At 30.8% G+C, this 57,671-nt stretch carries 51 protein-coding genes (2 of these 51 cut by a window edge); 25 read left to right on the top strand and 26 right to left on the bottom strand.

The window, feature by feature from the left end:
- The 4 genes from hemE to hemF form a co-directional block, all read left to right on the top strand.
- A protein-coding gene (gene hemE / locus C8N27_RS11775; RefSeq protein ID WP_121147524.1) for a uroporphyrinogen decarboxylase crosses the window boundary here: on the top strand, positions 1 to 22 show its 3' end. The gene continues 1,010 nt to the left of window position 1, outside the view; the window shows 22 of its 1,032 coding nt (coding positions 1,011-1,032); its start codon lies beyond the left edge, outside the window; it ends in the stop codon at positions 20 to 22.
- Positions 23 to 42: 20 nt separating this feature from the next.
- Entirely contained in the window at positions 43 to 645 is a 603-nt protein-coding gene (locus C8N27_RS11770) for a TlpA family protein disulfide reductase (RefSeq protein WP_121147523.1), read from the top strand.
- A 70-nt stretch (positions 646 to 715) separates the two neighbouring features.
- Positions 716 to 1,462, top strand: a complete 747-nt coding sequence (locus tag C8N27_RS11765; RefSeq protein WP_121147522.1) for an EI24 domain-containing protein — start codon at positions 716 to 718, stop codon at positions 1,460 to 1,462.
- A gap of 30 nt (positions 1,463 to 1,492) precedes the next feature.
- Complete coding sequence (gene hemF, locus C8N27_RS11760) at positions 1,493 to 2,395, top strand: oxygen-dependent coproporphyrinogen oxidase (RefSeq protein ID WP_121147521.1); 903 nt, start codon at positions 1,493 to 1,495, stop codon at positions 2,393 to 2,395.
- Positions 2,396 to 2,403: 8 nt separating this feature from the next.
- Here the strand turns inward: hemF and C8N27_RS11755 are convergent, their stop codons facing one another.
- Positions 2,404 to 5,043, bottom strand: a complete 2,640-nt coding sequence (locus C8N27_RS11755) for a DEAD/DEAH box helicase family protein (protein ID WP_244174750.1) — start codon at positions 5,041 to 5,043, stop codon at positions 2,404 to 2,406.
- Positions 5,044 to 5,289: 246 nt separating this feature from the next.
- On the opposite strand from C8N27_RS11755, the gene C8N27_RS11750 reads away from it, so the two are divergent.
- The 3 genes from C8N27_RS11750 to C8N27_RS11740 all read left to right on the top strand — a co-directional run bounded on the left by C8N27_RS11750 (position 5,290) and on the right by C8N27_RS11740 (position 8,473).
- Positions 5,290 to 6,597 (top strand): dihydrolipoamide acetyltransferase family protein, encoded by a 1,308-nt coding sequence (locus tag C8N27_RS11750; protein WP_121147520.1) that lies wholly within the window; start codon positions 5,290 to 5,292, stop codon positions 6,595 to 6,597.
- Positions 6,598 to 6,698: 101 nt separating this feature from the next.
- On the top strand, positions 6,699 to 7,439 hold the full coding sequence (locus C8N27_RS11745) for a DUF6263 family protein (RefSeq protein WP_147431729.1): 741 nt from the start codon (positions 6,699 to 6,701) through the stop codon (positions 7,437 to 7,439).
- A 212-nt stretch (positions 7,440 to 7,651) separates the two neighbouring features.
- Complete coding sequence (locus C8N27_RS11740; protein WP_121147518.1) at positions 7,652 to 8,473, top strand: hypothetical protein; 822 nt, start codon at positions 7,652 to 7,654, stop codon at positions 8,471 to 8,473.
- A 30-nt stretch (positions 8,474 to 8,503) separates the two neighbouring features.
- On the opposite strand, the gene C8N27_RS11735 is transcribed toward C8N27_RS11740, so the two are convergent.
- The gene (locus C8N27_RS11735) at positions 8,504 to 9,181 is read right to left on the bottom strand and encodes a GNAT family N-acetyltransferase (RefSeq protein WP_121147517.1); all 678 of its coding nucleotides are present in this window, start codon (positions 9,179 to 9,181) and stop codon (positions 8,504 to 8,506) included.
- Positions 9,174 to 10,061: a TIGR01777 family oxidoreductase gene (locus tag C8N27_RS11730; protein ID WP_121147582.1), complete on the bottom strand. Its 888-nt coding sequence runs from the start codon at positions 10,059 to 10,061 to the stop codon at positions 9,174 to 9,176. Before C8N27_RS11730 ends, C8N27_RS11735 begins: the two co-directional genes overlap by 8 nt.
- Before the next feature lie 193 nt (positions 10,062 to 10,254).
- Here C8N27_RS11730 and C8N27_RS16160 point away from each other — a divergent pair, with 193 nt between their 5' ends.
- The 4 genes from C8N27_RS16160 to C8N27_RS11710 all read left to right on the top strand — a co-directional run bounded on the left by C8N27_RS16160 (position 10,255) and on the right by C8N27_RS11710 (position 15,123).
- Positions 10,255 to 10,905 carry a DUF4331 family protein gene (locus C8N27_RS16160; RefSeq protein WP_099213760.1) on the top strand — a complete coding sequence of 217 codons (651 nt, stop codon included), beginning with the start codon at positions 10,255 to 10,257 and terminating at the stop codon, positions 10,903 to 10,905.
- Between the two features lie 28 nt (positions 10,906 to 10,933).
- Positions 10,934 to 11,494 carry a DUF4331 family protein gene (locus C8N27_RS16155; RefSeq protein ID WP_099213759.1) on the top strand — a complete coding sequence of 187 codons (561 nt, stop codon included), beginning with the start codon at positions 10,934 to 10,936 and terminating at the stop codon, positions 11,492 to 11,494.
- Positions 11,495 to 11,583: 89 nt separating this feature from the next.
- On the top strand, positions 11,584 to 12,879 hold the full coding sequence (locus tag C8N27_RS11715; RefSeq protein WP_121147516.1) for a tetratricopeptide repeat protein: 1,296 nt from the start codon (positions 11,584 to 11,586) through the stop codon (positions 12,877 to 12,879).
- A 15-nt stretch (positions 12,880 to 12,894) separates the two neighbouring features.
- Positions 12,895 to 15,123 (top strand): TonB-dependent receptor, encoded by a 2,229-nt coding sequence (locus tag C8N27_RS11710; RefSeq protein ID WP_121147515.1) that lies wholly within the window; start codon positions 12,895 to 12,897, stop codon positions 15,121 to 15,123.
- 112 nt (positions 15,124 to 15,235) lie between these two features.
- On the opposite strand, the gene C8N27_RS11705 is transcribed toward C8N27_RS11710, so the two are convergent.
- From C8N27_RS11705 to C8N27_RS11685, 5 genes are all read right to left on the bottom strand, one after another.
- Complete coding sequence (locus C8N27_RS11705) at positions 15,236 to 16,033, bottom strand: anti-sigma factor (RefSeq protein WP_121147514.1); 798 nt, start codon at positions 16,031 to 16,033, stop codon at positions 15,236 to 15,238.
- Entirely contained in the window at positions 16,033 to 16,560 is a 528-nt protein-coding gene (locus tag C8N27_RS11700) for an RNA polymerase sigma factor (RefSeq protein ID WP_121147513.1), read from the bottom strand. Before C8N27_RS11700 ends, C8N27_RS11705 begins: the two co-directional genes overlap by 1 nt.
- A gap of 34 nt (positions 16,561 to 16,594) precedes the next feature.
- Positions 16,595 to 17,161 carry a YdeI/OmpD-associated family protein gene (locus C8N27_RS11695; RefSeq protein ID WP_121147512.1) on the bottom strand — a complete coding sequence of 189 codons (567 nt, stop codon included), beginning with the start codon at positions 17,159 to 17,161 and terminating at the stop codon, positions 16,595 to 16,597.
- A gap of 3 nt (positions 17,162 to 17,164) precedes the next feature.
- Positions 17,165 to 18,493, bottom strand: a complete 1,329-nt coding sequence (locus C8N27_RS11690) for a M28 family peptidase (RefSeq protein ID WP_121147511.1) — start codon at positions 18,491 to 18,493, stop codon at positions 17,165 to 17,167.
- Between the two features lie 104 nt (positions 18,494 to 18,597).
- Positions 18,598 to 18,981: a DUF6249 domain-containing protein gene (locus tag C8N27_RS11685; protein ID WP_028890977.1), complete on the bottom strand. Its 384-nt coding sequence runs from the start codon at positions 18,979 to 18,981 to the stop codon at positions 18,598 to 18,600.
- A 143-nt stretch (positions 18,982 to 19,124) separates the two neighbouring features.
- Between C8N27_RS11685 and C8N27_RS11680 the strand changes: the two genes are divergently transcribed.
- Positions 19,125 to 19,703: an RNA polymerase sigma factor gene (locus tag C8N27_RS11680; RefSeq protein ID WP_317125079.1), complete on the top strand. Its 579-nt coding sequence runs from the start codon at positions 19,125 to 19,127 to the stop codon at positions 19,701 to 19,703.
- Positions 19,690 to 20,100 carry a hypothetical protein gene (locus tag C8N27_RS11675; protein ID WP_121147509.1) on the top strand — a complete coding sequence of 137 codons (411 nt, stop codon included), beginning with the start codon at positions 19,690 to 19,692 and terminating at the stop codon, positions 20,098 to 20,100. Before C8N27_RS11680 ends, C8N27_RS11675 begins: the two co-directional genes overlap by 14 nt.
- Before the next feature lie 59 nt (positions 20,101 to 20,159).
- On the opposite strand, the gene C8N27_RS11670 is transcribed toward C8N27_RS11675, so the two are convergent.
- From C8N27_RS11670 to htpG, 4 genes are all read right to left on the bottom strand, one after another.
- Positions 20,160 to 21,974, bottom strand: coding sequence for a DUF885 domain-containing protein (locus C8N27_RS11670; RefSeq protein ID WP_121147508.1), 1,815 nt, complete (start codon positions 21,972 to 21,974; stop codon positions 20,160 to 20,162).
- A gap of 65 nt (positions 21,975 to 22,039) precedes the next feature.
- The gene (locus C8N27_RS11665; RefSeq protein ID WP_121147507.1) at positions 22,040 to 22,651 is read right to left on the bottom strand and encodes an SGNH/GDSL hydrolase family protein; all 612 of its coding nucleotides are present in this window, start codon (positions 22,649 to 22,651) and stop codon (positions 22,040 to 22,042) included.
- A gap of 106 nt (positions 22,652 to 22,757) precedes the next feature.
- On the bottom strand, positions 22,758 to 24,491 hold the full coding sequence (locus C8N27_RS11660; RefSeq protein WP_147431728.1) for an ankyrin repeat domain-containing protein: 1,734 nt from the start codon (positions 24,489 to 24,491) through the stop codon (positions 22,758 to 22,760).
- Between the two features lie 424 nt (positions 24,492 to 24,915).
- Positions 24,916 to 26,826 (bottom strand): molecular chaperone HtpG, encoded by a 1,911-nt coding sequence (gene htpG, locus C8N27_RS11655; RefSeq protein WP_121147505.1) that lies wholly within the window; start codon positions 26,824 to 26,826, stop codon positions 24,916 to 24,918.
- A 164-nt stretch (positions 26,827 to 26,990) separates the two neighbouring features.
- Here htpG and C8N27_RS11650 point away from each other — a divergent pair, with 164 nt between their 5' ends.
- Entirely contained in the window at positions 26,991 to 28,001 is a 1,011-nt protein-coding gene (locus tag C8N27_RS11650; protein WP_099213744.1) for a 3-oxoacyl-ACP synthase III family protein, read from the top strand.
- Between the two features lie 126 nt (positions 28,002 to 28,127).
- Here the strand turns inward: C8N27_RS11650 and C8N27_RS15950 are convergent, their stop codons facing one another.
- From C8N27_RS15950 to C8N27_RS11640, 3 genes are all read right to left on the bottom strand, one after another.
- On the bottom strand, positions 28,128 to 28,283 hold the full coding sequence (locus C8N27_RS15950) for a hypothetical protein (RefSeq protein ID WP_167444753.1): 156 nt from the start codon (positions 28,281 to 28,283) through the stop codon (positions 28,128 to 28,130).
- A gap of 153 nt (positions 28,284 to 28,436) precedes the next feature.
- Complete coding sequence (locus C8N27_RS11645) at positions 28,437 to 30,806, bottom strand: TonB-dependent receptor domain-containing protein (RefSeq protein WP_121147504.1); 2,370 nt, start codon at positions 30,804 to 30,806, stop codon at positions 28,437 to 28,439.
- A gap of 85 nt (positions 30,807 to 30,891) precedes the next feature.
- Entirely contained in the window at positions 30,892 to 33,387 is a 2,496-nt protein-coding gene (locus C8N27_RS11640; protein WP_121147503.1) for a TonB-dependent receptor, read from the bottom strand.
- A gap of 96 nt (positions 33,388 to 33,483) precedes the next feature.
- On the opposite strand from C8N27_RS11640, the gene C8N27_RS11635 reads away from it, so the two are divergent.
- Complete coding sequence (locus C8N27_RS11635) at positions 33,484 to 33,846, top strand: CoA-binding protein (protein ID WP_099213741.1); 363 nt, start codon at positions 33,484 to 33,486, stop codon at positions 33,844 to 33,846.
- Here the strand turns inward: C8N27_RS11635 and C8N27_RS11630 are convergent.
- From C8N27_RS11630 to pyrR, 5 genes are read right to left on the bottom strand one after another with little or no spacing between them, the layout of a single operon-like run.
- Entirely contained in the window at positions 33,843 to 34,784 is a 942-nt protein-coding gene (locus C8N27_RS11630) for a ribonuclease Z (RefSeq protein ID WP_099213740.1), read from the bottom strand. The genes C8N27_RS11635 and C8N27_RS11630 overlap by 4 nt on opposite strands.
- Entirely contained in the window at positions 34,785 to 35,105 is a 321-nt protein-coding gene (locus tag C8N27_RS11625) for a T9SS type A sorting domain-containing protein (RefSeq protein WP_121147502.1), read from the bottom strand.
- Between the two features lie 43 nt (positions 35,106 to 35,148).
- Positions 35,149 to 35,481: a hypothetical protein gene (locus tag C8N27_RS11620; RefSeq protein WP_099213738.1), complete on the bottom strand. Its 333-nt coding sequence runs from the start codon at positions 35,479 to 35,481 to the stop codon at positions 35,149 to 35,151.
- A gap of 2 nt (positions 35,482 to 35,483) precedes the next feature.
- Positions 35,484 to 36,416 carry an aspartate carbamoyltransferase catalytic subunit gene (locus C8N27_RS11615; RefSeq protein WP_099213737.1) on the bottom strand — a complete coding sequence of 311 codons (933 nt, stop codon included), beginning with the start codon at positions 36,414 to 36,416 and terminating at the stop codon, positions 35,484 to 35,486.
- A 24-nt stretch (positions 36,417 to 36,440) separates the two neighbouring features.
- The gene (gene pyrR, locus C8N27_RS11610) at positions 36,441 to 36,995 is read right to left on the bottom strand and encodes a bifunctional pyr operon transcriptional regulator/uracil phosphoribosyltransferase PyrR (RefSeq protein ID WP_099213736.1); all 555 of its coding nucleotides are present in this window, start codon (positions 36,993 to 36,995) and stop codon (positions 36,441 to 36,443) included.
- Between the two features lie 147 nt (positions 36,996 to 37,142).
- Between pyrR and C8N27_RS11605 the strand changes: the two genes are divergently transcribed.
- Entirely contained in the window at positions 37,143 to 39,035 is a 1,893-nt protein-coding gene (locus C8N27_RS11605; protein ID WP_121147501.1) for a SulP family inorganic anion transporter, read from the top strand.
- 56 nt (positions 39,036 to 39,091) lie between these two features.
- Here the strand turns inward: C8N27_RS11605 and C8N27_RS11600 are convergent, their stop codons facing one another.
- Positions 39,092 to 40,033, bottom strand: a complete 942-nt coding sequence (locus C8N27_RS11600) for a hydrogen peroxide-inducible genes activator (RefSeq protein ID WP_099213734.1) — start codon at positions 40,031 to 40,033, stop codon at positions 39,092 to 39,094.
- Positions 40,034 to 40,149: 116 nt separating this feature from the next.
- Here C8N27_RS11600 and C8N27_RS11595 point away from each other — a divergent pair, with 116 nt between their 5' ends.
- Entirely contained in the window at positions 40,150 to 40,620 is a 471-nt protein-coding gene (locus C8N27_RS11595; RefSeq protein WP_099213733.1) for a Dps family protein, read from the top strand.
- Between the two features lie 116 nt (positions 40,621 to 40,736).
- Complete coding sequence (locus C8N27_RS11590) at positions 40,737 to 42,146, top strand: serine hydrolase domain-containing protein (RefSeq protein ID WP_244174749.1); 1,410 nt, start codon at positions 40,737 to 40,739, stop codon at positions 42,144 to 42,146.
- 9 nt (positions 42,147 to 42,155) lie between these two features.
- Here C8N27_RS11590 and C8N27_RS11585 read toward each other — a convergent pair whose 3' ends face one another.
- The gene (locus C8N27_RS11585) at positions 42,156 to 42,932 is read right to left on the bottom strand and encodes a sulfite exporter TauE/SafE family protein (protein ID WP_121147500.1); all 777 of its coding nucleotides are present in this window, start codon (positions 42,930 to 42,932) and stop codon (positions 42,156 to 42,158) included.
- Positions 42,933 to 42,978: 46 nt separating this feature from the next.
- Positions 42,979 to 43,899, bottom strand: coding sequence for an AraC family transcriptional regulator (locus C8N27_RS11580; RefSeq protein ID WP_121147499.1), 921 nt, complete (start codon positions 43,897 to 43,899; stop codon positions 42,979 to 42,981).
- A 199-nt stretch (positions 43,900 to 44,098) separates the two neighbouring features.
- On the opposite strand from C8N27_RS11580, the gene C8N27_RS11575 reads away from it, so the two are divergent.
- The 3 genes from C8N27_RS11575 (at position 44,099) to acs (ending at position 47,996) form a co-directional block, all read left to right on the top strand.
- Positions 44,099 to 45,598 (top strand): aldehyde dehydrogenase family protein, encoded by a 1,500-nt coding sequence (locus tag C8N27_RS11575; RefSeq protein WP_121147498.1) that lies wholly within the window; start codon positions 44,099 to 44,101, stop codon positions 45,596 to 45,598.
- Positions 45,599 to 45,655: 57 nt separating this feature from the next.
- Positions 45,656 to 45,997 carry a DUF779 domain-containing protein gene (locus C8N27_RS11570; protein ID WP_121147497.1) on the top strand — a complete coding sequence of 114 codons (342 nt, stop codon included), beginning with the start codon at positions 45,656 to 45,658 and terminating at the stop codon, positions 45,995 to 45,997.
- A 91-nt stretch (positions 45,998 to 46,088) separates the two neighbouring features.
- The gene (gene acs, locus C8N27_RS11565) at positions 46,089 to 47,996 is read left to right on the top strand and encodes an acetate--CoA ligase (protein ID WP_121147496.1); all 1,908 of its coding nucleotides are present in this window, start codon (positions 46,089 to 46,091) and stop codon (positions 47,994 to 47,996) included.
- 19 nt (positions 47,997 to 48,015) lie between these two features.
- Here the strand turns inward: acs and C8N27_RS11560 are convergent, their stop codons facing one another.
- The 3 genes from C8N27_RS11560 to C8N27_RS15805 form a co-directional block, all read right to left on the bottom strand.
- Positions 48,016 to 48,708 carry a response regulator gene (locus C8N27_RS11560; RefSeq protein WP_241210183.1) on the bottom strand — a complete coding sequence of 231 codons (693 nt, stop codon included), beginning with the start codon at positions 48,706 to 48,708 and terminating at the stop codon, positions 48,016 to 48,018.
- The gene (locus tag C8N27_RS11555) at positions 48,680 to 50,698 is read right to left on the bottom strand and encodes a tetratricopeptide repeat-containing sensor histidine kinase (RefSeq protein WP_121147495.1); all 2,019 of its coding nucleotides are present in this window, start codon (positions 50,696 to 50,698) and stop codon (positions 48,680 to 48,682) included. The genes C8N27_RS11560 and C8N27_RS11555 overlap by 29 nt, the downstream gene beginning before the upstream one ends.
- Before the next feature lie 76 nt (positions 50,699 to 50,774).
- The gene (locus C8N27_RS15805; protein ID WP_147431727.1) at positions 50,775 to 50,972 is read right to left on the bottom strand and encodes a hypothetical protein; all 198 of its coding nucleotides are present in this window, start codon (positions 50,970 to 50,972) and stop codon (positions 50,775 to 50,777) included.
- 1,671 nt (positions 50,973 to 52,643) lie between these two features.
- Between C8N27_RS15805 and C8N27_RS11550 the strand changes: the two genes are divergently transcribed.
- From C8N27_RS11550 to C8N27_RS11535, 4 genes are all read left to right on the top strand, one after another.
- Positions 52,644 to 54,104 (top strand): alkaline phosphatase PhoX, encoded by a 1,461-nt coding sequence (locus C8N27_RS11550; protein WP_121147494.1) that lies wholly within the window; start codon positions 52,644 to 52,646, stop codon positions 54,102 to 54,104.
- 41 nt (positions 54,105 to 54,145) lie between these two features.
- Positions 54,146 to 55,897, top strand: a complete 1,752-nt coding sequence (locus C8N27_RS11545) for a cytochrome-c peroxidase (protein WP_244174748.1) — start codon at positions 54,146 to 54,148, stop codon at positions 55,895 to 55,897.
- A gap of 113 nt (positions 55,898 to 56,010) precedes the next feature.
- Positions 56,011 to 56,772, top strand: coding sequence for a DUF6503 family protein (locus C8N27_RS11540; protein ID WP_121147492.1), 762 nt, complete (start codon positions 56,011 to 56,013; stop codon positions 56,770 to 56,772).
- 130 nt (positions 56,773 to 56,902) lie between these two features.
- Positions 56,903 to 57,671, top strand: the 5' portion of a protein-coding gene (locus C8N27_RS11535; RefSeq protein ID WP_099213721.1) for a sodium:solute symporter family protein. Its footprint extends 893 nt past the window's final position; the window shows 769 of its 1,662 coding nt (coding positions 1-769); the start codon lies at positions 56,903 to 56,905; the stop codon falls past the right edge of the window.

Raw genomic sequence — 57,671 nt, 5'->3', positions numbered from 1 at the left:
AGAGTATAAAGCCGACAGATAACCCCCTTTAAATAATTAAAAATGAAGAATTTATATTTTGTTTTGATGTGTTTTTTAACAACCGTTATTTTCGCACAAAATAAAACGTATTACAATTTTGCAGTAAACAATTGTGTAGAAGAAAGTGCTGAAGGTTTGATTGATAAGTGCATTAAAGGCTCTTATTTGTTAAATTATAATTTTACTACGATGGATAGTAAAACGGTAAGTACTGACAAAATTAACAAGCCAATTGTGCTTATAGCCAATGCAACTTGGTCAGCTCCATGTTGGGGAGATGTACCAGCTTTAAACAAAATGGTTGAAAAATATAATGACCAATTAGAGTTTGTTATGATTTTTTGGGACAAAGAAGCTAAAGTTAAAAGAATGGCTGAAAAACTAGACAAAAGAATCAAACTAGTACCTGCAAGAGAAATAGATAAAGTTAAAAAAGGTTATTTAGATATTAGTGGATTTGTTCACAAACTAGATTACCCTACAGCTTATTTAATTAACAAAGACAAACAATTTGTAAACGTTAAAAGAGGAGCAGCAACACCAACAAAAGAAGTAGGTTGGGATAAAGTAAACGAAATTAATACAAAGAATTTTGAAGACTTTTTAGCACCAATTTTAAAGTAAATAGATTCAACAATATTTTACAGACCTCTTTCTTTATTGAAAGAGGTTTTTTATTTTCACATAAAAAAATATGATGCAAAATATAGTAAAAGGAATTCAAGCTTATTTTGGAGCTTTTGGAATGATTTCAAAGTTAAAACTATGGAAGTATTTTATCATTCCAATGTTTATAAGCCTATTAACAGCAACATTTGTTGGCTTTATGGCATATACATTTTCAGATAACATAGGTCATTATGTAGCAAATTTTTGGAAATGGGAATTTGGTAAAGAAACCTTTGAAGTAATTAGTACTTTTTTAAGTGGATTACTTATTGTGGTAATAGGTTTGGTATTATACAAACATATTGTAATGGCATTATCGGCGCCTTTTATGAGTCCAGTTTCAGAAAAAATTGAAGATCATCTTAGAGGAGAAGATCATACACATAGAATAACTTCTTTTCAAGAACAATTAATTAGAGGTATACGAATAAACCTTAGAAATTTAACCAGAGAACTCTTATTGACAATTCCTATCTTATTATTAGGATTGATTCCTGTGATAGGTATTGTTTCAACTGTGTTACTATTTTTAATGCAAGCATATTATGCAGGTTTTGGTAATATGGACTATACGCTTGAACGTCATTTTAAATACAGAGAAAGTATCAATTTTGTAAAAGAAAACAAGGGGTTAGCTATAGGAAATGGAGTTGTATTTATGTTATTTTTATTAATTCCTGTTATTGGAGTAATTCTGGTATTACCATTATCAGTAACCGCAGCTACTACAGAAACTATTAAGAAAATACAGCTTAAAAAATTACCAGAATAAGTACTTTTGCACTTCAACAGAAACAAACACATGAAAGAACAATTTTACGCCTACATTCAAGAATTACAAGATACCATAACATCTAAATTAGAAGCTATAGATGGGAAAGCTAAGTTTCAAGAAGATTTATGGAAGCGTGCTGAAGGTGGAGGAGGTAGAACTCGTGTGATTGAAAATGGAAATATTTTTGAAAAAGGAGGTGTAAATATATCTAAAGTTTTTGGTGAGTTGCCTGAAGCATTAAGAAAGCAATTTGGAGTGGAGAGTGGCGACTTTTTCGCTTGTGGATTAAGTTTAGTAATCCATCCAAAGAATCCATTTGTACCTACAGTACACGCTAACTGGCGTTATTTTGAAATGTATGATAGTGATGGAAACATTGTTACACAATGGTTTGGTGGTGGGCAAGATTTAACTCCATATTATTTATTTGAAGAAGATGCAAAACATTTTCACACTGTTTGTAAAGAAGCTTGTGATAAGCACCACCCAGACTTTTATCCAAAATTTAAAGAAACTTGTGATAACTACTTTTGGAATGCACACAGAAATGAAGCACGTGGTTTAGGAGGTTTGTTCTTTGACTATTTAAAAGAAACAGAGGAGTTCTCTATGCAAGATCGATATGATTTTGTTACCGAAGTAGGAAATAGCTTTTTAAACTCATATGTACCAATTGTTGAGAGAAGAAAAGATATAGCGTACACTCAAGAACATAAAGACTGGCAAGAAGTACGTCGTGGTCGTTATGTAGAATTTAATTTAGTACACGATAGAGGAACCTTATTTGGTTTAAAAACGAACGGACGTATAGAAAGTATTTTAATGAGTTTACCACCAACGGTACAGTGGAAATACAATCACCATCCAGCAAAAGGTTCTGAAGAAGCAAAATTATTAAAGGTATTGGCTAAACCTAAAAACTGGGTATAATTTAAAACCTATTTCCAAACAACATTTTTCTTAGTAAGTTCACTATTCACATTATGAATATGGAAAAGACGTGCCTTTAGTAACAGTTTTCTTCCATCCAAAGTTCGTGTGTATACTAACTTAGATTTACCAAGATGTTTGTTCCAGTGAGATTGAAAAACTTGACATTCTTTTTTGCGAACACCAAAAATTTCTGGAACAGGAAAGAAATTATTTAATTTTAATTTTCTGCGGAACCAACTCGTTTTTATCAGTAAATATTTGGGGTTATCGATAGGTTGTAACAACTCATCCAAAGCCTTTATGAATAGTGTGCTTTCATACCTGTTTGCTCCGTGAATGGTGCAAGAAACATTTCCTTTAGCTAATAATTGAGTTTGAACTAGTATACCGTTTAATGGTGTTGTTAAAAGGTTTAGCTCATAAAGAGATTCCAAAATAGCCAATGCGATTTTATCTATTTTTTTATGAATCAATCCGAAGTATACATACAATTGAACAGACTTATAAATTTTATAACCAAAAGTTAGTCCTAAGGCAGAAGACAAAGCAAATAGGAAGTAAATAATACCCTTTTGTAATAAAACATTAAAGTTTTTGATGATAAATTCAGGAAGAAAAAAGGATAAACCAATAATAATTTCACCAATCGTGTATTTTACAATATCTTGATAATACAACTTTTTCTGTTTAGGATATTGTTTATTCTTTTCATTAAAAAAGGTAAGTTCTTTAATAATTCCTTTTCCATTGCTAATGGCATTTGTCCATCGTTGAGAAATTAAATTTCTGTTTTTAGAAAGCTCTAAAGTCTTTTTATTTTGTTGTTGAATATCATCATCAATAAAATTAGCAGGAAGCTGCAGACGTTCAATTCCGCTAGTTATAACAGCTTTTTTACCATTGGAAATACCTAAGAAAGCATTAAAACGACGAGTAAGAATTTCAAAGTCTCGTCCTCCAAACTCATCCGAAGTATCAATACAAGCCAAATGCCAAATTAAACCAACTTTATTAGGGTTTTTGCTATCTACTCGAATTGCACGTCCACGCATTTGATTTGAAGTAACAAATGAGCCTACAACAGAAGCTAAAATTAAGCTATTGATGGATGGGGCGTCCCAACCTTCACCTAATAACGATTTTGTACCCACTAAAATTTTGACATGTCCGAATTCAAAAAGCTGAGTAATGGCTTCAACAATACTATGTTTAGATGAATTTTTAGTTGTAAGAATTACAAACTCGGTATCCGATTTTAAAGGAGTGTAATTGTAGTTATCAATAGCATCAACCAAACCAAGTTTAGCAATATTACTACTATGAATAATTACTAAACTACCTGTAAGAACAGCTAAACTATTTTTGTTTTTAGTAGTTGTTCTAACATGATGAAAAATAGGAATAACTCCTAGTTTTTTAATTTCTTTTATTTCAGGTAAAGAACAGTTTAGGTATTCTTTTCTAATATAATCTGATAAAATAACACAACGTAAATCGTCTTGTAAATTTTGTTGTTCTTGTTGAACAATAGTTGTAATACTTTTTAATTTACTAGGACTATTACTGAGTGATTTATACAAAAGTTCATTTCCTACTAAATTGACTTTGTTTTTACTAAAAACTGCCAATTTTCGAAGTTTTTTTTCTAAAAAATCTAAATAAACTTCATCTTCAATAAGATTTTTACGATCAGTTACTAATAAGTGTTGAAACAAAATTTGAATCCATTCATTTGTAATTGAAGGAAAATCAATCTCTTCATCTTTATCAAAACCTAATACACGTAGTTTTTCAAAAGGAATAGTTTTTCCTGCTTCGTGTAAGAAGATTAACATAGAAGAAAAGAAATCAGAATACTTGTAGAGTTCTTCTAAGTTTTCCTCTGTTTTAGCATAAAATCTGTGTTGTTTTAGAAAAGAAATAAACTCTTTATCTTTTAAGATGTCAGTAACAAACTGAGAAATTTTAAGCCTAAAATCAGTAATAAAATTAATTTCTTGATCTTCAGGTTCGGATAGAAAAACTAAATCTTGATGTGGACAAAGATTTTGCTCTTTCACTAAATCAGGAACTACAATTTCATCATCAATTTCACCACACAGTTTAAAATATTTTTGAATTTCAGTATTGTCACTGTCATACGGTGGAGTAGCGGTTAAGGCAACAACAGTTTGCATGTGTTGTTCTTTTAAGTCAAATAAACATTTCCACCAAGCGTTTTTTAAGTGATGAGCTTCATCTAATAACAAAACTTCTATTTGATGTTTTTTAAAGAAATTATAATAGGCTTCCTTAGTATCAAAAGACTTATAAAAACTGTGTAAAGCCTGATATGTAGAAAAAGTAATATCAGAAGGTTGTTTAATATCAAATGAAACCTGAGAAAAATTACAATCGGTAGTAAAAAAGTTTTGTAAACGATCTTCCCATTGATTTCTAATGGTTAAAGTGGGAGCTAGAATCAATGTTTTTTTACCTATTCTTTTAATAATTTCGATTCCTAAAATTGTTTTCCCAGAACCAGGTGGAGCAACTATATGAAAATGATCATCCTGTATATGAACTGAAAAATTTTGAAGCACTTTTGTTTGATAAGGTCTCCAGTCAAATAAGAAGTTAAGTTTGGTAATAGCTTCGTTCAACAATTTTTAATTAGGTTAAGGAGTTCAAAAATAGAATTTTGAGCGAACAAACAAAAGTTTAATTAGATATTAGATTATTCGTAATGATATTTGTTTTTTATAGAGATAACAATAATCTATTTGTTGTTTTTTAGAGTTGAATTGAGGATAATTTAATCAGTAAAGAAGAAATCAAAAATATTTAACGGATAAAATCATGAAAAAATCGTTGCTTTTTAGTAACTTCGCAAGCGTTTAAAATTATACACTATGGCTAGATACGAATTGAAGTTGCCTAAAATGGGCGAAAGCGTTGCAGAAGCAACAATAACTTCTTGGGTAAAAGAAGTTGGAGAAACTATTGATATAGATGATACCGTTGTTGAAGTAGCTACAGATAAAGTAGATAGTGAAGTACCTAGTGAAGTAGAAGGAACCTTAGTTGAAATCTTATTTGAAAAAGATGCTGTTGTACAAGTAGGTGAAACTATTGCAATTATAGAAACAGAAGGAGAAGAAGGAGCTACAGTAGACGCACCTAAGAAAGAAGAGGTTAAACCAGAAACTGTTGCAGCAGTAGAAAAAACAGTTGAAGTAGCTAAAGAGACAGTAGCGACTACGATTGATACTTCATCAAGCGATCGTTTTTATTCACCATTAGTAAAAAGTATTGCGCAAACAGAAGGAATATCTGTAGAAGAGTTAGAAACTATAAAAGGAACTGGTAAAGAAGGAAGAGTTACTAAAAATGATATTTTATCATATTTAGAAAATAGAGGAAGTCAACCAACAGTTGCAGCGCCAGCTTCAACAGAGAAGAAATCGGTACCTCAATCGGCACCAGCACCAACTCCAGTTTCGTTAAGTGGTCAAGATGAAATTATAGAAATGAGCCGTATGGGGAAATTAATCTCTAAACATATGGTTGACTCTATTCAAACATCAGCTCATGTACAATCATTTATTGAAATTGACGTAACAAATATTGTTAATTGGAGAAATAAAGTTAAAAATGCTTACCAACAAAGAGAAGGGGAGAAGTTAACATTTACACCAATATTTATGCAAGCGGTAGCTTCTACAATTAAGAAGCATCCAATGATAAACATTTCTGTTGATGGAGATAAAATCATTAAAAGAGGAAATGTAAACTTAGGAATGGCAGCAGCTTTACCTGATGGAAATTTAATTGTACCAGTAATTAAAAACGCTGATATGTTAAATTTAGTTGGTATGACTAAGCAAGTAAACGATTTAGCAGGTAGAGCTCGTGCTAATAAGTTAAAACCAGACGAAATTCAGGGAGGAACTTATACAGTAACGAATGTTGGTAGTTTTGGAAGTATTACAGGTACACCAATAATTAACCAACCTCAAGTTGCAATTTTAGCTTTAGGAGCTATTGTTAAAAAGCCAGCTGTTATTGAAACTTCAGAAGGAGATTTTATAGGAATACGTCACAAAATGATTGTATCACATTCTTATGATCATAGAGTGGTAAATGGAGCTTTAGGAGGTATGTTTATTAAAACATTAAAAGAAATTTTAGAATCTTGGGATGTAAATCAAGATTTTTAAAAAAGCGACATAATATTTTAAAAGGCTTAGGTATTTCACCTAAGCCTTTTTTATTTTTAACTATATTAGCTACTTTAACTACTAATAGAAATCAAAAAAAGATGAGAAAAATTTTAATAGCACTTTTTTTAGGTGTAACAATGGTGAGTTTTGCACAAGAAAAGGTGTTACTTCGTTTAAACTATGAGAAAGGACAAAAGTATACTATGGATATGAAAATGGCTCAAGTTATAGGTACTGGAATAATGACAAATAATATGCATATTCAAATGAAATATAATATAACAGGTGTTTCAGGCGATACATATGAAAGTAGTTCTAAAATTACCAAAATGGTAATGGATATGAAGCAAGGAGCAGTGAATATATCATATGACTCATCTAAAAAGGATGAAGAATTAGATGAGACAGGAAAAATGATGAAGTCTAAAATGCAGCCTATGTTATCAGCTACAATTATGACTAAAGGTGATAACCTAGGAAATATCTTAGAAACAAAGGTTGAGCCTAGTAATATTCAAGGGGCAAAAGATATTACAAAACAATCTAGTAGTGTAATTTACCCTAAAGAGGCAGTTGCTGTAGGAGATACTTGGACAAAAACTAAGAATGACGGAGCAATGAACTTCAGCTTTACCTACAAAGTAAAATCAATATCTTCTAAAAATGTTTTAATAGATATTTCAGGAAAAGTTACAGGAGCTGCTGATGGAGATATTACAGGAGCGATGGATATAGATAGAGGTTCTGGTATGCCTTTAGAGTCAAACATAAATATGACAATGAAGATTCAAGGACAAGATGCAACAACTAACATGACAGCTAAGTTTACTAAAGGTTAAAAACATATTAATCATATACTTACTTGAAAGCTCAGAATTTATTCTGAGCTTTTTTTATGATAAATACAGTTAAAATACTTACTCATAATGTGTTATAATTTGTTAATTTTGTAAAACTCTCATTATACTTCTCAATAAGGGGCTAGTTTATAATATATTTCTTAAGCAAACCCATAATTACATTTTTCAATCATAACTAAAACTTAACTATTATGAAAACGGTTAAACTTAAGCTATTAATGGGATTTCTATTACTCATGGTTATTCCATCAACTATCTTTTCACAAGAAGAGAATCAACGTCCTGAGTATATAACTGTCACGACGGGGCACTGGAACCTTAATTATGAAAACTTTGATAAAGGAGAATGGATTGCTGTAGAAAAAGAATTTTTAGACAAAGTTGTAAAAAAGAATGAATTTATTTTAAGATCTTTTGTTTTTTTACATCGTTTTACACCAGATAATACAGAGATAATTTTTGTAAACACGTATTCTTCTTGGGATAATATTGACAAAGCTTACAAAAGAAGTGGTGAGTTAGCAAAAGAGGCTTGGCCAGATAAAGATGAAAGAGCTGCATATTTTAAGAAAAAGGATGCTTACTACACACACCATCATTCAGATGAAATTTATGCACCAATTGGGGGAGCAAAGATGTTACAACCCACAAATAAAGAAATGATTTGGTTAGTAGTAAAAGGACATTTTGCATTTCCAGAAGATGGCTCAATGAAAGAATTTGATGAATTATCTAAACAATATTTAGATAATGTTATTCAAAAAAATGAATTTATAAAAGGATTTTATCAACACGGACACGCTTGGGGATCTGATAGAACAGAGTATACCAGAGCTTATGTAATAGAGTCAATGGGAGATTTAGATAAAATGGGAAAAAGAAGTAATGAACTTTATAGAGAACATTGGTCTGACGAAGCTAAAAGAAAAGAGTTTGGAAAGAAAATGAGTAAGTATTTTACAGGTAAACATGGTGATTATATTTATACATCAGTACCAGAATTAACCAAATAAAAAGAAAAGAGCTCAGAAATTTCTGAGCTCTTATTTTTTATGAAAAAACCACCAATTCATATCTCTTGTTAGTTTATATCCCAACTTTTCATAAAGTTGTATTGCTGGATTTCCTTTATTGGTATGTAAAATAGGATGTTTTCCATCTTTTAAAATTTCTTTAGTAACATGTTGAGAAAGTTGTTTAGCTAATCCTTTTCTGGTATGCTCAGGGTGAGTAACTACAGCACTAACTTCAATAAAATTGTCAGTTTGCATGCGTTGTCCAGTTACAGCAACAAGTTTATTATTCTTAAAAATTCCAAAATACTTTCCCATATCAAATGTTCTTTTTCTGTAATAACCAGGCATTACTAACCATACTAGGTTATAAATTTCATCAACATGTTTTTCAGTTAATGGTATAATCTCTTCGGTAATGTCAACATCTGTTATGTTTTCTAAAACCATTTGACAGCCATCAATCTTTTTGTACAGAAGAATTTTGTCTTTGTCGTAAGTAGGAGTTTTATTTTCAGAAACCAAAAAGAATTGATCTGTAAGTTTCGAATATTCATTTAAAGCTTCAGTAGTTTTTGAAGCATCAGTAAAAGCACCGAAAGGACAAACTGTAGGATTATAAAATTTCACACTATCATAATTGATAGCAAATTTTTGATGTGTTTCACATAACGAATGCCAAACAGGATTTTCAAGCTTATTATTCATTATAAATATTAGTTAAAGCAGTTTTTAAGGTTGGAAAAATAAAAGTATAATTACTATTTGTTTTTTTAGAAGAAACTCTACTTCCTTTTAATAAGATATAAGCCATTTCTCCTAAAGCAGTTTTTAAAATAAATGAAGGAGCGTTCATTGGAAGTACTGGTTTATTAATACTTTTTCCAAGTAATTTTGTAAAACTTTCGTTGGTTTGATGTTCAGGAGCAACAGCGTTAAAAATACCATTAAAGTCTTTGTCTTCTATTGCTTTTGAATAGAGTTCACATAAATCATCAACATGAATCCAAGGCATATATTGTTTACCGTTTCCTAAGGCAGATAAAAATAAAGGAGTATTCATTTTTTGTAAAGCCCCTCCATTTTTTGAAAGAACGACACCAGTTCGTAAAATGGTTACAGGAATATCTATTTGTTCAAATTGAAGAGCAGCATTCTCCCATTTTACACAAATTTTAGAGATAAAATCATTTTCAGGTTTATCTTTTTCTGTAAATACTTTGTCAGAAGTAACAGCTCCATAATATCCTATACCAGAAGCAGAAATAAATTTTTCAAGAGGTACTTGGTATTCTTGTACTTTATTGAACAGTAAATTAGCTGTTTTTACACGGCTATTTATCAATTCTTTCTTTCTTTCATTAGTCCATCGTTTATCTGCTATACCTGCTCCAGCTAAGTGAATAATATGGCTAACATTGTTAAAAGCATCCTTATCAATAAAACTTTCTTTTACATTCCAGCGAAACTCATTATTCTTTTTAGGTGTTCGGGTAAGAATGTTTACCACATGCCCTTTACTAGTTAATTTTTTGGTTAACTCTTTTCCAATTAACCCTGTTCCGCCTGTAATTAATATTGTAGCCATAGTACTCAAAAATAAACATTCATTTTTAAAGAAATGAATAGATAAAAGAAGAGTATAAAAAAAATCACCTGTAATCCCTTTAAAATAGGAGGGTTTCATGTTTTTATAAAAAAAAGTTAAAAAAATAAAAACCGTCATTGCTATTTTCTCGTAAGTATGGTTGAATGAGTAATTAACTTTAAAATTTACAACCATGAAAAAAATGAAATTAATTATTGGAGCCGGTGCTTTAGCATTAATAGGTTTAGTCTTATTAGCAGCCGATCACATTGATGCTCCAGACGTAACAGGAGGCTCAAGTGATATTACAGACTTTTATGCTTTCCAAGGAGAAAATACAAGTAATCTTGTTTTTGTAGCAAATATTCAGGGATTATTAAGTCCTTCAGCTACAGCATCAGCAAGTTTTGATGAAAATGTATTGATTGAATTTAATATCGATAACAATGATGACAAAGTTGAAGATTTAGTAATTCAAGCAATTCCAAGAGATGGAAAAATGTACTTTTTTGGTCCATATAGTCCATCAACAACTGGTTTAACTAGTATGTTACCACAAGATGGGTCAGAGTATGGTGTTTCTATAACTCCTTATGGATCTAGTGCCATAGTTGGTAGTAAAGGAGGAATGCAGTTTTTTGCAGGACCTAGAGACGATCCTTTCTTTATGGATTTTGCTCAATACGGTGAAATTATTGCAGGAAATGCAGGTGGTTTTAATGATCCAGGAGCAGATACTTTTGCAGGTACTAATGTATTATCAGTAGTAGTAGAGGTACCAAAATCTATGATTGGAGGCTCAGGTACTATTAATACTTGGGTAGAAACTAAAACGAAGCAGTAAAAAACAATCAACTTTAAAATTCAAAGACATGAAACTTAACAATATAAAAATCTTAGCAATTTCAATCCTATCAATTTTTGCCTTAGCAAGTTGTAGTGATGATGATAATAACATACCACCAATGGCTTCTATTGACTTCTCGGGAAGTTACATGCAAAAAGACCAAATGGGTAGACCAGCAGTGAATACTGTTTTTGTAAATAGCGATATGAAAGATGCATTTAATGTAACAATACCATCTGAGCAAGGAGCAAATTTTGCAGCAATGTTTGAAACGAATTTAAAAGCATTAAGCCCTGCATATGCAAATGCTGGAGATACGAATGCATTAGGTTTAGACGCAGCAACTTTTGCGAGTGTTTTAGCTACCGATGTATTAACCGTTTCATTAGATGGTACAACAACTTTTTACGATGGAACCAATGTGTTAACAGGTAGAGCTTTAGCAGATGATGTGATTACCGTTGAGCTATTATTGATTTTTGGAGGAGAAGACTTTTCTGAAAATCCAACATTATCAGATGATCATGTAGATGCAAATGATAAAGACTTTTTAAGCTCTTTTCCATATTTGGCAAGTCCTTGGTAAAACAGGATGACAAAACCTCCTATAATTAAAATTGGTTGCTTTTTAGCAACCAATTTTTAAACAAACTATTAACTAAAAATCCTTCTAAAATGAAAACTATTAAAATAATTATATGTGCTATTCTAAGTAGTAGTATATTGAGTTGTACAACTTCAAAAACAACAAAAGTAGCTAGCCAAGAAGAGTATAATAAGTATTTACAAAAAACAGTAGTTACTTCAGAATCGTTAGCTCAAAAAGAACTAGATTTTTGGCAGAAAAAATTAAACAATCAGCCAACACAGTATCCATATTTAAGTAAAATAGCAAAGGCTAATACATTACTTTTCTCAGAAAAAGGAAATATTTCTTATTTGATAGAAGCGGAAAAGAAGCTGTTAAAAATCAATCAAAAAACGAATTATAACAAAGCTTCACATTTACGATCTCTAGCAAGAAACTATATCTCTCAACATCGATTTAAAGAATCGTTAGAACTACTAAAAAAAGCCGAGGTAAATGGAGAGAACCTAAATGCTACTCAAAAAATGTTGTTTGATGTTTATTTAGAGTTAGGTGAACCTAATAAAGCTTCTAAATACTTAGCTAAAATTGAAAACTATGCTGACTTTGATTATCTAATAAGAGTTTCTAAATGGCATGATTATAAAGGAGATTTGTCTTCAGCAATTCGATTTATGGAAAAGGCCATGAAAAAAGCAGAAGAAGCTAATAATAAAGATTTAAAAGCATGGAGTTATACCAATTTAGCTGACTTTTATGGGCATAACGGTCAAATAAAGGATTCTTATAATTTATACTTAAAAGCATTAGAACTAGATAACAGTAATGCGTATGCAAAAAAAGGTATTGCTTGGATTGTATATTCTCATGATAAAAATGCAGATGAAGCACTACGAATTTTAGATATTATAAGTAACGAACATTCTTCTCCAGATTACTATTTGTTAAAGGCAGAAATAGCCGAGTTTAAGAATAATTTAACAATGAAAGAAAGTAATATAGAGGTATATTTATCGGCTGTAAAAAATAGCTCATATGGTGTAATGTATAATCAGCATCTAGCTAAATTATATTTAGAAGAATTTAATGACACATCTAGTGCATTATCATACATCGAAAAAGAAATAGAAAGTAGGTCTACGCCACAATCTTACGATTTACTAGCCTGGTATTATTACAAAAATAAAGACTTTAAAAAAGCTTTAGAAGTAATTAATACATATGTAGTAGATAAAACTTTCGAGCCCGAAATACAGTATCATATAGCTGAAATTTACAAAGCAAATGGAATTAATGACAAAGCTATGGCTTTAAAAGATGAGTTATTAGAAAGCTCTTTTGAATTAGGTCCGTTGATGACAGAAAAAATTTTAAGTATATAATTAAACCCCAGTATTTTGAAAGCAAATATTTTATTTTTAGCATTATTGCTAGGTAGCTGCCATGTATTTTCACAACAATTTAAAGGAAAGGTATTTAATACCAATAAAAAGCCTTTAGAGAATGTATATGTATATAATACTACCAGTAATAGCCACACACATACGAAAGTTAATGGAGAATTTATCTTAGATAATTCAAAAGCAGGAGATATTATTGAGTTTGGGATTCTAGGGTATAAAAAGATCAATTTACAATTAAAGAAAAGTGATTTAAAATCTCCTAAGACAGTTCTTTTAGAGATGAAAAGTTTTTTGTTAGATGAAATGGTATTGTCTAATAAAAGAGATCCATTACAAACAATTGTTAGAGTTGATTTAGATAAAAAACCAGTAAACTCATCTCAACAAATTTTACAACGAGTACCGGGGCTTTTTATAGGTCAACACGCTGGAGGAGGAAAAGCTGAACAAATATTTTTAAGAGGTTTTGATATTGATCACGGTACTGATATAGCATTGTCGGTAGACGGAACACCTGTAAATATGGTTTCTCATGCTCATGGACAAGGATATAGTGATTTACATTTCATTATTCCTGAAACTATTGAAAAAATTAACTTCGGAAAAGGACCTTATTATGCTAGTAAAGGAGATTTTAATACAGCTGGATATGTAGACTTTAAAACAAAAACATATTTAGAAAATAGTAGAGTAGAAGTAGGTATTGGTCAATTCAATACATTTAGAACATTAGGTATGTTTAATTTGTTAGATAAAAACAGTACAGATAATGCTTATGTTGCTATCGAATATTTAGAGACAGATGGTTTTGTGGAGTCTCCACAAAATTTTAGTCGAATTAATATTTTTACGAAGTATAGAACCTTTTTAAAAGATAATAGCAGTTTGTCATTATCAGCTTCGCATTTTACGAGTAAGTGGGATGCTTCAGGACAAATACCACAAAGAGAAGTAGACAATGGAAATATTACTCGTTTTGGTTCAATTGATGATACTGAAGGAGGAACAACTTCACGAACGAACATAAACTTAGAACACTCAAAAGTTTTAAAGAATGATGTTAGTGTAACTTCAAACGTTTTCTATTCAAATTATAACTTCAATTTATTTTCAAACTTTACTTTCTTCTTAGAAGATCCTGTAAACGGAGATCAAATAAAGCAAACTGAAAACAGAGATGTTTTCGGGTTTAACACACAGTTTAAAAAGAAAACACAATTATCAAATACACCTGTAGAGTTAACTTTCGGAACAGGTTTACGTGCTGATATTGTAGATAATTTAGAGTTATCGCATACACTTCAAAGAAAAGAAGTATTAGATCAAATTCAATTAGGAAAGGTAAATCAAACGAATTATTATGCTTTTGTAAACAGTGAATTTGAGTTTGGAAAATTTATGGTAGCGCCGGCGTTACGTTTAGATTATTTAAAATTTAACTACAATGATTACTTATTAGATGAGTACAAAACATTTTCTAAATCACAAGTAGTAGTAAACCCTAAAATAAATGTAACCTATACTCCAAATACTAAAATTCAATGGTTTTTAAAATCAGGAATAGGCTTTCATTCAAATGATACTAGGGTAGTGGCTACACAACCTAATAGGAAAACATTACCAAGAGCTTATGGTGTTGATTTAGGAACTGTTTGGAAGCCTACTTCAAAAGTAGCTATAAATACAGCATTATGGTATTTGCTTTCAGAAGATGAATTAGTATATGTTGGAGATGCTGGTATTGTAGAGCCTTCAGGAGAAGCACAACGTTATGGTATTGATTTAGGGATTAGATATCAATTAACAGATTGGTTATATTTTGATAGTGATGCTACTTTTACAAAAGCAGAAAGTGTTGACGATCCGTCTGGAGAAAACAATATTCCTTTAGCTCCTAAAGTGACAGTAACAGGAGGACTATCAGTAAATAATTATAAGAATTTTTCAGGAGGTATAAATTACAGATACTTGGGAGATAGACCTGCGAATGAAGATAACTCAATAGTAGCAGAAGGTTATTTTGTTACCGATGCAAATATTAGTTATAAAATAAATAACATAACATTAGGCGTATCGTTAGAAAATATTTTTGATGTTGCTTGGAATGAAACACAGTTTGCTACGGAATCGAGGTTGCAAAATGAGCCAAACCCAGTAGAGGAAATTCACTTTACACCAGGAACTCCATTTTCTACAAAAGCTACAATACGATATTCTTTTTAGAAATTATGATAGTCCGGGGGGACTTGATAAGTTGTCATTTTTTTAGAAGGATTAATGACAACAAAAATATAGCCGCTTAAAGCGGCTATATTAATTTATAAGTAATTATTATTTATACTGCACCTAGAGTATATAATTGTTCTAAAGTAGGTGTTTCGCTTCCACCTGCAGGCTCTAAAGTAATACCGAAAGCTTGTGAATCATTAGGGTTATTAATAGTAAATATTTTATTATCACTAGCAGTAAAGTTATCTATAGTACCTAAACTGGTTGGAGATAACGGATCAAGTTTTAAAGACCATACTTGGTATACCTTTCCTTTTGGTGGATCAGGTAAACCTTGAACATCTAAGTAAATGTTTTTAGAGTTTTTGTTCCAGTATACTTTTGCATAAGCTTCTGGATATACTTTTTGTCCTTGTAAAGGAACCGTAACTATGTCTTTACTTCTTATTACCGCTAAAAGCTTTTTGTTTTCAGCTAAATCGGTATTTGTTTTGTCTAACTGAATTTCATATTGTTCTTTAGCCTCGTTAATAGTGTCTATTTGACCTTGTAAATTAGCACTCTTATTTAAAGATAAAATTAAAGTACTTCCAACAACTAAGGCAGCAGCCCATCCAGTATAAGTTACCCAATTATTTTTTGATGTTCGTAAAGGAATTGTCTTTGCAGAATCTTCTTTTTCTTGTAACATTTTTATTAAAACATCTTTAAAAGAATTTTTAGCATCTTTAGGAGCAACATGAGAAGTAAGAATAGAAATAGATTTTTCAATCTCTTTTACTTCTTCTATAATCTCAGGATGTTCCATCATCAAGCTATATACCTGCTCATTTTCTTTATCAGAAAGAGCTCCAGCTATGTACAGTTCTAGTATTCCAGATTCTATGTGTTTATTTGTAGCCATTATTTAAGCATAAGTCTTAATTCGTTAATACAATTTCGGCTTCTAGTTTTTACAGTGCCAAGAGGCATTTTTAAACTTTCAGAAACCTCTTTTTGTGTAAAGCCTTTAAAGTAAAGAAGCTCTATAACCTTAATACAAGTACCTTTTAACTTGTTTACAAAGTTTTTTATACCAATTGCATCAGTTTTAGAGTCTAAACTGTCGTGGTTCTCTAATATATCTACGAAAATTTCGGCATCAAGGTTTTTAGAACTGTTCTTAAAGTTTTTAGATCTTGTTTTATCAATAGCTGCATTTCTAGCAATATTTATAATCCATGTGAAAAAACGTCCTTTTTTTTCGGAATATGTATTTGCATTATTCCAAGCTTTTATAAAAACATCTTGTGTTATTTCTTCTGCTATTGTTTGATCTCTAACAATATTATAAACTACACCAGTAACGCTTTGTTTGTACATTTCGTAGAGGCTTTCAAAAGCTTTTACATCTTTGTTTTTAAAATTTTTAACGAGGGATTCTAGTTGCATATAGTTGATTGATTGGAGTACAAAATACTAAAAATCATCTAGACTTTTGATTGATAATACATAAACGTATGATTTCATTAATTCGTTTTGTTCTTGTGGCTTCTTTTTTAGCCTGATGTATCCAGTACAAATAACTTTTACGATAAGATGGTGAAAAGTTTTGATAGTTGTTAAAAGCAGTTGGATTTTTATCAAACTCAATTTGTAGGTCTTCAGGAACAATTAATTTTTCTACAGGGTCTAAAGAATTCCAAGAACCATTTTTTTTAGCAATTTCAACAGAAGCAATTCCGGATGGATGCATTAATTCGGAAGCAGTTAGTTCCTTGATATATTTCTTGTTCAAAGCACTCCAAACACTTTTAGGTTTTCTAGGGCAGAAATATTGTCTCCTTTTTCCATCTCCTAAACTTTTTACAGTGCTATCAATCCAACCAAAGCATAAAGCTACTTTTACGGCTTCTTCCCATCGCATGCTAGGTATGTCAACATCAACTTTGTATAAAATTAGATGAACACCGTCACTTTCATTATGGTTGTCTAACAACCAAGTTCGCCATTCAATATGAGTTTTAAAATATAAATGAGGTTTATTATGCATTTATTAACGTATAATTTTTGAAGGGAATGAAACTATACTTTCATGTCCGTTTTTGCCAACAGCACTTACACCGAAGAAGTAATTATCTAAAACAATTCCGTCTAAAGTAAACTCAGTAGTATTTTCCACATATTTGAAATGATCCCAAGTAGGAGAAGTAGTGTCTCTCCAGTAGATTTTATATCCTTTAGCACCATCAACTTTATCCCATTGAAGTTTAGCAGAAGCTTCAACAATACCTCCAATTCCTACATTTTTAGGAGAAGGTGGTGCAGCAGCAATACTAGCTAAGTTAATAGCGTTTACAGCGGTTAATTTTTTAGCGTAATCGAAGTTTACAAACTTAAGTTTATCACCATATTCAATTCCGTTTTCTGTTCTAATATCTTGGTGTTGTTGTGTGTAATTCTCATGAGCTTCCATAATTCTAATACCAGCAAAACCAGCATCGTTAAAAGGTCTATGATGTCCACCACGACCAAATCTGTCTAAGCGATAAATCATTTTCGGATTCATTTCTGGCATATACGTTTTGGTAGTTTTGTATATATAGCGAGCTAGCTGACGTGAAATACCATCGACCTCACCACCATAAAAACGACGTGCTTTTCGTTGGCGTTCTGCTTCTGTTGGAGGCACAGGTTCAGAAAAGATTCTAAACGTACGATTATCAATTACGCCGTCAACACCTTTAATATTTCCTATCATGTCATTATTCATTACACCAATAATATTCCAGTTTTTTTCTTTTGCATATATAGCTAATCCTTTTCCACCAAATAGGCCTTGTTCTTCACCAGACAATCCAACATAAATAATACTGTTTTCAAAGTTATAGTTACTTAAAACACGAGCAGCTTCAATTGTTCCTGCCATACCAGAAGCATTGTCATTAGCTCCAGGCGCATCATCAGTAAAATTATTAGGATCGGAAATTCTTGAGTCAATATCACCACTCATTACAATGTAATTGTTAGGATATTTTGTTCCTTTTTGAATAGCAACAACATTAACGACCCAAACATCTTTGGTGATTCTGCTATTGGTTCCTTTTTTTACAAAGTCTTTTTGGTAAAATACCTCTAAACAGTTGTTGCAATCAGAAGATATTTTATCAAATTCAGATTTAATCCAACGACGTGCCGCTCCAATTCCACGAGTATTTGAAATTGTATCACTTAGTGTATGGCGTGTTCCGAAATTTGTTAGAGTAGTAATATCAGTTTTAATTCTATCTGCTGAAACAGCATTAATAATATCGTATATTTTAGTGTCGGTTTGCGCTGATATTGTTGTAGAAATTAGTAAGAATAGTACTGTGAATTTTCTCATGTTAAGGAATTTAGCTTACTAAATTACAAAACAAAAAAGAGAATAAAATTAGCTTTATTCTCTTTTAACATATTTATTAAAGTAGTTTATTATTTAAACAAACTTTATTCGTTGTCTAATTTTTTAGTTTGATTAAAACCGATTAATAAGGCCCCACCTGCACAAAGAAAAATAGATGAGATAAAGAAAACTTCTGAGTCAATAGCATTTGATGGTCTATCTGCCCAAGAGCCACTATATCCAAATAAAGAACTTAAAATAGCACCTAATAAAACACCAACACCTATTCCCATAGCTAATAAAGCTAAGTTTAAGATAATTACCCTACCTGTTAATGTAGAACGCTTTTTTTCGCCTTGCATAAAAATTTTGGCATCTACACCTTTTTCAATTAAAGCTAAACGTTCCTTATTTCTTGTTGAATAGAATAAATAAAAGATTCCGAATATTACTGCAAACAAGAACATAAATACAATTGCTACTTCCATATTTTTGAGTTTAAAATGATTATTTTTAATGTGTTTACAAGTATGACAGCTACATTTAAAAAAAGGTTACAGAATATTTTTAATTTTTTTAATGAATAGTTGTAACCTTTTTTAACTAAGTACAGTCATAGTATAAAACGACTATTATTAACGATCAAACTTATATAGATAAGATCCTTAGAGGAGATGCTAATGCTTATGCTTTTTTAGTTGGAAAGTATAAAGTAATGGTGTTTTCGTTGGCGTTAAAAATGGTAAAGAGTAGAGAAGAGGCTGAAGAAATATCACAAGATACTTTTATAAAAGCTTATAAGAATTTGAGCAAGTTTAAAGGAGAGTCTAAGTTTTCTACTTGGTTGTATAAAATAACATACAGAACTTGCTTAGATAGCTTAAAGAAGAATAAAGAAAGGTATAATACTGATATAATTGATGAGGTAACTATCAATAGAATTAAATCTGCTGATAGTATTTTAGAAGGGATTGAACGAAAAGAACGAGCACAAGTGATTAATAACTGTTTGTTAAGTTTACCTGAAGAAGAACGTACAATTTTGTGGATGTTTTATTTTGAAGAATTAAGTTTGAAGGAAATAGTAGAAGTAACCGATTTTTCTGAAGCGAATGTTAAAGTGAAATTACATAGAGCTAGAAAGAGTTTACTGAGTATAGTAGAGAAAAAAGTAGAACCTGAATTGATAAAACATTATGGGAGAAAATAAAGATATTAAAGAGTTGGATACTTTTACAAAAAAGTATATCAACGAAATAGAAGCAGAGACACCATCTATTGATTTTACAACAAATATTATGAATGCGATTTTAAAAGAAGAGCAACCTTCTATTTATAAAGCAGCACCATTAATATCTAAAAGAGTATGGTTTGTATTAGCGGGTATATTAGCTGTTAGTATTTTGTTTGTATCGAAAGGAGCTTCATCAAGTTGGCTTCAAATACCCGAGATAAAAATGGATTATTTATCGAATATTCAATTGCCAAATTTATTTGAAAATATCACAGTATCAAATTTAATGCTAAGTGCTTGCTTCTTTTTTACCGTAATGGTATTTGTACAAATCTATTATTTGAAAAACCATTTTACTAGAAAATTTAACTGATAAAAAAATCCGCTTTGAGTTATCAAAGCGGATTTTTATTTTTTATTAAAGTAGTGAGATTACTTTTGAGAAGCAATCCACTTGTCAATTTTGTTTTCTAATAGCGCTAAAGGAATACATCCTGTCTCTAAAACCTGATTATGGAATTCTTTAATATCGAATTTATCGCCTAATTCCTTTTTGGCTTTTGCACGTAATTCACGGATTTTCAATTGCCCTATTTTATAAGATAACGCTTGTCCAGGATTCGCCATATAACGCTCAATTTCAGAGATAATACTAGCTTCACCTTCAGCTTCGTTATCTAATGAATATTGAATTGCTTTTTCACGACTCCAACCTTTAGCATGGATTCCTGTATCAACTACCAAACGAATAGCTCGGTGCATTTCCATACCTAACATTCCGAAGTATTGATATGGGTCTGTGTATAAACCTAATTCTTTACCTAAATTCTCAGTATATAACGCCCAACCTTCACCATAAGCGCTGTACCATAACGTTTTTCTAAAATCGGGTAAATCTTCATTTTCTTGTGTTAATGAAATTTGATAGTGATGACCAGGGATAGCTTCGTGTAAAAACAACGCTTCATCAGAAAATACATTGTATTTAGTTGCATCAGGAATAGGGGTGTAGAAAACTCCAGGACGAGTCCCATCTAATGAACCAGGGTTGTATTCAGCACTTGCAGAAGCTTCTCTGAATTTTTCAGTTTGTTTTACCACAAAAGGAGTTTTTGGTTTGTTACCAAATAACTTTTCTAATTGTGGCTTCATTTTTTCGTGAATCGCATTAAAATTATCAATGATTTGTTGTGGCTCAGTATATGGCATTAATTCCTTGTTGTTACGAACAAAATCAAAGAATTCTTTTAAACTTCCTTCAAAACCTACTTGTGCTTTTACTTTTTCCATTTCTGCCAAAATTCTAGTAACTTCTTTCAACCCTAATTCATGAATTTCATCAGCATTCATATTGGTAGTGGTATAATTTTTAATAGCATGTTGGTAGTATGCTTTTCCATTAGGAATATCAGAAATACCACTACTTTCTCTACCAGCAGCTAAATAGTCTGAGTTTAAAAACTCATACATGGCTTTGAATGACGGAATTAATTTATCATTCAACATGTTGCTATATGCTTCTGTCAACCTTGTTTTATCAGCATCAGAAAAATCAGCTGGTAAAGTGTTTATTGGAGAATAAAATAAATGCTCTGAAAAATCTGTAATTCCTTCAGGAGAAGTTTTTACAATTGTTAAGCTTTCAAACTGTGGAATTACTTTTTTAATCAATGATTTAGGTAACACATACCCTTCATTCATTCCTTGCTGCATACGTTCTTTAGCCGATTGTAACCAAGTATTGTATTTGTCTAATCTGCTTAACCAATTGTCGTAATCTTCAACTGTTTTAAAAGGTTGTGCGCTACTACCACTTGCTAATTGTCCCATGGTAAGGTTAATTGTCCACATTTGGTTGATTGGCATTAGTAAATCATTTTTATAGCTAGCTTGTGCCAATGCCATATCACAATCCCAATCAAGAACAGCTTTGCTCATTTGTTGACTTTCGTTTAAGTCAGCGTCTTTAAAGTTGTTAAGTTTTTCTTTATAATTTTTGAAAAACTCATTACTTTTTGCTTGATATTTATCAGACAACGTATTAGGAAATTGGTCGTTAAAACGATTATCACCTGCAAAAGTCGCACTTACAGGATTTAATTGTAGTTTACCTTCGTTGTAATCTTTTAATAACTGATTGAATTCAGTATTTTCTGGAGTAGGAATGCTTACTGCTTCCTTTTTTTCTTGCTTACAAGAAACTAGGAAAGTAGCTGTAGCTACTACAGTTAAGAGGATTTTCTTCATGGTTATATTTTTGAATGTGAACAAATATACCAAAAAGAAAAAGAGAAAAAGAGAGGGTTAGATTGTTAATCGTGATTAGGTAAAATAGATTCTTTAATTATATTGGATATTTTTTCATGTCCCTCAGCGTTAGGGTGAACACCATCGTAGGTGAGTAAATTCTCTTTAGTAATATCAAATTTGCTATGTACATCAATAAGATTAATGTTTTGTTTTTGTGCTATTAATAACAATGCATCGTTGTATCTTAAAATGTCTTTTAAAGACCTCTTTTTAGTATTATTATCATCTTCTATGACTGGAAGTATATTGATTAAATATACCGTAGCATTGTGTTTTAAGGCATGGTCAATACACAAGTTGAGATTATCACGAAACTTTTCTATCGAAACAGCGTTTTTACCATTTAAAGAAGCTATATCATTGGCACCATAAGCTAGAGTAACAATATTATTTCCGTCTTTTAAAAGCCTTGTATCGAATTCATTTACAAATCGTTTAATTAGACCTTCTGTTGTCTCTCTACCAATTCCCATGTTAAAAACACAAATTTCATCTTTTCTGTTTTTTAGAAAAAGTTCCATGCAGTAAGCTTTCAAACGATCTGTCCAACCACCTTTTTCATTATCATTTTCACCTCTGGTAATACTATCTCCAAAGCAAATAATATGTGTCATAGTTTTAAATTGATATTAGTTTTTTATTAAAACGAAGCTAATGTTTTTTTGTAGATACTTGAAAAGTAAAAAACCTCTTTGCATCAACAAAGAGGATTTGAATAATTTATTTAAAGAGTTTTTTTATTTCTGAATCATTTGTTAAATCTATAGCTAGTTTTTTTGTATCATCTTTAATAGTAGTGTCTGCACCAACAGAAAGTAAATATTTTACGATTTCTTTTTGGTTTGTAATACAAGCAAAATGAAGAGCTGTTCTTCCATTTTTACTAGTTTTATCTAGATTTACTCCAGCTTTATGAAGGTATTTCACTACTTCTATTTTTGTTGAAAATATAGCAGAGTGGAGTATAGTCATCTTAAAATATTCTTCAACTGAGTGTACATCAGCTCCGGCATTAACTAATTGTATTAAAATCTGTAAATTTCCTTTGTATGCAGCAGTATGTATAAGAGGTTGACCTTCAGGAGTTGATGTGTCTACATTGGCTTTAGCAGTTATAAGTTGTTCTGCAATTTTTAATCTCGAATTATTTATAGCAAGATATAAAGGAGTTTCTCCATCATTACTAACAGCTTCTATATTAGCATTGTTGTTAATTAAATAACTAGCTACTTTATCATGGCCTTTTCTTATTGCTAAATGTAAGGGCGTTTGTTTGTCTAACTTTGGTATATTTATATCGGCGCCAGATTTAATCAAGTATTTTACAATTTCTAAATAACCTTTTTCTGCTGCTTTAGAAATAGGAGTTTCACCAAACATATTTTGTTTGTTTATATCTGCTGATTGTTTAGTTAAAAACTGAACGATCTCTAAGTGATTATTTTGAGTTGCTAAAAATAAAGCTGTGTTGTCCATCAAATTAATTGTTCTTATGGGGGCTTTATGTAAAACCAAGAGTTTTACAATATCTAAATAACCATTTTCTGCAGCGATCATTAATGCTGTATCTTTATTTGACTTATATTTTAATAAAACGTCTGCACCTTTTTCAAGTAATAATTTTACAATTTCTTTTTGGTTTTGAGAAACGGTTCTGTATAGAACAGATTCACCTAATCTATCTAATAAATTGAGATCTGCTCCAGCCTCAATCAATATTTTTATAATTTCTGAATTATTGTTATACACAGCCATATAAAGGGGAGATAAACCAAGTTTTCCAGTTAAATTTACTGAAGCACCTTTTGAAAGTAATAATTTAACTATAGATTTATAATTTTGTCTAGCTGCCATAGAAAGTGGCGAAATTTTAGCAACTAAGTTAATATCTGCTCCAGCATTAATTAATAGTTCAACTATATTTAATTGATTGGATTCAACGGCCAATAAAAGAGGAGTATAGTTGTTTTTATCAATATGATTAACCTCTGCACCTTTTGAAAGTATTAAATCAACAAGTTCAATATAACCTTTATCAATGGCTAAGGATAATGGTTTTAAAAAACTTTCTTTAGGTTCATTTACGTTTGATCCTTTTAAAATAAGTATCTTAGCAAGCTCTTTATGTTTATTTTTTATAGCATTTGTTAATGGAGTGAAATTATTTTTATTCACTTTGTTTATTAAAGCTCCAGATTTAATTAGGTATTCAGCAATTTCTAAATGACCTTTATATGATGCCCAATGCAAAGAAGTATTTTGTAAATCGTCTTCATAATTTACGTTAGCCCCGTTTTTAATTATCTTTTTAATTACGCTGATGTCAGCATTGTTCTTTTTTATTTCTTTTATAAGCTTAACATCTATAGAGTCATTTGATATACAGCTAATGGTAAATAAAAATTGAGATAAAAATAGAAGTAGAGATATAGTTGATTTTCGATATACTAGCATTTGGTTTTTTTCTTTTTTGTTAAAAACAATTTTATAATTAGTGTTATTTTTAAGGTGTTTAATATCCAAGGAAATTACTATAAAAAAGTATATATAAGTAATAAGTATGGTGGTTTTCTTTTTTTTGAGTTTGTTGAAGATACCTTTCTAGTTAGATAGTAAACTATAATTGATTTTATTAATTGGTATTAGTAATTAATTCAGTTTAAAACGAAACTTCCGTTTTTTTATTTTACTGTAAAACAAAAGTCTTTGCTTATGATTAAGGGATTTTAAATGTTAATTACCTGTAATTTTTATAGCATTTAAATGGTGTAGTAAAATGATTTATTAGTTGTAGGATAAACATTGTGGTGACAACTATAAAAAAAGAACCCTCCTTTTTTTAGAAAGAGGGTTCTAATTTATCTATGACGATTCGTCATTATTTAATTAATTCGTAAGAACGTTTGATAAAGTTGGTTAACTCTTCACCATGTAGTAGGTTTTGAGATAGTTTAGCTAAATCAAAAGCTTGTGATACTAATTGTTTTTGCTTGTCTTCATCTGCAGTTAAAATTTCTGATACTAATTCATGATTAGTGTTTACTACCAAGTTGTACATTTCTGGCATGTTACCCATTCCCATCATTCCACCACCAGTAGCACTCATTTCTTTCATACGACGCATAAATTCTGGTACGGTAATTAAGAAAGGAGAAGCACTAGAGTCCATAGCTTCTAATTGTACTGTGTAGCTAGAGTTGTTTACAGCGCCTTCAATAACTGGTTTTAATTTCTCTTTTTCTTCGTCAGAAAATTTAGAAATTACAGTGTCATCTTTCTTAATTAAATTATCAACATGGTCAGCATCTACACGTTTAAACTGTACTTTGGCATCACCAGATTCAGTTTCTAACTTCTGCATTAAATGCGGAACAATAGGAGAATCTAATAATAATACTTCATACCCTTTAGCTTTTGCTTCTTCAATATAACTGTGTTGAGCATCTTTGTGTGCAGCATATAAAACAACGTGATTTCCGTCTTTATCAGTTTGAGTATCTTTAGTTTTCTCAACTAATTCATCAAACGTAAAGAATTTACCATCAACAGTTGGATATAAGGCAAACTTCTTTGCTTTATCAAAGAATTTTTCTTCTGATAACATTCCGTATTCAATAATAACCTTGATATCGTTCCACTTTTGCTCAAAGTCTTCACGGTTGTTTTTGAATAAAGAAGAAAGTTTATCAGCTACTTTTTTGGTGATATATCCAGAAATCTTTTTAACAGCTCCGTCAGCTTGTAAATAAGAACGAGAAACATTTAAAGGAATATCTGGTGAGTCAATTACACCTTTTAACATTTGTAAGAAATCAGGAACAATTCCTTCTACATTATCTGTTACAAATACTTGGTTTTGGTATAATTGAATCTTGTCTTTTTGCATATCCAAGTTCTGTGTCAACTTAGGGAAGTATAAAATTCCTGTTAAGTTGAATGGATAATCTACATTTAAGTGAATGTGGAATAAAGACTCTTCAAATTGCATTGGATATAACTCACGGTAGAAGTTTTTATAATCTTCATCTTCTAAATCTGCTGGTTTTTTAGTCCATGCTGGCTCAGTATTGTTGATGATGTTATCAACTTCAATTTGTTTGTGAGGTTCCGTTACTTCTTTACCATCTTCGTCTTTTGTAGTTTGAGGAGTGAAGTCAGGATCGTTTATTTTCTTGGTTCCAAACTTAATTGGTACTTGGTTAAAACGATTGTACTTAGTTAGTAATCCACGAATTTTACCTTCTTCTAAAAACTCTGTAGAATCTTCAGCAATGTGTAATACGATTTCTGTACCTCTGTCAGCTTTGTCATGTTCAACTAAAGTATATTCAGGAGAACCATCACAAACCCAGTGAGCAGCAGGCTCATCTTTGAATGATTTGGTAAAGATTTCAACTTTATCAGCAACCATAAATGCAGAGTAGAAACCTAACCCGAAATGACCAATAACGCCTGTCTCGTTTTTATCATCTTTATACTTTTCTAAGAACTCTTCAGCTCCAGAAAAGGCAATTTGATTAATATATTTTTCAACCTCATCCATTGTCATACCAATACCTTGGTCTTTTATAGTTAAGGTTTTTGCTTCTTTATCAATACTAATTTCAATTTTAGCATCACCTAATTCAGTTTTTGCTTCACCAATTGAAATAAGGTGTTTTAATTTAGTAGTAGCATCTGTTCCGTTTGAAATTAACTCACGTAAGAAGATTTCGTGATCAGAATACAAGAATTTTTTAATCAGTGGAAATATATTTTCTACCGATACATTAATGTTTCCTTTACTCATAAGTATATATTTTTAATTGATATTATTTTCTGTTGAATGAATAGTCAAAAAAAATACCAAATAAAAAATAGTGACAAGATGACACTTTTTGTACGAATTATATAAAATTCATACTTTTACAGGCTTTTAATTTGTTAACAACAAAATAATCAACATAAAAAAATATGTATAACTCAAAAATTACAGGATTAGGTTATTATGTTCCTGAGAACGTAGTGACTAACGATGACTTGACTCAGTTCATGGAGACGAGTGATGAATGGATTCAAGAAAGAACTGGTATTAAAGAACGTCGTTGGATTGATCCAAAAACATCTGATGACTCTACATCAGTTATGGGTGCTAAAGCAGCTAAAATAGCTATAGAGCGTGCTGGTTTAACAAAAGATGATATAGATTTTATTGTTTTTGCTACGTTGAGTCCTGAATTATATTTCCCTGGAGGAGGAGTACAAATTCAAGACTTGTTAGATATGCCTACTATTGGAGCATTAGATGTTCGTAATCAATGTTCTGGGTTTATTTATGCAATGTCTGTTGCTGATCAGTTTATTAAGACTGGAATGTATAAGAATATCTTGGTAATTGGATCTGAAAATCATTCTGGAGGTTTAGAAAAATCTACTAGAGGTAGGGGAGTGACTGTAATTTTTGGTGATGGTGCTGGAGCAGCAGTTTTATCTCGTAGTGAAGAAGAGGGGAAAGGAATTTTATCGTCTCATTTGCATTCGGAAGGAAAGCATGCTAAAGAATTGGCATTAATAGGACCATCAACAGGAAGATGGGTTGATACTATTATTGAAGAAAACGACCCTGATGATACTTCATATTATCCATATATGAATGGACAATTTGTATTTAAACATGCAGTAGTTCGTTTTTCAGAAGCTATTATGGAAGGTTTAGAAGCTAACGGTTTGCAAAAAGAAGACATTGATATGTTAATTCCTCATCAAGCAAACTTACGTATTGCACAATTTATTCAGAAGAAATTCCAGTTGTCTGATGATAAAGTATATAATAATATTATGAAGTATGGTAATACTACTGCTGCTTCAGTTATCATAGCATTGACAGAAGCTTGGGAAAAAGGAAAAATAAATGAAGGTGATTTAGTAGTGTTGGCTGCTTTTGGTAGTGGATTTACTTGGGGATCAGTAGTGATTCGTTGGTAATTTTACTTACTGTATATAAAATAAAAAACCCGAAGTTTTTATGACTTCGGGTTTAGGTATTTTTATTAAAAATAGTTTTTTGATTTTATAAGAGCTATTTTTTGGTATTTAATTAATGATTAATCCTTATTGAATTCTATCAAAATCATTGTCATCTTTGCATTCACAAACAACAAGTCTTGGTTTTTTGCAACAAATATCATCGGTGTATGCTCCTCTAACCTGTTTTTTTTCATTAATACTTAGTTGTCTCCCTAAAGTTGTTACTTTTTTTTTCATCATTTTTTAATTTTATTTAATTACCAAAATAGTAATTTTGTTTACTAAAACCAAATGTTATGTTAATAATAGAATATTTATGAGGTAGATTCAATATTTGTTAGAGGTACCAATGCTAAGTGTTTTAGGTATATAATTAATGTTTTAGATGTTTTATTAAAACATACCTCCTTGAGATTCATTATCGTCTCTGTACTTTCTACTTTTACTCTTATTTTTTCCACTTCCAAAATTATAAGAAAAACCTAGGTAAACTGAGTTGTATTCTAAGATGTATTTTCCTTTTTGCATAAATGGATTATTTGATGTGTAATCAAAGTTTGCATTATTAAAAATATCAGAACCTCTCAAGGTAATACTTCCTTTACCGTTTAATATCTTTAATCTAGCTGCAGCATTAATCATTGTATATGGTTGTACTTTGTATTGAATATTTTCACTTTTACCTCTAAAAATACCTGATAATTGGAAACTCAGTTTTTTTGAAGCTTTAAAAGAGTTACTTATACGTCCTTTTACTAAGGTATTTTTTACCGTTTCAAAGTTACCGTTTAAAACACCTTGAGAGTCTTGAATGTAAGTTTCGAAAGAAGGATTTAACGTCCACCATTTGGTTGGTTTAAGACTAGCAGAAAGTTCAATACCATAACTATCGGCATAATCGTAATTGGTAAATGAAGTAATGATTCTGTCTGGAGTTTGTTCATCTTGTTGTAATAATCGACCAATTTTATCATTTGTTCTTCGATAAAATGTTCCGAACGATATATAGCCCTTTGTAATTGTTTTGGTATAATTAAGCTCTAGAGAGTTTGTGAATTGAGGCTGTAAATTAAGGTTTCCTCTTGATATAGTTAGAGGCGAAAACCATTCTTGAATAGGAGTTACTTGGTAAGCTGAAGGTCTGTCAATTCTTCTACTATAAGCAAATTGTAACTTATCTTTTTCAGTAAAGCTGTATAGAACTGATGCTGAAGGATACCAATTAAAAATATTATTTTTTAAAATGGTGTTTCCTTGTTCAGTATTCGAAAAAAGAGCATCTAAATTAAATTGTTCTAATCTTATACCTGCTTGAATTGAAATTTTTTTGAACTCCTTGTTAAAATTTAGATATCCTGAATAAATATTTTTGTCATAATTTAGAGTTGTATTTCCTACGGGTTGTAGTGTAGCTGAACTATTTATTGCTTCTCTATCTGTGAGTATTTGATTGTAAAAATCTTGTTTTCTGAATTCAACTCCAAATTCTAGTTTTCCAGATTTTATAGGTTTTACATAATCAATATTTAATAACCAGAGTTTTCGTGTGTCTTTTATATTGTTTGTATAATTATATTCTTTTGAATTTGGATTAACTAATTCTTTGTTAATGGTTTTCTCAGGGTTTTTTGTGATAGAGTGATTGAATTCAACTTCTAAACTTTGACCATTATCATCAAAATTATAAAGATAATCAATGTTATAAGTTTTGTCCTTTTGGTCATAATCAGAAAAACTTTTGTTATTAAAAACTAGTGAGTTGTTTTCATGGACAAGAGTATTGGTAGCTAAACTATTATTATCAAAATTTAGAGAAGTATACATAGATAATATACTTTTAGGAGTAACATCTATGTCTACACCAAATTTAATATTATGGTTGTTTGAATTGTTAAGAAAGTCAAAATCTTGAGTTAAGTTAATGTCGTTTCTTTTTAAATCGTTAAAGGTTTCATAATCTCCCCAACTTGTATTATAGTTTAGGTAAAAATTAGTTATACCTGTTTTATAGTTTGTATTTAAGGAAAGTTCGGGTCTTAGATTTCTACTTTGAGTTGCTCCGGCTGATAAACTTCCGTTAAAACCAATTTTTGTATTCTTTTTAAGAATTAAATTGATGATACCACTCATGCCTTCAGGTGTATGCTTTGCTGAAGGGTTAGTGATTATTTCAACACTTTTTACTGAGTTAGAAGGTATTTGTTTTAATAACTGAGATGTATTTATGTTGGAAGGTTTCCCATTCACTAAAACTTTAACATTTTCATTTCCTCGCAAACTTATGGTTCCAGAGAGTTGATTAATATCTATAGAAGGAATGTTTTCAAGCATTTCTAATGAAGTAGCTCCAGCAGCAGTTAAGTCATTACCTACATTAATAACTTTTCTATCAATTTTTTGAATAATAGTTGAAGTTTCTCCTTGTATTTCAACTTCATCTAATTGAGTAGTATTTTCTTCAAGAAAAATTGTTCCTATTTCACTATGCTCTTTTAAGTCAATTTTCTTTTCAAAAGTTTTGTACCCAATAAATTGAAAAGTTAAGAGCAAACTCTCTTTAGGAAGTTTTTCAATTTTAAAGTTACCTTTTTCATCAGAAATGCTACCTGTTAATATTTGGTTAGAAGTATTTTTACAAGTAATTGTGACAAAAGGTAATGGTTGATTATTTTTTTTATCTAAAACGATTCCAGTAAGCCGTAAATTTTGTGCTTGACAAAAATAAGTGCCTAGAAAAAAAATTAATATTAGCAATCTTTTCATATATTGAAGGGAATGAAATTGCGCTAAAATAAAAAAACGAAGTTAAATACTTCGTTTTTTTCAAATAATTAATTAAAAACTTATTTTATAGGAAACCTCCGCCTCCTTGTTTTTCATTATTATCACGTTGTTTACGAGAGCGGGCTTTGTTTTTTCCTCCACCAAACCTATAGTTAAATCCAATATAAGCTGTTCTGCTTTCCCATTTAAAACGTCCATTTTGAACAAAAGGTCTTTCAGAGTTAAATTTAAATCTCATAGTATTGAAAATATCATTTACTCTAAAATTAATGTTTCCTTTACCTTTAAGAATACTATAGTTAGCACCAAGGTTAACCATTTTCATAGGTTCAACATCCCATTGAATATCTTTTCTAGGACCTCTATACATTGCAAATAACTGTAAGCGTAACTTCTTATTAACTGTAAAACTATTGCTTATACGAGCGTTAAATACTTCGTTTTTAACTTCTAATCTTGGAGCATTAGGATTGTTTAAATCTGTAGTTCCAAACTGTTTTTGAGAGTAGAAATCTATACTAGCATTTGCTCTCCACCATTTTGCTACTTTATAGTTTGCAGAGAACTCTAAACCATAAGCATCTGTATCATCAAAATTCTTAAAAGATAATAATTGCTTAGTATTACTTGCATCATCAGGGTCTATAGAAGTAACTCTGTTAATTGCATCTCCAATGTTTCTATAAAAACTACCAAAAGTAACTGATCCTCCTTTAATTTTTCTTGTGTAGTTAAATTCTAATGAATTCGTAAACTGAGGAACTAAGTTAGGGTTACCAACAGAAGTAATTAACGGTGTACTCCACTCTCTAATAGGGTTTACTTGTTGAATACTTGGTCTATCTACTCTTTTACTATAGCTTAATTGAAATTGATCTTTGTCGTTTGCATTGAAAGTTAAGAAACTCGATGGGTAAACAGTAAAGATTTCATCTGTTACATTTTGAGTTGCTTCACCAATTCTATTAAATTTACCTTCAATTTCATATTGTTCTAAACGAGCACCTAATTGCATTGTTAATTTTCCAAACTTATGACTATAGTTTGCATAACCTGAGTATATATTTCTATCATATGAAAAACTTGAATTTGGAATTTTTTCAGTTTGATCTACACGAGGACCATGAATATCATAAACAATTTCATTGTTTGTATCTCTTTCGTAAGAAAGAATTCTGTGTTGATCGGTTAAGTTTGTATTGTCAGTTGTGTTAACTCTATATTCAAAACCTAATTCTAGTTTTCCGTTTTTAGAAACAGGATTAGTATAGTCAAAATTAAGAAGCGTATTTTTTCTATCATTATTTATGTCGTTAAAATAATTTAATAACTTATATCTATTATCAGAAGCACTTAATGCTATATCTTGGTTTGTTAAGAAGTTAGGCGAGTCATTTTTAGAAAAGTTGGCTTCAAATTCAATATTGTGTCCTTCTTTGTCAAAGTCATGTTTATAGTTTACGTTATAAGCTTGGTTGTGACTTTCTGAAGCTTGCATGTTTGGAGCATTACTACTAATACTTCCATTGTTGTTAGTAACGATAGCCTTACCAGAAGCATCGCTGTCAAACCAGTTTTGTGTTGTGTAAAAAGATAAAGTGTTTTTATCATCTAAATAAATGTCCGCTCCTAATTTTAATAAGTGAGATTGATTATCATTAGTAAAAACAAAATCTTGATAATTAGTTCCAGGTCTACTAACATAACCAAAGTTATATCTTTCTCCACCATTATATCCGTAGTTTCCAAAGAAGTTAACTTTTCCTGTTTTATAGTTCATATTTGTTGAAGCGTTGTAACGAACATAATGTCCAGCTTCAACCCCCGTGTTTATAGAACCATTAAAACCCATGTTGGCATTTTTATTAAGAATTATATTGATAATACCACTCATTCCTTCAGGATTATATTTAGCAGAAGGGTTGGTAATTAACTCAACACTTTTAATTGATGTAGAAGGGATTTGTTTTAATAATTCAGAATCAGGAATGTTTGTAGGTTTTCCGTCAACTAATACACGTACGTTCTCATTACCACGTAAGCTAATGTTTCCAGATTGGCTATCAACACTTACAGATTGTACATTGTTTAGCAACTCAGAAGCAGTAGCGCCTGCTGAGGTTAAATCTTTACCAACGTTTATTACTTTTCTATCTACTTTTTGAGTAACAGAAGATGTTTCTGCACGAATTTCTACTTCATCTAGAGTAGTACTGTCTTCTTCAAGAGAGATAACTCCTAAATTAACTTTACTTGATTTACGACTTACAGTAACTGGCTTTGAAAAAGTTTTATAGCCTATAAACTGGACTTCTACAATACTATTTCCTTCAGGAATATTTTTTATAGAAAATAATCCGTTGTCATCAGTAATTCCACCAGTAATAATTTTTTTGGCAGCATCTTTGATTATTATATTAACATAGGGAAGAGGTTGCTTGGTTGCTTGGTCGACTACTTTACCAGTAATAACTCCTGGTTTAGGTAGGCTACTTTTAGGCATTTGTGCGTAAATACTTGTAGTAAATACAGCTAAAAGTATTAGTAATATGTTTTTCATTTTTGTTGTTTTTGAATTGTTTTGGTGCTTAATAGACTCTTAATTGTCTAACTTTGTTACTCAGTTTAAGAGAGTTTAACGTATTATTAACAGAAAATGAAAAAACGTACTTTGGTGCTAGGAGCCTCTTTAAAGCCTTCTAGATACTCTAATATTGCTATTAAAAAGTTAAGAGATAATGATATAGAAACTGTAGCAATTGGGTTACAAAAAGGAAATGTTGGAGATGTAGTCATTGAAACAGAAAATATTTTTTTAAAAAATATTGATACTGTAACATTATACTTAAATCCAGAGCGTCAGAAATTGTATTATGAGTATATAATTAATCTACAACCTCGCAGAGTAATTTTTAATCCTGGAACTGAAAATATTGAGTTTATAGAGTTGTTAAAAGAAAATGAGATTGAGAGCGAAATAGCTTGTACTTTAGTACTCCTATCAACAAAGCAGTATTAATTTAGAACTTCAACAGGAAAAGAATTAGTACTATATCTTTTTCCTGCCTCTGCTAATTCAGTGTTTTTGAAAACTGTTTGAGCTTCAATTTTAAAATCATTAATGTTTTTATATCTGCTAGAATAATGTCCAATAATTAACTTATTTACGTTTGCTTGATTAGCAATAGAAGCAGCTTGTTCAGCAGTAGAGTGTTTTGTTTTATCGCACAAATCTTCTCTATCTTTTAAAAATGTAGCTTCATGATATAATAAGTCTACCTCTTTAATTATAGGAATAATATCTGGCTTATAGGCAGTATCACTACAAAAGGCAAAACTTAAAGGTTTAGGAGGATCAATAGTTAATTCTTTATTAGGAACCACTTCTCCCGTAGAGAGTGTAAAGTCTTTACCAGCTTTAATATTATGAAAATCACAAGTCTCTATTTCATTGTATTGCTGAATATTTTCAATATGTAATTTTCTAAGTTTTGGTTTTTCGGTAAATAAAAAACCATTAGTATACACTCTATGATTTAAAGGGATAGTTCTAACAGAAACCTTATCATCTTCAAAAATGAGTTCACTTTCTTTAGATTCTAATTCGTGAAAAATAATAGGATATTTAGTCCACGATTTAGAAACCTTTAATTGAAGTGTAGTAACTTCTTTAATACCTTTTGGTCCGTAAATATGTAGTTCTTTCTCTCTGTTTAGAATGCCAAAAGTGGCAATAAGTCCAACCAAACCAAAAAAGTGATCACCATGTAAATGAGAAATGAAAATATGGTTGATTTTTGAAAAACCAACTTTATACTTTCTCATTTGACGTTGTGTACCCTCACCGCAATCAATTAAAAAATGACGATTGTTAATTTCTAAGTATTGAGAGGTTGGGTAGGCATTAGCTCTTGGTGTAGCAGAATGACAACCTAAAACAGTTAAGTGTAAACTCATTTATTTAATTACAAAGCGTTTTGAAATTATCTCTTTATTACTTTGTATTGCATAAATGTACATTCCAGACTTTAAGTCGTTACGTTGAAACGGAAAAGAGTTACGTCCCTTAACCACTTTAAGCTCTTTATTGTAAACAGTTTTACCTAATACATTTCTAACAGTTAATATAACTGTTTGATCGTGTTTTGCATTAAAATAAATAGTAGTATTGTTCGTAAAAGGGTTAGGGGATGCTACTAACTTCTCAATTGATTTTTCTTGAGAAAAACCAACGGAAATAGCTAAGAAAAAAGTTATAAATAGTATTTTTTTTACCATAAATTATCATTTAGGGGATGGATAATTATTTAAAAATATAAGGTTAAAAACCTAAATCACGTTGAATGTTTTCCATTTCTATAACATCTTCTGCCTCTACTAATGTAGGAACAATGTTAAAGGTATCAGGAAAATCATCAATAGTAACATCTTTAGACACAACTACAAAAGATGTGCCATTGTTCTGATGTTGTTCCGCGTATCTCAAAAATAGCAAAATATTTTTGTTAGGGGCATTAAATTCTTCTGAAATTACAATAATCAGGTTTTTTCCTGTAAGGTTTACATATTCATTATCAAAGTTTTCTAAGAAACTAGAAAATGTTTTCTCATCAGAAGTAATTAAAGTGTAATCAGTTTTATCTACTATGTTCATGACTATCTTTTTATTTGTTGTGCTAACAAATAAATAACTGCCATACGAACAGCAACTCCATTTTCTACTTGATTTAGAATAATTGATTGATCACTGTCGGCAACATCACTTGTTAGTTCTACACCTCTATTAATAGGTCCAGGGTGCATAATGACAATTTTTTTACCAAGATTGTCTAATATTTCTTTGTTAATACCAAAAAGTTGTGTGTATTCTCTAGTTGATGGGAAATATTTAATATCCATACGTTCATGTTGTACACGTAATACATTAGCAACATCACACCACTCTAAAGCTTTTTTAAGGTTTGTTTCTACTTCAACGCCTAAACTAGAAATGTATCTAGGAATTAAAGTACTTGGTCCACAAACTTTTACCTTAGCGCCTTGTAGTTGTAAAGCGAATATGTTTGATAAAGCTACACGCGAATGTAAGACATCACCAACAATTACAATTTTCTTTCCTTTTAAGTCGCTGTTTAAAGCTTCTCTCATAGAAAAACTATCTAATAATGCTTGTGTAGGATGTTCGTGTGTACCATCACCAGCATTAATAATTTTAGCATCCACATGGTTCGATAAGAAAATTCCTGCTCCTACATTTGAATGACGCATTACAACAATATCAACTTTCATTGATAAAATGTTGTTTACAGTATCAATTAAAGTTTCTCCTTTTTTTACTGAAGATTGTCCTGCAGAAAAATTAATAACATCTGCAGATAAACGCTTTTCAGCTAATTCAAAAGAAAGTTTTGTACGTGTGCTATTTTCAAAAAATAAATTAGCTATTGTAATATCACGTAATGAAGGAACCTTTTTTATAGGTCGGTTAATGACTTCTTTAAAATGAGCAGCAGTTTCAAAAATAAGCTCAAGGTCATTTTTGTTAAGGTATTTGATTCCTAATAAATGTTCAACACTTAACTGCTTCATTTTAGTTTGTTTTTTTAATCATAACTAATCAAGCTTTGAGGGCTTGGGTTCAAGGTAAATTGTATCTTCTTTATGAGTTTCTTGCCAGTTAACAACTACTTTTTCTTCATTGATGGCATCTACTTGTCTTCCTCTGTAATTAGGTTGAATTGGTAAATGACGGCTAAAACGACGATCAATTAATACTAATAACTCAATATTATCAGGTCTTCCGTACGATTGTAGTGCTGTTAAAGCACTTCTAACGCTTCTTCCTGAAAATAATACATCATCAATAATAACCACCTGTTTTCCTTCAATTAAAAAGTCAATTTGTGTGGAAGTGGCTTCTAATGGTTCTTCTCTTCTGCGAAAATCATCACGATAAAAAGTAATATCTAACAAACCTAATTTTAAGTCTTTAATATGATATTCCTCTCTTAATAACTTAGCCAATCGATTTGCTAAATAAGAACCTCTAGGTTGTAATCCTATTAAAACGGTGTTAGAAAAATCGTTGTGATTCTCGATTAACTGGCACGCTAATCGATGCAGAATGATTTCAATTTCTTTCGAAGTAAGTAGTGTTTTTCTGCTCATTTGTTGCTACCAAATTGGTTTGATAGTTCAACGTTCAAAATTAAGGCAAAAATTTACGCTGACAAAATTAAACTTAATGAAACGTAAAACTAGGTCTATAAAATTATCTTTACATTTGCGCACTTTTACAAAAGACTCTTAGAAATTATGATGAAATACATTAAAAGTAAGAAGATTAACATAAAAGACGATTCTTTAGCAGGTATTACAGTATCGTTAGCGATGATACCAGAAGTGGTAGCTTTTGCTTTTGTGGCTCAAATTAGTCCTATTGTAGCACTGTTTGGAGCTTTCGTTGTGGGAATTGTTTCAGCAATTTTTGGAGGAAGACCAGGTTTAATTTCAGGAGCAGCAGGAGCTGTGGCTGTAATTTTTGTAAACATGATACAAGAAGGACACGCAAAAGGATTGTTGTTTGATACACCTGTAGAAAACATGGGATACTTCTATTTACTAGCAGCTGTAGTTTTAATGGGAATAATTCAAGTGTTAGCAGGAGTATTTAAACTTGGGAAATTAGTTAGACTAATTCCACATCCAGTAATGATGGGATTTGTAAACGGTTTAGCTGTAGTTATTTTTATTGCACAACTAGGAATGTTTAAAGAAAATAAGAAAGATATTTTCGGGCAAAACATGCGTAAAACCGAATCGAAAGAACTGGTTTATAAAATAGCAGATAATGAAGTACAAGACCTAGTATCAAATGCTGCATTATTTTCAATCAAAGGAAATTCAGTAATTAACAATCAAACAAATCAAGAAGTTTTTGTAAAATCAGATACACAAGTTTTTGATGCTAAAACAAAAAAGGTTGTTTTTAATATAGAAAATGACGGATTCTATTCAGTAAAAGATAGTGGAGTAGTAAAATCTACTTTACAAGGAACAAAACTATATACTATGATTGGGTTAGTATTGTTAACAATGCTAATTATATGGTTGCTTCCTAAATTAACAACAAAAGTACCAGCAGCGTTAACAGCTATTTTAATTGTTACGTTTGTATCTATTTTTGGAGGATTAGAGTCTATAAATGTTGGAGATTTTATTAGAGATGGTGGAGGAGCAGGTTTAAATGGTTTTGATGAAATTTCTAAAAAAATGAATTTAGCAGAACTTTGGAGCAATTTACCATTCAATTTAGATACTTTAAAGTTTATAGCACCGTATGCCTTTTTAGCTGCTTCAGTTGGATTGATTGAAACATTAATGACGATGAATTTAGTGGATGAGTTAACAGATTCAAGAGGTGATGGTAATAAAGAGTGTGTAGCACAAGGAGCAGGAAATATGTTAAGTGGTTTGTTTGGAGGAACTGGTGGTTGTGGTATGATTGGTCAAACAGTAATTAACATTAACGCAGGTGGTAGAGGACGTTTATCAGGAGTTATGATGGCGGTTACTTTATTAATTTTTATCCTTTTTGCAGATAAATATATTGAACAAGTACCTATTGCAGCTTTAGTAGGAGTAATGTTTATGATGGTAATTGACACATTTGCATGGTCGAGCTTTAGAATTATGAACAAGATACCAAAATCAGATGCGATTGTGCTAATTATAGTATCAGCGGTAACCGTGATTTTTGATTTAGCAATTGCTGTATTTGTTGGAGTAATTATTTCAGCATTAGTTTTTGCTTGGGAAAATGCTAAAAAAATTAGAGCGAGAAAACGTTTTAAACAAGATGGAACTAAGGTTTACGAAATTTGGGGTCCTTTATTCTTCGGAAGTATTACTGCTTTTAACGAAAAGTTTGATATTAAGAATGACCCAGATAATGTGGAGATTGACTTTGTAGAATCACGTATTTCTGATCACTCAGCTATTGAAGCTATTTTTATATTAGTAGAAAAATATCAAAAGGCAGGGAAAAAGGTAACCTTAAAACATTTAAGTGAAGATTGTAAGGTATTACTTTATAAAGCAAGCCCGATTTTTGCAGATGTTATTGAAGAGGCGGTAGATGACCCTCGTTATCATTTAGCAGCAAATCCAGAAGATTTTCCAAAGCCATTATCAGAATATAGTTTTTAAATCGCTGAACGATAAAAAATAAAAAATCCCGCTATTAGCGGGATTTTTTATTACTCTTATTTTTTCTGAAGTGGACTTATAATTTCTACATCACTAAAAGCAATAGCACCTCTAATAACACTATCAATTGTAGTTTTTAAAGCTTCTATCAATTGCATTTTTAATTGAGATTTATGATAAATCAAACTAACCTCACGTGCAGGAGAAGGAGTTTCAAACTCTCTTAAATGAGTTTTGTCTCGTTCATTTAAGTCCAAAGTATTTAAGTAAGGAAGTAATGTCATTCCTAAACCGTCTTTAGATAACTTTATCAATGTATCAAAACTTCCACTTTCTAATTGAAAGTGATGTGTTGAACTTCTTTTATTTGTTCTGCAAAGATTAATTACACTGTCTTTAAAACAATGTCCGTCTTCTAACAATAAAATATCATCAACCTCTAAATCATCAACTTTTAATTTCTTTTGTTTAAACAAACGATGTTCGCTAGGAACCAAGCCAACAAAAGGTTCATAATATAGAACACGCTCTTTTATAGCTTCATTTTCTAATGGAGTAGCAGCAATAGCAGCGTCGATATAGCCATCCATTAATTTTCTAACGATTTCCTCTGTAGTTAACTCTTCAATAACTAATTGAACTTTTGGATAGTTCTTGCTAAAAGTTTTTAAAAACATAGGAAGCAACGTAGGCATAATTGTAGGAATAATACCTAGTCTGAACTCACCACCAACATAACCTTTTTGTTGGTGTACAATATCTATAATACGATTACTCTCATCAACAATAACTTTGGCTTGCTCTACAATACGCTTACCAACTTCAGTTAATTCAATGGGTTTTTTAGAGCGATTAAAAATCTTAGCATCTAATTCTTCTTCTAATTTCTGAATTTGCATACTCAACGTTGGTTGTGTAACAAAGCAATGTTCTGCCGCTATGGTGAAATTTTTATATTCAGCAACAGCTAGTGTATATTTTAATTGTGTTATAGTCATTTCAATAATAATTTTTGATAAAGATATTAAAACAATCGATTACCTTTATAGTAAAACTGTTAAAACTTGCCCTAAATTTGTAGTAGAAAAAGTAAAAAACTTAAAATCAAAACAATATGTCAACCACAATTTTAGGATTAGATAAACAAAAAACCGAAAACTTAGTAAATGAGTTAAATACATTACTAGCAAATTTTCAAGTGTATTACCAAAATGCAAGAGGGTTACACTGGAATATTAAAGGGAAAAACTTCTTTGAGTTGCATATGAAGTTTGAAGAATTTTATACAGATGCACAAGAAAAAGTAGACTTAATTGCAGAACGTATTTTAACATTACAAGGAACGCCATTACATACTTTTGAAGATTACACTAGTGTATCAAGAGTACCAGTAGGAAAAAATATTTCAAATGATGTTGAAGCGGTAAAGTTAATTATTGACTCACTATCAGAATTATTAAAAATAGAACGTACAATTCTTGATTTGTCTGATAAAGCTGAAGATGAGGGTACAAACTCAATGATGAGTGACTTTATAGCAGAACAAGAAAAAACATTGTGGATGATGAATGCTTGGTTAGGCTAAGAAATAGTTATCTATGTTTTGGGGATGAAAGAGCAACGTATTTACGTTGCTTTTTTTGTTTTTAGTAAAAAATGATGTAACCTATTTTCGCTTATGTCGTCCTAAGTGTAATAATCATGAAAACAAATCAAATGAAAAACCGAATTCAACTAAAACAAATATTACTCTTCTCTTTTTGCTTTTTATTAACAAATTTAGTGTCTGCTCAAAATTTGACATCAAAGGTTGATGAAATTTTACAAACACAATTCAAAAGTAATGAAACCGGAGCAGTAGCTTTGGTTGCTAAAAAAGGAAATGTTATTTATAGAAAAGCTTTTGGAAAAGCTAATTTAGAGCTTGATGAGGATATGGTACCAGAAAATGTTTTTGAAGTAGGTTCAATAACAAAACAATTTACATCAGTTTCAATATTAATGCTTTTAGAAGAAGGTAAGCTAAGTTTAGAAGATGATATAACTAAGTTTATACCTGATTATCCAACGAATGGAAAACAAATTACTGTTCATCACTTATTAACACATACATCGGGAATTAAAAGTTATACATCAATGCAAAAGTTTGGAAAGGTGACAACTAAAGATGTAGAACCTTTAAAATTTATTGATTTTTTTAAGAATGAGCCAATGGATTTTGAACCAGGAGAAAAGTATAAATACAATAATTCTGGATATTTTATTTTAGGATATATTGTTGAAAAAGTAAGTGGAATGAGTTATCCGAAATTTGTTGAAGAACAAATTTTTAAGAAGCTAAATATGAATTCTTCTTATTACGGAAGCCATACAAAATTAATTAAAAACAGAGCAGCAGGTTATCGAAAGAGAAATGGAGAATATTCAAATGCTCAATATATAAGTATGACATTACCTTATGCAGCAGGTTCAATCATGTCTAATGTAGATGATATGTTAAAGTGGCAAACAGCCATTCGTAATAATATATTAGTAAAAAAAGAAACAATTGATAAAGCGTTTACCAATTACACACTGAATAATGGTAAGAAAATAAACTATGGATATGGTTGGAGTTTTAACGAAATAAACGGAGTACCAACTTTGGAACACGGTGGCTCAATTCCTGGATATAAATCTATGGGAGTATATGTACCTAGTGAAGATGTGTATGTAATTGTATTTTCTAATTGTGGTTGTAAATCACCAACAGCTTTGACTATAAAAATAGCAGCTTTGGCTATTAATAAACCTTTTTCTTCAGGTAATAATGCCGTTTCTTTATCAAAAGAAGAGTTGCAAAAATGGGTAGGTGCTTATAAATTTGAAGATGGAGGAATTCGTTTAATTATGATGGAAAATAACCAACTGTATAGTCAAAGAAAAGGGAGTTCAAGTAAATTTAAGATTTATCCAACTTCACCAAATGAGTTTTCTTTTGAAGACGGATTTTACACGTATAAGTTTTCAGAAAAAAAAGGAAAGAAAATAGCAATCTTTCAAAACAGAATAAAAAAAGAAAAAGGTATGTCTACAGCTATAACCAAAGCTAAAGGTAATGAAAGGAGCTAAAAAGCGAAATTAGAATAAATACTTAATTAAAATCCGAATACTTACAAAGGCAATCAAAATAGCGGTTGCCTTTTTTAGTTGAGAGGGGGTAAAGAATTGATTACTCATTCTACTACCAATTTGACCGCCAATAAAAACGGTAATTAATAAACTAGAAGTTAGTGTCCAATCAATAGAAAACTCAGGATTTGTATACTGACCTATCAACCCAGATATAGAGTTTACCAAAATAAAAAAGCTTGCTGTAGCTGCTATTTTCTTTGGAGTGTCCCAATTGGTTAAATGAAGCAATGGAGCTAAGAAGATACCACCACCAATACCAACCATCCCAGAAATAAAGCCAATGATTCCGCCATAACCAGCATTTTTTGACAAGTTTAATTTAGTTTTACTATTCTTGATAACTACTTTGTTGGAAATCCACATGGTAATAGCAGCAAAGAGTAGCGTGAAACCTAAGAGAATAAAGAAAAAAGTTTGACTTATTCTTAAATAGCCACCTAAAAAAGCCATAGGAATGCTAAATAAAGTGAGCGGAATGACCTTTTTCCAGTTATATTGTTTTTGTTGCATATACAGTAAAACATTACCCGTAACAACCATTACATTACATAGTAGAGCTGTAGCTCTAATTTGTGTAAAAAGTAACCCAGTAAGTGCTAAGACAGCTAAGTAACTAGAACCTCCGCCAAACCCTACAGAGGAGTATAGAACAGCTACGATAAAGAAAAGTAAAATTATGTACCAATTAGTACTTAAAACATCTAAAAAAAGAGATATCATCATATTAAACAAATGTAACTATAAAAGCTTTTTGAAAAAAGTTGATGATTTACTCTTTTAGAAAAGACTTTTTAAACTGCTGAGGAGTAATCATCTCCATTTTTTTAAACTGTCTGTTGAAATAGCTAATGTTATTAAAACCAGATTTGTAAGCTATTTCAGAGATTCGCAGGTTTTTAGATTGTTTTATAAGTTTCTTAGAAAATTTAATCTTTTCAGAATTTATATAGTCAATAGGAGAAATTCCTAAGGTATTTTTAAACTTTTTATGAAAATGAGACGTACTCATACAAGCTTTCTTAGCTAACAATTCTACAGTAATATCTTTATTTGTAAGGTTGTTTTTTATAAACTTAATAACCATACCTATACGTGTATCTGTAAGCGTGCCAGAAGGATCATTTAAAATAAAAGCTTTAGCCTTAGTTTGTAATAATCTCACAATAAGTTCCTGAATCATTAAATCAAGAAGAATGTCTTTGGACTTATTTTGGTCAGTAAAAGTGTGTACCAAACGTCCTACTAAATGATTAATATCTGTATTGTGTACTAGGTGAGAAGAAGTTTCATTTAGCTTCCAATTATTGTTTTCACGTTCAATAGCTACGTTATGATTAAACTTTTCTACTATCTCATCTATCTTATTAGAATCAATGCCTAAGGCCAAACACTGAGTAGGATTATTCTTTTCAGCTAAAGGGAAATCGATAATCATTTCTTTGTTAGTCGGCATTACTACAGATTCACCAGGAAAGAAATCAAAAGGTTCCATACCTTCTAAATGCATTACTTTTTTTCCAGTAAGCATACTTGCAATAACAGGAAAATCAAAAGTTAAAGATATCTGCTCCGCACTTTTATGAGTCTCAAAAATATTCAACTCCGCATATTCAGCATTATACGTAGTTCTGTTCTCAATTAAAGTAGTGAGTTTTCTACTTTCTTTATGTCGACTTAATAAATGGTTCATAATCAATAGTACAAAATTCTATCTATGTATTTTTTAAGATAATAGATATGTGTTACAATTTAATAAATACGTTCAATATATTGACTATATGATATTTTAATTTTACAAAAATTACGAAATATTCATTTTTAACATGTATTAATTAAGGAAGTGTTATTTCGATAGTTGATTTAAGTAAAAAACAAAAATACAAAGTTTTATGAGTTACACGAAACCAAAATTTAAAGACACTTATGCAAATTTTATCAATGGAAAGTTTGTGTCTCCATTAGGAGGAGAATATTTTGAAAATACATCTCCAATTGATAATAGCATTATAGCAAAATATCCTAGATCACAAAAAGAAGATGTTGAATTAGCATTGGATGCAGCAAACGCAGCCAAAGAAAGCTGGGGGAACACTTCAGCTGCAGAGAGAGCATCTTTATTAAATAAAGTAGCAGATATTATTGAGGCAAATTTAGAAGAGTTTGCATTAGTAGAAACGTGTGATAATGGAAAACCAATACGAGAAACATTAAATGCAGATGTTCCTTTAGCAGCAGATCATTGGCGTTATTTTGCTGCAGCAATTAGAGCAGAAGAGGGTAGTGCTACCGAGCTTGACCAAAATACCTTATCAATGAACATTAAAGAGCCTTTAGGGGTTGTTGGACAAATTATTCCTTGGAATTTTCCTCTTTTAATGTTGTCATGGAAGCTACCTCCAGCACTAGCAACAGGTAACTGTGTAATATTAAAACCAGCAGAACAAACTCCATCATCAGCAACACTTTTAATGGAGAAAATAGCAGATGTTTTTCCTCCTGGGGTTATTAATGTAATACATGGTTTTGGACCAGAGGCAGGTAAGCCATTAGCATCGAGCCCTAGAATAGATAAAGTAGCATTTACAGGAGAAACTACTACAGGGCAGTTAATTATGCAATACGCTTCTAAAAACTTAAATCCAGTAACGATGGAGTTAGGAGGTAAGTCTCCAAATATCTTCTTTAATAGTGTAATGGATGAAGACGATGCATTTTTAGACAAGGCAATTGAAGGTGCAGTGTTGTTTGCTTTTAATCAAGGAGAAGTATGTACCTGTCCTTCGCGTATCTTAGTACAAGAGGATATTTATGATAAGTTTATGGAGCGAGTAGTAGCAAGAACAAAAGCTATTGTTCAAAATAGTCCGTACGATGTAAATACGATGGTAGGTGCACAAGCATCAAACGATCAATATGAAAAAATACAAGCCTATATTAATATAGGAAAAGAAGAAGGAGCGAAAGTATTATGCGGGGGAGGAGCTAATAAATTAGAAGGAGAGCTAGCGAATGGATTCTATATTAAACCAACTATTTTAGAAGGACATAACAAAATGCGTGTATTTCAAGAAGAAATTTTTGGTCCAGTAGTATGTGTAACAAAATTCAAAGATGAAGCTGAAGCGTTAGAAATAGCAAACGATACGATGTATGGATTAGGGGCGGGAGTTTGGACGCGTGATGCACATCAGTTATATCAAATTCCAAGAGCTATTAAAGCAGGTAGAGTTTGGGTTAATTGTTATCACTCATATCCAGCACATGCACCATTTGGAGGTTATAAAAAATCAGGATTTGGTAGAGAAACCCACTTAATGATGATGGACCACTATCGTCAAACTAAGAACATGTTGATATCGTATGATAAAAACAAGTTAGGGTTCTTTTAGTTGTTTGAAAATACTGGGCTGATATAGGCCCAGTATTTTATAATTTAAAAATAGAATATGCAAAGAGTAGCAATAACAGAAGCGGCAAAGGAAATAGTTGAAAAACTAAAAAAACAGCATGGAGCATTGATTTTTCATCAAAGTGGAGGGTGTTGTGATGGTTCGTCTCCGATGATTTTTCCTAAAGATGAAATGTATTTAGATGAAAGTGATATTTTGTTAGGTGTGTTAGATGAAGTTCCTTTTTATATGAATAAAGATCAATATGAATATTGGAAGCATACGCACTTAACGATTGATATAACTGAAGGAAGAGGATCAAGTTTTTCATTAGAGATTCCTTTAGGAGTTCGCTTTATCGTACATTCACGATTATTGCAACAAGAAGATGAAGATTAGTATGTGTTTTAAGAAGAAGAACTAATAAGTTGATAAACAATTAAAAATGATTTATTTTAGTAGCTTAAGCTAAAATAAAAGAAGTATAAGAATGAGTAATTACCACGTAAAAAACCTAGAAGAATATTTTCAAGTATATAGAAAGTCCGTAAGAAATCCAGAGTTATTTTGGGAAGAAATAGCAGAAGAACACTTTGTTTGGAGAAAAAAATGGGATACCGTTTTAGACTATGATTTTGAGAAAACTGAGTTTAAATGGTTTGAAGGAGCAAAACTAAATATTACAGAAAACTGTATAGATCGTCATTTGCATATTAGAGGAGATAAAACTGCCATTTTATTTGAACCAAATAATCCAAATGAAGAAGCCGAACATATATCTTATAAAGAATTACACAAGCGTGTTTGTAAATTCGCTAATGTGTTAAAAGACCATGGAATTAAAAAAGGAGATAGAGTTTGTATCTACTTACCAATGATTCCAGAATTGGCTATTTCAGTTTTAGCTTGTGCTCGAATTGGAGCAGTGCATTCGGTTGTTTTTGCAGGATTTTCGTCAACAGCATTAGCTACTAGAGTTAATGATTGCGAAGCAAAAATGGTAATTACCTCAGATGGTTCTTATAGAGGAGCTAAAACAATTGATTTAAAAAGTATTGTTGATGAGGCATTAGAAAATTGTCCTACCATAGAAAATGTATTAGTAGCCAAAAGAATTAAATCAGATATTAAGTTAAAAGAAGGACGTGATAAGTGGTTAGAACCTTTGCTAGAAGAAGCTTATCAAGACTGTGTTCCAGAGATTATGGACGCTGAAGATCCATTATTCATTTTATATACTTCAGGTTCAACAGGAAGTCCAAAAGGAATGTTACATACTACAGCTGGTTATATGGTGTACACAGCTTATACATTTAAAAATGTTTTTAATTATAAAGAAAACGATGTGTATTGGTGTACAGCAGATATTGGTTGGATTACAGGGCACAGTTATATTGTGTACGGTCCCTTAGCAAACGGAGCTACAACTGTAATGTTTGAAGGTGTTCCTAGTTATCCTGACTTTGGTCGTTTTTGGGAAATTGTTGAAAAACACAACATAAATCAATTTTATACAGCACCAACAGCAATCAGAGCATTAGCAAAAGAAAACTTGGACTTTGTAGATAGTCACGATTTATCCTCAATAAAAGTTTTAGGAACGGTTGGGGAGCCTATTAATGAAGAAGCGTGGCACTGGTATAACGATAATGTAGGTAAAAAGAAAAGCCCAATTGTAGATACTTGGTGGCAAACAGAAACTGGTGGGATAATGGTTTCACCATTACCATACATCACTCCAACAAAACCAACTTATGCAACATTACCTTTACCAGGAATTCAAATAGCGTTAATGGATGAAAACGGAAAAGAAGTAAAAGGAAATCAAGTAGACGGACGCTTGTGCATAAAATATCCTTGGCCATCTATGGCAAGAACTATATGGGGAAACCATCAGCGTTATAAGGAAACGTATTTCTCAGCATTCGATGATATGTATTTTACAGGTGATGGAGCGCTTCGTGATGAGGTGGGATATTATCGAATTACAGGTAGGGTAGATGATGTAATTATAGTTTCAGGTCATAACTTAGGAACCGCTCCTATTGAAGATGCAGTAAATGAACATCCAGCCGTAGCTGAAAGTGCTATTGTAGGTTTTCCACATGATGTAAAAGGGAATGCCTTATATGGTTATGTGATTTTAAAAGAAGCAGGAGAAACAAGAAACCAAGACAATTTATACAAAGAAATAAATCAAATTATTACGGAACATATTGGTCCAATTGCTAAGTTGGATAAAATTCAGTTTACTGAAGGGTTGCCTAAAACACGTTCAGGAAAAATTATGCGTCGTATTCTTAGAAAGATAGCACACAACGAATTAGATAATTTAGGAGATGTCTCTACGCTATTAAACCCAGAGGTTGTAAAAAGTATAATTGATAACAGGTTATAAAAATAGTGAAAAAGGGTTCTTATAAGAATCCTTTTTCTTTTGCTATTAAAATTAAATCACGATCATCAGAATTGTCAACCCCAAACACTTTAGCCATTTGTCGTTTTCTTTTTTGAACAGCAGCTAATGATAATGGAAGAATATTAGGTAATTTATTTACACGATTACCAATAGATAATTCATACAAGATTTTTCTATCTAAATCATCTAAAAAGTACTCATTAGAAACTTGACTTCTCATCATTTTCATTACAGTTTTACTGTAATATGGAGGGTCGCTAAGAACTTCTTTAATAGCATGTACTAATTCTACAGGAGTAATGTCGTTTTTAACTAAAAAACCATCAGGATTTACATTTTTTAAAATACTGTGTACTCGGTAATTATCATTAAAAGTAGTAGAAATGATAATTTTAGATTCAGGTAGTTTTTCATTTATAATCAAACCTAAATCTTCACCAGATAAAATACCTTTTTCTTCCATAGGAGGGAGGCTAATATCTAAAAAGATAATTTCAATTGGTTGATTAGAAGAGGAGTATGTCTCTATAATTTCATCAGCAGCACCACAATTATTTGCTATTTGTACCTGAAAAGAAATGTTTTCACCTTGACTTTCAATATAAGTAAAAGCGCTTTTATAAGCTTCTGATATTAAGGGGTGATCGTCAATTATTAAAGCGTTATACTTTTTGTTTTCCATTTGTTGCATTAAAAGGGGTTATAATGACAAGCGTAGTTCCTTGGTTTTCTTTAGAAATAAACTCTAAATTACCACCTAGTTTTTTTACTCTTGCTGTAATGTTTTTTATACCAATTCCCTTTTTCTTTTTCTCGGTATTAAAACCAATTCCGTCATCTTTTAACGAAATAATAAGCTCTTTTTTATTAAATGAGACGTCTAAGATAACATTTTTTGCCTTTGCATGCTTTATAATGTTTTGTAAAGCTTCCTGTATTATACGGTAAACATTAGCTTTTGTAACCTCACTAATTTCACTCCAAGGAATAGTTTTATCAAAATCAAATTGATAGCTAAAGTTACCAATGGTACTTCTGTCTTTTAAGAGTTGAGTTAAAATAGTTGTAAAATTAATATTAGCACTATCAAAATTATCACTTAACCTGTGGGAAACATCTCTAATTTCCTTTTCTATTTCTTGTAACTCATCTAAAAAAGCCTGATGTTTTTCTTGAGTTTCAGGTTTCATTTGCATTGCCAAGAAGCCTAGATTAACACGAGTACCAAAAAGTTTCCCTAAAACACCATCATGAAGTTCTGCAGAAATACGGTTACGTTCGTTAACACGCTCTTCTTCTAATTTAGCCTGTTGTTGTAGTGTTAATACATACACTTCTTCATTAGCTTTTTGTTGTTCCGCCTCTAGTTTTAATTTTTCATTTCTTACTTTTTGTACACGTAAAAAATATAGTAGGCTTAGAACTAATAGGCCTGCAAAACTAGTTACAATAATCCATATACGTTGTTGACTTAAACGCTCCGTTTCTTCAATATATTCATCTGTTTCAAACTCAATACGAGTAAACTTATTTTGTATTCTTCGCTCAGCACTAATTAAACTATCGTTAAACTCTATATAGCGATCTAAGTATTTTTTAGAATTTTGTTTGTCTAAATTGGCAAGTTGTTTTAAAGAGGTTAAATACTCACTACCATTTTTTAACTCTTTAGCTAAGTTATTAGCCTTTTTAGCATAATGTATTGCTTTAATAGTGTCTTTTATGTATTTGTAATAATCTGAAATATGAATATTTGAAGCCAAAATAGCAGTTTTATTACCTAAACTATCTCTAATAGTTAAAGCTTTAAAAAAAGATTTTTCAAGTTCTGTGGTGTCTTTTAGAAGAAGTTTAGTGTATGCTATGTTGTCAATAAGGGTAGCATAATGAAGAGGTTTTATTTTTTTATCTAAATCTTTTTTATAAGTTTTGATTGCATCTTTATAATTACCTCTTTCTCTGAATATATTACCTATGTTGTTATAACTGCCTAAATAGACATTCTTTTTATCTTTTACTTTAGAAAAGTAATCAAGAGATTTATTGTAATAAAATAAAGCTTTATCATATTCTTTAACGTCAACTTGTAATAATGCAAGTTGGTTGTAAGAAATATAAAGATCTTTGTTTTTGTTTAGAAGTTTAAAAATTTCAATAGCTTTAATGGTCAAGTTTTCTCCTCCATAGTAATCTCTATACCTTCCTTTAATGTGAGCCATGCCAAATAACATTCTTCCTTTTTCGTATTTATGGCCTCCTTTATCAAAAGCGTCATAGCCTTTGTTAAAATGATAGTAAGCCTTAGGGTAGTTTTGTTTTCTAACATAATATGTAGCAAAATTCCAATAAGCATCACCTAGAGCATAATAGTTTTTTTGTTTTCGAGAAGTTTTTATAGCTTTATTATTAACTTCTTTAAATAATGATGTATCTTTTAGTTTATAATATTCATAAGCTATAGAGCTTAATTCAAGAGGTTTGTTTAAATTGTAGTTTGATATATTTTGATATGCCTTAAAAAGGAGTTTCTTTTTGTCATTAACTTCCAATTTTTTATTTCTGGAATTATTAATCCAAATATTAATACTATCGTTCTGAACTAATTTAAAGGTGACGTTGTTTCCTAAGCAATTTTCAGAGAATAGAATTAACAAAAAAAATAGAATAATATCTTTTATCATCTTATATATTATAAAGTAAACAAATCTAAAAAAAATGCCCTTAACAAGAGTTAAAGGCTTGGTTTATTAATAAAGGTTAGTTTCCTTTACCTCCATCATTATCGTTTCCAGTACCACCTGTATCTCCATCTGAGTATGGAGGATGATTTGTTCCTGAAACTAGTTCTATATGATTATCGTTGTTGTTTGGTACAATATCTTCTGTTAAGTCTGTACAACTTGTGGTTAACAAAAATAACATGCTTATTAGTAGTGTAAATTTCAAAGTTCTCATAATTTCAATTTTTAAATTTTGACAATAGTTTTCCTAGCCGCATGTGCAGCTCGTATAGCATCGAAATAAATTTTCGTGTGTATTACATCATTTTTTAAATGAGGCAATAGTCATCTAACCCAAGTGTTTGGGTAGTAGGTAGAATTAAATTGATAGAAACATCAATTCATGAAGATGCGTTACTACTAAGGCCTATTGAGTACAACAGACTTCAGGGAATTCTACTTTGTCATAAAGGAAGCGTTTGCAATTTTTTGAATGAACGCTAGTTGATTTCTGATTCTAAAATAGTGACAACATTATTGATAATGAAGATGATTTTAGTAAGCGCTCTTGTTTAATGAGTAAACGTCCTTTTTCATTTAGTATGTGCAATTTTAATGTTTTCATAGCATTTATTTTGTCTCCTTAATATAGTGAAAAAAAACGAATTATACAAGTTTTAACTTGTTAAAAATGTGTTTTTTAATAAAAAAAAAGCGTCTTTTTTAAAAAGACGCTTTTGTGTTATATATAAGTGTAGAATAATTGCTAATTCCTCATTAAATATTTTGCTCCACAATAAACATCCTTGTCTTTTTTTGTTTTGTAACCAGCTCCTTTTCTGTAAGCTAAGCTGATACTTCTGTTTATGTTAGTTAATATCATAGTTTTTAATTATTATTTATTAATAATACTAATTAAGTATAACTTAATAAGTATGGTACAAATATATGAAAACTTTACAATAAAACAAGTGTTTTTATTGTTTAATGTATTGATAATCAAATATTTGTGTTAGTTTTAAGGTAAGAGGGGGCTGTCCGGATAATATCCAGATAAGTAGTGTTTTTGTAACGTTTTGTACGTTAGTGTCTTAGAGTTCAATTAAGAGTTTTTAGTATGTTTTAAATTAAAATTCCATTTTTCAAAAAAAATATAAAAAAAAGCGTCCAAAATTAATTGGACGCTTTATATATTATTAGTTTTTATAATCAAATCATATTTGAGTTTTCATTATAATTAACATACAACGTCCTGTTTCGAAAGATTCCTTCATCAGGATTCCCGCGAAAACCACATGTTAAGCTTACAAGCTCTTGTGCTATATGTAAATTCATTTTTTTCATGAAAAGTAAATATATAAAATTTTAAATAATTATTGTTTTAACAATATTTTTAGCTTTTAGGACCTTTTTTACTCCATTTTGATGAAAAAGTAAGTCAGTGACTTACTAAAAGTAAGTCACTGACTTACCAAAAAGAAAATTAGACGGTTTATTTTTGTCTCGGTTAAAATTTAAACCTTCAATAAGGTTAAGATATAAAATGGGGAATTATATCACGTCGTAGGGAGAGTTCTATGAAGAAAAAGAAAAACAAAATGACTTTTTTACTCTAACCAAAGTAAAAATTTGATGCAAACTAAGAGTACCTTTTAAAGGTGCTCTTTTTTTTGTTAGAAAAAGAGGTGTACCAAGAAGTAATATGAGTTAAGTAAGTTAAGAGATGGTTAAGGACTGTAACGGTAATAACTAGTGTTTACAGGATTTTACGAAAATTGTTGTTTAGAGTTGTTTAAGTTTAGTTAAAGTTAATAACTTTTTGATGAGATAGATTTAAACTACAGCTAAGAACTTCTTAAAGTTAGTGTTGTTGATTTGCGGGTATAAAACAAAAATTAACAGAATAATGAAAAACTTACTTAAATTAGGGTTCTTAGGTGTTTGTAGTGCAATAGCTTTAACATCGTGTGACTCTGATAGTACACCTAACCATGGAGATTCAATAGAATTAAAAGCACATTCTAAAACTCCCAACTTCTTAAAATTAGAATCAGAGTTTTCTGGAGTAAACATTTTTCCTTTATTATCATCTGAAGATAAATTAGAAGATACTCCAAACTTTGTGTATGGTTCTATGGCTGATGGGGCTGGATTAATGAGAAACTCAGATGGTACTTATACTTTAATAAATAATATTGAGGCAGATTACTCTATTGCTCGTATTAAATTAGATAAAACTTTTAAACCAGTTCATGGTGAGTATATTTTAAACGCTATAGCAACAGGAGGTTCTGCTCAATGTTCAGGGACGTTAATAACACAAGAAGAACATGGTTTTGGTCCTTTATATTTATCAGGAGGAGAATGGGGAGATGGACCTCAAGGGGTTTTTGCTACCGATCCTTTTAAAGAAGCTTCAGCGGCAAGTTCTCCAAGAATGTTGACAGCTATGGGGCAATGGGTTACTGAAAATGCAGTGCCATTAAGTAAAGAGGCTTATACTGATAAAACAGTTGTATTTATAGGTGATGATCATGGAGATAATATGGTTCCTTCAGGGCAATTAGGAATGTATGTAGGAGATAGAGGAGATTTAGAAGGAGGTAAATTATATGGTTTAAAAATAACTGATGAAGGTATTACTTATGAAGTAGATATGAAAGAGGGTACAACTTATAACGCTTCTTTTGTTGAGTTAACTGAAAAGAATATCGATTTATTAGATGCTGAAGCTAAAGAAAAAGGAGTGATGGGATTCTCTCGTTTAGAAGATATTGATTGGAGAAGAGGTTCAGCTAAAAACAATCGTGAAATTTATTTTTGTGTAACAGGTCGTAAAAAAGAAGGTTTAGTAGGAAAAGGAACTATTTATGGACGTGTTTATAAAGTAGAGTTAAATGAAAACGACCCTACTGGAACAGCTAAAATTACATGTGTATTAGATGGTGATAAGTTAGATGGTAAAGCAAAACTTTTCCATAGCCCTGATAATATTGTAGTAACTGAAAACTATGCATATATTCAAGAAGATCCAAACGGATATTTTGATGGAGAAAAGAATCATGCAGCTAGTTTATATCAATACAACTTAAAAACTGGAGAGTTAAAGAAGGTGTTAGAGTGTGACCAAGTTGCAGCATCTGCTAAAGGTTATGGAGCATCTTATCAAGATAAAGCTTGGGAAATTACAGGAATGATTGATATTTCTGAAACTATCGGAGTAAGCAATACATTTTTATTAATTACTCAAAATCATGGTTGGGAACCTGCCGACGGAGGAGCGTTTACTGATCCTATGGCAAATGACGCAGCAGAAACAAGAAAGGAAGGAAGTCAATTATATGTAGTTCAAGGATTAGATAGATAATGACAAACAATTTTAAAAAAATAAAAAAGGCACATGTTATCATGTGTCTTTTTCTAGTATCTATAATTAGTTGTAAACAAGAAAAAACAGCGAGTTATACAAAAGTTGATAATCAAGCTTTAGTAGCTAGAGTTCAGGAATACTATTCAAAACATCTTGACAGCTGTATTTCAAATTTAGAAGAAATTAATGCTGTTGATGAGGTCTCAGAAAAACTAAAAAAATACAAATTAGCAAGAAGAGAGTTTAAGTTAATTGAACCTATTTTATCATTTGTTGATAAAGAAAATTATAAGAGTTTAAATAGCCCTAATCTTTTAAGAATAGATGAAGAAGATGCTACAAACATAAACATAAGAAACCCTTTTGGTTTTCAGGTTATAGAAGAGTTGTTGCATGAAAATGAAGTTGAGGTTATTGCTTTAAAAGATGCTGTAAATATAACCAAAAATAGACTTAAACTAATAGCGGCAAACAATACGTTGTATTTAAAAAAGCATCATATTTTGTGGTTGTTACGCGATCAAATTGCTCGTATAGCTTTGGTAGGAATTACAGGTTTTGACTCACCAGTATTAGAACAATCATTAATAGAAGCAAAAACAAATTACGAAACCTTTTTTTTTATTATAAATACGTATGAAAGTGAGTTTTCAAAAGACAATTTATATAGCAATTTTGTAAATGAGTTACAAATAGCTCAAAAAGTATTACAAAAAGATGATTTTGAGTCGTTTAATCGCTATGATTTTATAAGAAATCATATACATAAACAATTAGAGCTGTTGGTAAAAACCTCAGAAGATTGGAAAGTAAAATTTCCATTAACTATGGCGTTCAATAATAACATTACTTCATTATTTTCAAAAGAAACATTTAATGTTGATTTTTTTAATGACTATCATCAGTTAGAGAAAGCTATGTCTGATGAGAAAATAGCTTTAGGAAAAAAGTTATTTAATGATAAAAGCCTATCAAAAAATGGCGTTATGAGCTGTGCTACTTGTCATATTAAGGATAAAGCTTTTACTGATGGATTAGCAACTTTTCCGAAGCAAAAAAGAAATACACCAACATTACCATATGCAGCTTATCAACAAACTTTTTTTCATGATGGAAGAGCGGGAAGTTTAGAAGGACAAATTGTTGGAGTTGTTGAAAATAAAAATGAGTTTCATACCAATTTAGAAAATTTGACAGAAACTGTAAAAAGTGATAGTGTATATACAAAATCATTTACTGATTTATATGGAGAAGTAACTGATTTTAATATCAGAAACGCGATGGCAAATTACATTAGAAGTTTAGGAGACTTTAGTTCAAAGTTTGATAAAAACATTAATAATAAAGAAAACACCTTAACAACTTCTGAAATAAATGGTTTTAACCTTTTTATGGGAAAAGCAAAATGTGCGACCTGCCACTTTCCACCTGTGTTTAATGGAACAGTTCCACCTAATTTTACTGAGACTGAGGTAGAGTCTATAGGAGTTCCAAATTTAGAAGAAACAGAGTTAGATGATGATTTAGGTGCCTATAATATATTTAAAACTGAAGAACGAAAATACTTTTTCAAAACTTCTACCGTTCGTAATGTATCCAAAACGGCTCCCTATATGCATAATGGGGTATATGAAACCTTAGAACAAGTAGTTGATTTTTATAATAAAGGTGGTGGACAAGGATTAGGATATAAAGTTCCAAATCAAACGTTACCATCAGATAAATTGAATTTGTCAGAAAAAGAAATTAAAGACCTAATAGCTTTTATGGAAGCCTTAACGGATGAATAATTCATTCAATTTTTATAGTTAACATCAAACTCTCTAAATGTATTTTAGAGAGTTTTTTATTTTTACTGTAATTTTTAGTGGCAGTTTCGACCAATTAGAACAAATCAATTATCATGAAAAAAATACGAGTACTAATAGCTATAACTCTTGTTTCAATAGCATGTAAAAAAGAAGTTAAAAAGGAAACAAGTAAAAAAGAAGAAGTAGCAACGTTAAAATATCCAAAAGCTTTAGAAGAGGTTTTAAAAAAACATGGAGGAATTGAACAATGGAAGAAAATGAAAACATTGTCATTCACACTAAAAAATGAAGAGCATACGACAGATTTACATTCACGAAAAACAGTAGTAAATTCACCAGAATATTCTTTAGGATTTGACGGAAAAGAAGTGTGGTTACAACAACAAGATTCAACAGCTTTTAAAGGGAATCCTGAGTTTTATTATAACCTATATTTTTATTTCTATGCAATGCCTTTTGTGTTAGCAGATGATGGTATTGTATATTCAGAAACAAATCCACTAATTTATAAAGGAGTAACCTACCCAGGAATAAAAATTTCATACAAAGCCAACGTTGGAACTTCACCAGATGATAATTATTTTATATTTTACCATCCAGAAACAAAACAAATGGCTTGGTTAGGGTATACGGTTACCTTTTTTAGTAAAGAACCAACAGATGCGTATAAAATTATAAGATACAACGATTGGGAAAATGTTAACGGTTTGTTGTTGCCAAAATCCATAACTTGGTATGCTAAAGATGAAAACGGGCAACCAACAGAACCAGCAAGAGAACCAATTCAGTTTAAAATGCCTTTGTTAAACAAAGCATCTTTAGCCAATAGTTTTTACGAGAAACCAAAACAATAATCAACTAATAAACAAACAAAGTATGGATAAAAAGTATGTATGGAAAAAAGAATACACATTAGTCTTAGTGGCTAATTTAGTATACATCGTGTTATTTTATATAATCACTAACATATATACAAAATAAACCATGCAAATAGTAGATTGGATTGTTCTTTCAATAACCTTATTGTTTATTGTTTTATATGGAGCTTGGAAAACCAGAGGAAGTAAAAATGTAGAAGATTATATAAAAGGAGGAAACGAAAGTAAATGGTGGACGATTGGTTTGTCGGTTATGGCAACACAAGCCAGTGCCATTACTTTTTTATCTACTCCAGGACAAGCGTTCCATAGCGGAATGGGCTTTGTACAGTTTTACTTCGGGTTACCAATAGCAATGGTAATTATCTGTTTGGTGTTTATTCCTATTTATCACCGATTAAAAGTTTACACAGCTTACGAATATTTAGAGGGAAGGTTCGATCAAAAAACTCGAACCTTAACTGCAATTCTGTTTTTAATTCAACGTGGATTAGCTGCAGGAATTACCATTTTTGCCCCAGCTATTATTTTGTCAGCAGTTTTAGGTTGGGATTTAGTTACGCTAAATATAATAATAGGTGTTTTGGTAATTATTTACACCGTTTCAGGAGGAACTAAAGCAGTAAGTGTTACTCAAAAACAACAAATGGCTGTAATTTTCGCAGGAATGTTTGTTGCTTTTTACTTGATATTACAATATTTACCAGACGATATTACATTTACCAAAGCACTAGAAATTGCAGGTGCTTCTGATAAAATGAAAGTGCTAGACTTTTCTTGGGATTTAAATAACCGTTATACTGTTTGGACAGGTATTTTAGGAGGAACATTTTTAATGCTATCTTACTTCGGAACTGATCAAAGCCAAGTACAGC

This window comes from Tenacibaculum discolor (assembly GCF_003664185.1).
GTDB classification, from domain to species: domain Bacteria; phylum Bacteroidota; class Bacteroidia; order Flavobacteriales; family Flavobacteriaceae; genus Polaribacter; species Polaribacter discolor.
The sequence above is the reverse complement of the archived record's forward strand: the minus strand, read 5'-3'. Positions and strand labels throughout refer to the sequence as shown.

Excerpts from the sequence above, each read along its gene's own strand:
- C8N27_RS11770 (WP_121147523.1), top strand. The coding sequence starts at position 43 with ATGAAGAATTTATATTTTGTTTTGATGTGTTTTTTAACAACCGTTATT.
- C8N27_RS11765 (WP_121147522.1), top strand. The coding sequence starts at position 716 with ATGATGCAAAATATAGTAAAAGGAATTCAAGCTTATTTTGGAGCTTTT.
- hemF (WP_121147521.1), top strand. The coding sequence starts at position 1,493 with ATGAAAGAACAATTTTACGCCTACATTCAAGAATTACAAGATACCATA.
- C8N27_RS11750 (WP_121147520.1), top strand. The coding sequence starts at position 5,290 with ATGGCTAGATACGAATTGAAGTTGCCTAAAATGGGCGAAAGCGTTGCA.
- C8N27_RS11745 (WP_147431729.1), top strand. The coding sequence starts at position 6,699 with ATGAGAAAAATTTTAATAGCACTTTTTTTAGGTGTAACAATGGTGAGT.
- C8N27_RS11740 (WP_121147518.1), top strand. The coding sequence starts at position 7,652 with ATGAAAACGGTTAAACTTAAGCTATTAATGGGATTTCTATTACTCATG.
- C8N27_RS11735 (WP_121147517.1), bottom strand. The coding sequence starts at position 9,181 with ATGAATAATAAGCTTGAAAATCCTGTTTGGCATTCGTTATGTGAAACA.
- C8N27_RS11730 (WP_121147582.1), bottom strand. The coding sequence starts at position 10,061 with ATGGCTACAATATTAATTACAGGCGGAACAGGGTTAATTGGAAAAGAG.
- C8N27_RS16160 (WP_099213760.1), top strand. The coding sequence starts at position 10,255 with ATGAAAAAAATGAAATTAATTATTGGAGCCGGTGCTTTAGCATTAATA.
- C8N27_RS16155 (WP_099213759.1), top strand. The coding sequence starts at position 10,934 with ATGAAACTTAACAATATAAAAATCTTAGCAATTTCAATCCTATCAATT.
- C8N27_RS11715 (WP_121147516.1), top strand. The coding sequence starts at position 11,584 with ATGAAAACTATTAAAATAATTATATGTGCTATTCTAAGTAGTAGTATA.
- C8N27_RS11705 (WP_121147514.1), bottom strand. The coding sequence starts at position 16,033 with ATGGCTACAAATAAACACATAGAATCTGGAATACTAGAACTGTACATA.
- C8N27_RS11700 (WP_121147513.1), bottom strand. The coding sequence starts at position 16,560 with ATGCAACTAGAATCCCTCGTTAAAAATTTTAAAAACAAAGATGTAAAA.
- C8N27_RS11695 (WP_121147512.1), bottom strand. The coding sequence starts at position 17,161 with ATGCATAATAAACCTCATTTATATTTTAAAACTCATATTGAATGGCGA.
- C8N27_RS11690 (WP_121147511.1), bottom strand. The coding sequence starts at position 18,493 with ATGAGAAAATTCACAGTACTATTCTTACTAATTTCTACAACAATATCA.
- C8N27_RS11685 (WP_028890977.1), bottom strand. The coding sequence starts at position 18,981 with ATGGAAGTAGCAATTGTATTTATGTTCTTGTTTGCAGTAATATTCGGA.
- C8N27_RS11675 (WP_121147509.1), top strand. The coding sequence starts at position 19,690 with ATGGGAGAAAATAAAGATATTAAAGAGTTGGATACTTTTACAAAAAAG.
- C8N27_RS11670 (WP_121147508.1), bottom strand. The coding sequence starts at position 21,974 with ATGAAGAAAATCCTCTTAACTGTAGTAGCTACAGCTACTTTCCTAGTT.
- C8N27_RS11665 (WP_121147507.1), bottom strand. The coding sequence starts at position 22,651 with ATGACACATATTATTTGCTTTGGAGATAGTATTACCAGAGGTGAAAAT.
- C8N27_RS11660 (WP_147431728.1), bottom strand. The coding sequence starts at position 24,491 with ATGCTAGTATATCGAAAATCAACTATATCTCTACTTCTATTTTTATCT.
- htpG (WP_121147505.1), bottom strand. The coding sequence starts at position 26,826 with ATGAGTAAAGGAAACATTAATGTATCGGTAGAAAATATATTTCCACTG.
- C8N27_RS11650 (WP_099213744.1), top strand. The coding sequence starts at position 26,991 with ATGTATAACTCAAAAATTACAGGATTAGGTTATTATGTTCCTGAGAAC.
- C8N27_RS15950 (WP_167444753.1), bottom strand. The coding sequence starts at position 28,283 with ATGATGAAAAAAAAAGTAACAACTTTAGGGAGACAACTAAGTATTAAT.
- C8N27_RS11645 (WP_121147504.1), bottom strand. The coding sequence starts at position 30,806 with ATGAAAAGATTGCTAATATTAATTTTTTTTCTAGGCACTTATTTTTGT.
- C8N27_RS11640 (WP_121147503.1), bottom strand. The coding sequence starts at position 33,387 with ATGAAAAACATATTACTAATACTTTTAGCTGTATTTACTACAAGTATT.
- C8N27_RS11635 (WP_099213741.1), top strand. The coding sequence starts at position 33,484 with ATGAAAAAACGTACTTTGGTGCTAGGAGCCTCTTTAAAGCCTTCTAGA.
- C8N27_RS11630 (WP_099213740.1), bottom strand. The coding sequence starts at position 34,784 with ATGAGTTTACACTTAACTGTTTTAGGTTGTCATTCTGCTACACCAAGA.
- C8N27_RS11625 (WP_121147502.1), bottom strand. The coding sequence starts at position 35,105 with ATGGTAAAAAAAATACTATTTATAACTTTTTTCTTAGCTATTTCCGTT.
- C8N27_RS11620 (WP_099213738.1), bottom strand. The coding sequence starts at position 35,481 with ATGAACATAGTAGATAAAACTGATTACACTTTAATTACTTCTGATGAG.
- C8N27_RS11615 (WP_099213737.1), bottom strand. The coding sequence starts at position 36,416 with ATGAAGCAGTTAAGTGTTGAACATTTATTAGGAATCAAATACCTTAAC.
- pyrR (WP_099213736.1), bottom strand. The coding sequence starts at position 36,995 with ATGAGCAGAAAAACACTACTTACTTCGAAAGAAATTGAAATCATTCTG.
- C8N27_RS11605 (WP_121147501.1), top strand. The coding sequence starts at position 37,143 with ATGATGAAATACATTAAAAGTAAGAAGATTAACATAAAAGACGATTCT.
- C8N27_RS11600 (WP_099213734.1), bottom strand. The coding sequence starts at position 40,033 with ATGACTATAACACAATTAAAATATACACTAGCTGTTGCTGAATATAAA.
- C8N27_RS11595 (WP_099213733.1), top strand. The coding sequence starts at position 40,150 with ATGTCAACCACAATTTTAGGATTAGATAAACAAAAAACCGAAAACTTA.
- C8N27_RS11590 (WP_244174749.1), top strand. The coding sequence starts at position 40,737 with ATGAAAACAAATCAAATGAAAAACCGAATTCAACTAAAACAAATATTA.
- C8N27_RS11585 (WP_121147500.1), bottom strand. The coding sequence starts at position 42,932 with ATGATGATATCTCTTTTTTTAGATGTTTTAAGTACTAATTGGTACATA.
- C8N27_RS11580 (WP_121147499.1), bottom strand. The coding sequence starts at position 43,899 with ATGAACCATTTATTAAGTCGACATAAAGAAAGTAGAAAACTCACTACT.
- C8N27_RS11575 (WP_121147498.1), top strand. The coding sequence starts at position 44,099 with ATGAGTTACACGAAACCAAAATTTAAAGACACTTATGCAAATTTTATC.
- C8N27_RS11570 (WP_121147497.1), top strand. The coding sequence starts at position 45,656 with ATGCAAAGAGTAGCAATAACAGAAGCGGCAAAGGAAATAGTTGAAAAA.
- acs (WP_121147496.1), top strand. The coding sequence starts at position 46,089 with ATGAGTAATTACCACGTAAAAAACCTAGAAGAATATTTTCAAGTATAT.
- C8N27_RS11560 (WP_241210183.1), bottom strand. The coding sequence starts at position 48,708 with ATGCAACAAATGGAAAACAAAAAGTATAACGCTTTAATAATTGACGAT.
- C8N27_RS11555 (WP_121147495.1), bottom strand. The coding sequence starts at position 50,698 with ATGATAAAAGATATTATTCTATTTTTTTTGTTAATTCTATTCTCTGAA.
- C8N27_RS15805 (WP_147431727.1), bottom strand. The coding sequence starts at position 50,972 with ATGAGAACTTTGAAATTTACACTACTAATAAGCATGTTATTTTTGTTA.
- C8N27_RS11550 (WP_121147494.1), top strand. The coding sequence starts at position 52,644 with ATGAAAAACTTACTTAAATTAGGGTTCTTAGGTGTTTGTAGTGCAATA.
- C8N27_RS11545 (WP_244174748.1), top strand. The coding sequence starts at position 54,146 with ATGTGTCTTTTTCTAGTATCTATAATTAGTTGTAAACAAGAAAAAACA.
- C8N27_RS11540 (WP_121147492.1), top strand. The coding sequence starts at position 56,011 with ATGAAAAAAATACGAGTACTAATAGCTATAACTCTTGTTTCAATAGCA.